This window comes from Marinobacter shunpengi (assembly GCF_045449695.1).
Classification (GTDB): Bacteria; Pseudomonadota; Gammaproteobacteria; order Pseudomonadales; family Oleiphilaceae; genus Marinobacter.
The window spans coordinates 111,866-169,536 of sequence record NZ_JBJJKZ010000002.1; the positions used below are offsets into that span (position 1 = coordinate 111,866).

The window sequence follows — 57,671 nt, forward strand, 5'->3', positions numbered from 1 at the left end:
CATGGGCGCCCCGCAGGGAACGCACCACATCCAGCTTGGCGGGCACGCCCTGAGAGGTGAAGCCAGAGCGCTGGAGGGTGAACGCCTCGGTGTCCTTGAGCTTCTTGCGGGCCAGGTTGGGCAGCTCCAGGTCGTCGAAAAGGAAGTCCAGGAACTCGTCCTGGGTGATCTGGAAGGCGAACTCGTCCATGCCCTCGCCGTCGGGGCTGGCCTGGCCGGACCCGGATCCACCACCGCCACCCCCTTCCGGCTTGGGGATCTCGTCACCGGCCACGAACTCCTGGTTGCCCGGGTGGACCACCTCACGCTTGCCACCCTGGCCGTGGTGGAAGATGGGTTCATGGATGTCCCGGGAGGGGATGCTGACACTTTCTCCCCGCTCGATATCGGTAATGGAGCGCCTTTGCACCGCATCCGCCACTGCTTTCTTGATGTGCTGGCGATAGCGGCGCAGGAACCGTTCCCGGTTCACCGCGCTCTTGTTCTTGCCGTTGAGACGGCGGTCAACAATGTGGGTCATACCCATAGTGCCACTCCCATCAGGTCAGAAAAGGGTTAATGCGACTTTCTGACTCTGAGGTACCACTCCGCCAACAGCCGGACCTGCTTCTCGGTATAGCCACGGTCCACCATCCGTTCCACAAACTGCTTGTGTTTCTTCTGGTCTTCCTGGCTGGCCTTCGGGTTGAAGGAAATCACCGGCAGCAGGTCTTCGGTGTTGGAGAACATCTTCTTCTCAATCACGCTACGCAGCTTCTCGTAGCTGAGCCAGGAGGGGTTTTCCCCCTGGTTGTTGGCCCGGGCGCGCAGCACGAAGTTGACCACCTCGTTGCGGAAGTCCTTCGGGTTGCTGATGCCTGCGGGTTTCTCGATCTTCTCCAGTTCGTCGTTGATGGCCGGCCGGTCGAGGATTTCGCCGGTCTCCGGGTCGCGGAACTCCTGATCCTGGATCCACAGGTCGGCATAGGTTACGTAGCGGTCGAACAGGTTCTGGCCGTACTCGCTGTAGCTTTCCAGGTAGGCGGTCTGGATTTCCTTGCCGATGAATTCCACGTAGTGGGGTGCCAGGAACTCCTTGATAAAGCGCAGGTAGCGTTCCTGCACCTCGGCCTGGAACTGCTCCTGCTCGATCTGCTTCTCCAGCACGTACAGCAGGTGCACCGGGTTGGCGGCCACCTCGGTGGTGTCGAAGTTGAACACCTTGGACAGAATCTTGAAGGCGAAGCGGGTGGACAGGCCGTCCATACCCTCGTTGACGCCGGCGGAGTCCCGGTATTCCTGGATCGACTTGGCCTTGGGGTCGGTGTCCTTGATGTTCTGGCCGTCGTAGACCCGCATCTTGGAGTAGATGCTGGAGTTTTCCGGCTCCTTGATGCGGGAGAGAATGGAGAACTGCGCCAGCATATCCAGTGTGTCCGGCGCGCAGGGCGCCCCGGCCAGGGAGCTGTCCCGCAGCAGCTTGCGGTAGATGTCGATTTCCTCGGTGACCCGCACACAATAGGGCACCTTGACGATATAGACCCGGTCCAGGAAGGCCTCGTTGTGCTTGTTGTTGCGGAAGGTCTGCCATTCCGACTCGTTGGAGTGAGCCAGGATGATGCCGTCGAAGGGCACCGACCCCATACCTTCGGTGGTGTTGTAGTTGCCTTCCTGGGTGGCGGTCAGCAGCGGATGCAGCACCTTGATCGGGGCCTTGAACATTTCCACGAACTCCAGCAGCCCCTGGTTGGCCTTGCACAGGCCGCCGGAGAAGCTGTAGGCGTCCGGGTCATCCTGGGAGAAGTCCTCCAGCATGCGGATGTTCACCTTGCCCACCAGGGCGGAGATGTCCTGGTTGTTGTCGTCGCCGGGTTCGGTCTTGGCCACGCCGATCTGGTCCAGCACTGACGGGTATTTCTTCACCACCCGGAACTGGCTGATATCGCCGCCATACTCGTGCAGGCGCTTGACCGCCCAGGGGGACATGATGGATTTCAGGTAGCGGGTGGGGATGCCGTATTCCTCTTCCAGGATATGGCCATCCTCATCCGGGTCGAACAGGCCCAGGGGGGATTCGTTCACCGGCGAGCCCTTGATGGCATAGAAGGGCACCTTCTGCATCAGACTCTTGAGTTTTTCCGCCAGGGAGGACTTGCCGCCGCCCACGGGGCCCAGCAGGTAAAGGATCTGTTTCTTCTCTTCCAGGCCCTGGGCGGCGTGACGGAAGAAGGACACGATATTTTCCACGGCTTCTTCCATACCGTAGAACTCTGAAAACTCGGGATATCGCTTGATCACCTTGTTGGAAAAGATACGCGAAAGGCGCGAGTCCCTGGATGTGTCAACGAATTCGGGCTCGCCAATGGCAAGCAACATGCGCTCGGCGGCGGTGGCATAGGCCGCGTGATCGTTCTTGCAGATCTCCAGATATTCCTCCAGGGAGTATTCCTCTTCCTGGGTTTGGTCATACCGGTCTTTGAAGTGCTGCAATATGCTCATGGGTAACCCTCGCTTGCTAATGAATCAGCTCGACTACACGCAATATTCCCCGTTGTTGGTCGCCGCGGGTGGGCGTTTCTGTTTATGGTTGAATGGAAAGGACAAGGCTATCACCGGTAATGGACCGGAGAGCTGTTTCCGGTCGTCCGGTACGGCCCCCACCAGCAGGGGCTCTGATTTCAGCTTAGTCCAACGCTGCAACCTTGGACAGTGGAAGTGGGTACCGGTTCGGCAAATTTAAGATGTTTTTTGCAACGGTTTTGTAACCCGTTTCGCGTTTTGTGACGGGACTTGAGACAGATTTTCAGGTGTTTGGCGTTTTTTGATGGAGAGCAATTTCCTTTCTATCGTAATGATAATTGTTTTCAATTGCGTTAAGTGGCTGCTATCTTGAGTGGCGTGTTGGATCTCGATGGAGACAGGCTATGAATCATTCAGCAATACAGTTGGCAGGGTCGCCGGAGCGTATATTCCGGGCGTGGCAGGTATTGCGTCAGTCCCAGGCAGGGAGCTGCACGATACGGAAACGGGAGCGCAAGGCCGGCAAATGAGATCCGGGGCCCATAGGCCCCGGATCTCCCAGCGTCAGTGGCCCGAACGCGCCCGGGTGACCGGGGCATCAGGGCTGGCTGTCAGGCTTCAGCCGCCTGGACGCCCCTGATCCGTGGCACTGTAGTGACAGACACCTTCGGCGAAGATCTCTTTCAAGCGGTCGATCTCGGCGCTGGTGAAGGAGACGTTGCCATAGGTACCGTCATTCAGGGCCGTGTCCACCGGTTTCAGGGCGCACTTGAAGAGGCTGCCCTCAATGGGGCCGCCGGCCTCCATTCGTGAGGTGGTGTAGGTCTGGAACTGTTGGGTACAGATTCCCTCCGGCGCATCATCCAGCACGCCACTCCAGACATCCTCCCCGGCATCGATAGGTGAACCGTCCGTGTTGAAACAGGCATCAACGGCTTCCGGCGGTCGGTTGTCGGCAATGCTGCGATTAGGGTGCTGCTGGATGTTGGTAATCCAGTCGTGCAATACCTCCAGGGCCATCCAGGTCTGGTTGTATTCCTCCCGTGGCTCCGGCTCGGTCGGATCCGACAGGTCCGTGGGCCGGGTATCGGTAAACCAGATCACCTGGTTGCCGGCGTCACCCATGCGGTTGATGATGCGCTGACGGGCGGAGAAGGACTGGTGGCTGTTGTGCATGTCCAGCACTTCCTCCAGGTAGTGCCGCCAGTCGATCACCGGCATATTCAGTTCGCCATCGAATACCAGGCCGGATGTGTAGGCGGCGTTGATGGCCTCGATATCGGCTTCGGTACGGGGAGCAGGCGTGACCCCATCGGGGCTGAGCATCATGTTGCGGCGGCTCCAGGGATCGAAGTTGGCCGGCGAGAAGTCACCCAGAAACGGGAAGCCTTCCTGGACCATGTCGTTGGGGTGTTTCCAGCCGCCAATCTGGGCGTTCAGTTTCAGGAACTCATCGGTGGTGATGTTGCCTTCCACCAGCGCGTTGAGCCCGTACTGCACCCCAACGTTGTCATACACGGTGCGGGGATTGCCGTTCTCGTCGAGCCCATAGATGTTGCGGGCGTCGTCGTAGTGGGTCCACTGCACCTCATCCATCACGCCGGGAGGCTGCATCAGTGCCTGGTTACGGGCCTGGCCATAGTGGGGGTTGAGTACCAGGGCGGTCAGGCCGCGCCAGGCGGGAATGCATTCGGTCATGCCGGGGGCGGTACCGTAGCCCAGGGCGCGCTTGGCATCGGCGAACGGATCAGGGTAGTTGTCGGTGGCATTCAGGCCCACCAGCCAGCTTCGGTTGCTGGTAATCCACCACTTGGGATTATCGCCGTCGGTCACGTCCATGTAGTGCTCCAGCAACTCGCAGTCACCGATATGGATCACCTGGGTGATCATGTCCGGGTAGGAGTACTGTGGCACGCCGCCATCCAGCAGGTCGGGATGATTCTGGGAATAGACATACTGCTGGATGCCGCCACCGGAGCCGCCAATGGCCACGGTGTAGTCCGGCACGCCGAAGCGCTTGATAAAGTGTTCCTTGACCATCAGCGCGGTCTCGCCACCCACCTGCAGGTTATAGTGGGTGCTGGTTCGGGTGCCGGTGGAATAGATGACGGCGTAGCCCTTCTTCAGCACTTCCGGTTCCAGCGCCCGCCCGCTGATGCGGCCCTGGCTGTGTCCAACGGCAACGCCACCTTCGAAGTGGAACAGCAGTCGCCCGTTCCAGTGGTCAGTGGAGGCCTCCCAGGGCGCATCATCCGCCTCCGCCAGGGTGGCGAAGCTGTAGATGAACCGGTTGATGGTGCCCCGTTCCTGACGGACGATAAAGTCCACGGTACGACCGTTGGTCAGGGTGGTGCGGGCCATGTCATCGGGGCGGACACCGTCTTCGGGAAGCGGTGCCCAGCGCCCGTCCGTGGTGCGGTAGATAAAGGTGACGTAGGGCTCGATGGAACAGTCACGGCTGAGGCCGATCTGGCTGCCGCTGCTGTCCAGAACCGGGAAGCCGGTATTACCGTCGGTATCCACCAGGGGCTGTTTGCCGAGCTCCGTGGTAACGGTGCACACGAAGGGATACTGCTGTGGCCCCGAAAAGACAGGACCGGTGATGGGGTGTGCCGTCATCGTGACGGAAGCCAGCGGACCCTGTCGGCGGTGGTGCAGTTCAAGCCGGTTCTCGCCCTGTTGCAGGCCGGTCACCAGAATCTCATGGCGGTCTTGACCCGCCCGGATTTCAGGCTCGATGGGCCGTCCGTTGAGCCAGAATTCCAGGTGCCGGAGCCGGGAGGCGACCGCCGGCTTTGACTTGATGGGGCGGTCCTTGAACAGCACCTGCACCAGTACGTCATCGCCGGTGACCTGGTCCGGGGCACTGGACAGTACCTTGAGGTCATAATGGGGGTTGGCCGCATGGCCGGTGATCGCCAGCCCAGACATGGCCAGCAGAAGGATCAGGCAGTGAATGCATCGTCTCATTGGCATGGTGAAGTTCCCTCTATGTTAATTTTTGTTACAGGGGGGGTACTTCACCAGCATGGTAAAACATGTACAAAAAACAAACGCACAGTATCGGGGGAGGCGCGACTTCAGCGCACCAAGCCCACTACCATTTCTCTAAATGTTTGAAAGAATATCGAAAATTATCGCCAGGAGCGTTTAGTTTTTTTTGAGATAAAAAACGCTTTCGGTAGCGCCGTTTTGCAGTCCCTTACGCTTGGCGAAGGGATTGTCCCGCCCCATATCCTGGCTCAGGATATGGCGGATCTTATAGTCCTCCCCATAGAGGTCATACACTTCCTGATCGCTGACATTGAATGGCGGGCCCTGCATTTCACTACTGTCGTAGTCCAGAGTGATCAACAGGATCCGGGTACCGTCCGGGATCACCGTGGTCAGGTGTTCCACATAGTTCCGGCGCATCTCCGGCGGCATGGCAATCAGAGCGGCCCGGTCATAGACCATCCGCACATGTTTCAGGTCGTCCGGCACCAGTTGGAAGAAATCCCCGCACCAGAGTTCCAGGTCATCATGCCGGAAGGTGGTGAAGGGCTCGCCCGGGTGGACCTTTGCTTTTTCTTCCGCCTCCTCGAAAAAATCCTTGCAGGCCACTTTGCTCAGCTCCACGCCGATGATGGGATGGCCACGGTCGTGGAGCCACCACATGTCATGGGCCTTGCCACACAGGGGGACGAGAACGGTGTCAGTGCGGTCGCCCGAAAATTCAGGCCAGTGGTCGTGGAGGTACTTGTTTACGGTCCCCTCATGAAAGCCGATCTCGCCCTTTTCCCAGCGGGTGTGCCAGAATTCATGCTCCATGATACGTTCCCTATTAGCCGTGGAAGTCGTTTCTCAGAGCATAAGACAGGAGTCAGAACAGTGAAAGCCGTATTCCTTGATGCCAGCACCCTGGGCGACGATGTCACCCTGGCACCGATTGAAGAGGTGACCGGGCCGCTGACCTGTCACGACCGTACCCGTCCTGATCAGGTGATTGAGCGCCTGCAGGGCTTCGACACCGTGCTGGTCAACAAGGTACTGCTGGGCCGGGAGCATTTCGAAGCCTGCCCGGAACTGAAAACCATTGCCGTGGTGGCCACCGGCCTCAACAACATTGACCTGAAGGCGGCAGAAGAACACGGCATCCGGGTGCTTAATGTGACCGGCTATGGTCGTTCCACCGTGGCCCAACACACCATGGCGCTGATCCTGGCCCTGGCCACCCGACTACTGGACTATGACCGGGATGTGCGGGGAGGCCGCTGGGGGCGGAGCGCCATGTTCTGCCTGATGGAACACCCCATCATGGAACTGGAAGGCAAGACCCTGGGAATCATCGGCTATGGCGACCTGGGGCAGGGCGTGGCCGAGAGGGCGAAAGCCTTCGGTATGAACATCGTCCTCGGCTGCCGTCCCGGCCAGGAAACGGGAGAGGTGGACGGCTATTCGCGCATTCCCCTGGACGAGCTGCTTCCTCAAGTGGATGTGCTCTCACTGCACTGCCTGCTTACGGACGATACCCGCAACCTGATCGGCGTCGGGGAACTGGAACAGATGAAGGACACGGCCCTGATTATCAACACCTCCCGCGGCGGCCTGGTGGACGAACAGGCTCTCGCTGACGCCCTTCGCGCCGGCACTGTTGGCGGCGCCGGCTTTGATGTGCTCACCGAAGAACCACCCCGCAACGGCAATCCGCTGCTGGCGGAGGATATTCCCAACCTGATTGTGACCCCGCACTCTGCCTGGGCCAGTCGCGAGGCCCGGCAGCGGATTGTGGAGATTACGGCGGGGAACCTGGCCACCCGGATATGATGCCTCAATGCCTGTTTACTGATGAGAGCCTTATTGATGAACGGATAATAATCAGGCAGTGATGACATCTTATCGCCATTAATTCAGGTACTTGGTCAATGCAAAATGATGCAATAACTTTCCATCTATCCTACCTTTGTGGCATTCTTCGCTCTTAAAATTAACTCCGGTTAATGGAGCGGTCGTGTCATTCCCGATGACGGCCAGTACATCAATGAGGAAAGAAGAATGCTCAAGTCGTTTCTGAATTTCGATTCCATGGTTACTCCGAAGATCATTACCGTCATTTACTGGCTGTCGATCATCGCGGTGGTGATTTCTGGTTTTGTCAGCATGTTCTCCGGTTACCAGGGGTTTACCTTCGGGAGTTTCCTGATGGGACTGGGGATCATCGTCGGGGGTATTCTGATGACACGGGTCTATTGCGAACTGTTCATTGTCATCTTCAAGATTAACGAGAACCTGGGCAAAGTCGCCAACCGGGAATAATTCCCAGGGCGGGGGCTTAAGGAGCCTCTGAATAACTCCTTGCCTGTTCAGAGGCTCCTTAGATCCCCGCCTGCATTTCTCCCCACCCGTTTTTTCAGCCATACTCTCCCTGAACTGCTTCAATATCGGTAACCTGCCATAAGGAATCGGGAATGTCCCGACGTGGTCGGGCCCGTTCGCGGTATTCAAGGCAGCAACCAAGGATTGTGTGTGGCGTCATTCCAGTTCAAAGAGCGTTTCCGCCAGGCTGAACAGTGGATCCTGGCCAACCCCAACCCGCCTCAGCATTGGCCCTGGACCTGGCTGTACAAGGCCGGTCGCACTGCCTACGCGGTGACTCGCGATGTGATCAGCGGCCAGCTCACCCTTCATGCCATGAGCCTGGTGTACACCACCCTGCTCAGTATCGTGCCGTTGCTCGCCCTGAGTTTCTCCGTGCTGAAGGCCATGGGGGTACACCATCGCATCGAGCCGTTCCTGTACCAGTTCTTCCAGCCCCTGGGGCCCCAGGGGGCGGAGGTGGCCGATCAGATCCTGACCTTTGTGGACAACATGAAGGTGGGGGTGCTGGGGTCCGTAGGGTTGGCGTTACTGGTATACACGGTGATTGCCCTGGTCCAGAAGATCGAGCGGTCCTTCAACGTGATCTGGCGGGTGCCGGAAATGCGCTCGCTGGCCCAGCGCTTCTCCAACTACCTGAGCGTGATCATGATCGGGCCCTTACTGATGGTGTCTGCCATTGGTATTTCGGCGACCATTTTCTCCTCGACCTTCGTGCAGCGACTGATCGAGATCGAACCCTTTGGCTCAGCAGTGTTGATGTTCAGCCGGTTGATGCCGTTCTTCCTGGTGGTGGGGGCGTTCACCTTTGTCTATGTCTTTATTCCCAATACCCGCGTCAAGCTGCGCTTCGCCTTGATTGGCGGGGTGATCGCCGGTGTCTCCTGGCAGGCGGGCGGGATGATCTTTGCCTCGTTTGTTGCCGGCTCCACCCGGTACGCGGCGGTGTACTCCAGTTTCGCCATTGGCATCATCCTGCTGATCTGGACCTACATCAACTGGATGATCCTGTTGCTGGGCTCCAGCATTGCCTTTTATCTGCAGAACCCCGGCAATGTGTCCAGGAGCCGTGAAGTGGACCCCTCTCCAGAACTTCAGGAGCAGGTGGCCCTGGTGTTGATGTGGAACGTCTGCAAACCCTTTGCCGAGGGCAGGCCGGCGCCCCAGCAGGAGACTCTGGAGCGGGAGATGCGGGTTCCCGGGGAGATAACCCGGCGCATATCCGACAAGCTGATTCGCCAGGGCCTGCTGTCCCTGGCCGGATCGTCCGGTGATCATCTGGTGCCCGGGCGGGCGCTGGAGTTGATCCGGATCGGGGATGTGCTGGATGTGGTGCGGGCCGATGAGGAAAGGGTGGTCAGCCGTCTGCCCCGGGTCCTGCCGCCGGAACTGGTGCCCAGGGTCTCTGCCGACCAGACCCGGACTTTCGCTGAATTACTGGTCTCCGATCAGGCCTCAGCGGCTGGAGAGCCCCTCACTGAGAAGGCGTGACAGTATCTGGCGGATCTTGTCCAACTGCTCCTCGTTGATGGACAGCAGGGGTTGCAACTCGTCAATCCCCAGGTTTCGCTGGTGCGCGTCCCGCAACACTTCCCGGGTACCCAGGATGATGCCGTCGTTCAGCGGTGAGTGCTCCTGGTCGGGTGTCGGGCGTTCCGCGGTCAGCAGCAGGGCGTGATACCTGGAGGGCAGGCCCCAGGCGTGGGCAATTTTCTGCGCGGTTGCCCATTCAAAGCGCCGCATGGCCTCGTGGAGGATATGCGGGGAGGGGCGCTGGTCGGGAAAACGGTGTTCGACAATGCTTTGCACCTCCCGTCTCAGGGTCAGGTAGGACAGCGCCGGCAGCAGGCCAACCATGAAGTAGCTGGTGCTCTCCTGCCGGTTGTTCAGGGCAATGAGCTCGGCGGCCCGGGCGCAGGTGAGGCCCCATCGCCAGACCCGCTGGGAAAAGGTGGATTCTGCGGAATTGCGCGCGGCCAGCATGGGACGCATCACCGATGCGGAGGCAACATTGCGGATGCCGTCAAGGCCCAGCAGGAATACCGCCTGGTCAACGTCTTCCACGTGGTGGTCGCTCACCTTGAAGAAAGGGCTGTTGGCAACCTGGAGTACCTGGTTGGTCAGGGAGGCATCACTCAGGATAATGTCGGTCACTTCCTTGCGGGACGTGGAATCGCTGGCCAGGGTTCGCATCAGGGTGGGCAGCGTCAGCGGCTGACGGGGCAGTTCTCTCAGGGCGTCGTCCCGCAGGCGGGCGTCGAGTTCCTGCAGGACCTTGCTGGTCAGCGGCGACGGTTGTTCGATCTGTCGGGGGGTGCTGTCCAGCAACCAGCAGAACAGGTGGTCGTCCAGCCTTGCCCGTGGTGGACGACAATCCGGGGTATCCGCCCCCCCTGGATTGAGCAGACCGCTCCCGGTGGGGTGAGGGCTGCCCGCCGACATCGTGGAGTGGGCACCATGGCCGGAGTGGCTGGGGAACAGCCTGTGTCTAATCCAGGAAACAATACCTGGCATCCGGTGCTTCTCCTTGAATCCGTCAGGGTGTCGTGGCCGGGCCGTTCACCCCTTATGCTGTCGCAGTATAGTACAGTCCGGCTTTTGGGGTCGTTGGCGGGCTTCACCGATGTACCGTCCAGCCGGGACTACAGGCTATTGCCCAGGCGCCCTGAAATCACCCCATAGCCACTGGCACAGGGTCAGGGCCGCCACCGGTGCGGTTTCGGTTCGCAGCACCCGGGGGCCGAGGGCTGCGGGAGAAAAGCCGCTTTGCCGTGCTGCGCTGATTTCCGCTTCTGAGAGGCCTCCTTCCGGCCCTACCAGCAGCGCTACGCCGTTCCGGGGCGGGGCCATGTCGGCCAGCGGCTGTTCGGTGCGGTGGTGCAGGACCAGGCGCAGGTCGCAGGTTTCGCTTTGCCGGAACCAGTCCGGTAACGTGCATAAGGGGGTGATGGTGGGTACCGTCGCCCGTCCACATTGCTCGGCAGCGCTGATGGCGACCTGTTGCCAGTGGCGGATACGCTTGTCTTCCCGGTCGCCCTTCAGGCGCACGTCGCACCGCTCGCTGGTGAGAGGGACGATGGTATCCACCCCCAGTTCCGTGCTCTTCTGCACCGCGTAGTCCATACGATCGCCCTTGGAGATAACCTGCCCCAGCAGGATCTTCAGGCGCGGTTCGCAGGTGCTTTCCTCCTTCGCCAGGATTCGTGCGCTGACCCGCTTCTTGCCCACGTCGTCCAGCTCGGCCGGGTAGTTGGCCCCATCGCCGTTGAACAGCACCAGGGGCTGGTCCGGCTGCATGCGCAGCACTTTGCCGACGTGGTGGGCGGCACTGTCATCAAGGAAAACCGTCTGGCCTTCCTCTAACGGGGCATCAGTGAAGATTCGCGGATTGCGCACAGGCGTTTCCTGTCGGGAAGATCGTCATCGGGAGCGACAGGTTACCGAAACAGGCCACCTTCTGGCCAGTCTGGACGCAGCGGTGCGACTTTCTTCCGCGCAGACCCCTAGTCACGTACCGCGATATCGATGCCTTCGGTGGCCACCTGGGCCAGGTGACGGATCTGATCCTCGGTGATGGTGTACGGCGGCATGAAATAGACCACATTGCCCAAAGGCCGCAGCAAGGCCTCTCGGGTCAGTGAGTGCTTGTAGACCCGGATGCCACGGCGTTCCTGCCAGGGGAAGGGCTCTTTCGTCTTCCGGTCCCGGACCATTTCGATGGCCATGGTCATGCCATGCTGGCGGATATCGCCGACGTTGGGGTGATCCGCCAGGTGGGCCACGGAATCCGCCATGCATGTCGACAGGGCCCGGTTGGCGTTGATGACGTCGTCATCCCGGAAGATGTCCAGGGTTGCCAGGGCCACGGCGCAGCCGATGGGGTTGCCGGTATAACTGTGGCTGTGCAGGAAGGCCCGCAGGGTTTCGTAATCGTCGTAAAAGGCGTTGTAGACGTTATCGGTGGTCAACACCACGGACAGCGGCAGGTAGCCGGCGGTGAGCCCCTTGGACAGGCACATGAAGTCGGGGGTGATGCCGGACTGCTCGCAGGCGAACATGGTACCGGTACGCCCGAAACCCACGGCAATCTCGTCGGCGATCAGGTGCACGCCGTAGCGGTCACAGGCTTCCCGCAGCCTGGTGTGGTAAATGGGGTGGTGCATGCGCATGCCGCCGGCGCACTGGATCAGTGGCTCCACCACCACCGCACAGATCTCGTCGTGCTTCTCGGCCAGCAGTTGTTCCATGGCCTCGAACTGGCGCAGGGCGTATTCCTCGTCGGTCTCGCCCGGTTCCTTGTTGAAGGCGTCCGGTGACGGCGCGGTGAGCACTTCCATCAGCAGGGGCTGGTAGGTGTCCTTGTACAGGGCCACGTCGCCCAGGGCCAGGGCGCCCAGGGTTTCCCCATGGTAGCTGTTGGACAGGTTGACGAAGTTCTTCTTGCCCGGCTTGCCGTGGTTCTTCCAGTAGTGGTAGCTCATCTTGAGGGCGGCCTCGATGGCCGAGGAGCCGTTGTCGGCATAGAAGCACTTGTTGAGGCCTTCCGGCGTGACCTCGATCAGCCTTTCGGACAGCTCCACCACGGGTTCGTGGCTGAAACCGGCGAGGATGACGTGCTCGAGCTTTTCGATCTGGTCGCGGATGGCGCCGTTGATGCGCGGGTTGGCGTGACCGAACAGGTTGACCCACCAGGAGCTGACAGCGTCGATATAACGGTTGCCTTCGAAGTCTTCCAGCCAGACCCCTTCGCCTTTGCTGATGGGGATCAGTGGCAGGGATTCGTGGTCCTTCATCTGAGTGCAGGGGTGCCAGACGGATTTCAGGTCACGGGCGACCAGGTCGGCGTTGCGCATGGTTGGCTCCGGTTCTGTTTGCTTGTTGGTGGGTTTGTCTCTGTTAACCAAGTTGGATGATACAGTTAACGGCGGCTTGTAGGAAGGTGGCAGGTGTGAATGTTGACTGGTTGCTTGGCGGGCTGGACGTGTGGTGTAGGGGAGGCTTTCTTCACCGCAATTCACGGTCCATCCATGGACCGACCTTGCTCCGCGCCATCTCTGGCGCTGTTACGAAATCCTCCCCTACACCACACGTCCGACGGACCTCTCGGAGGACTCATCGAAGACCAAAGAGCTGCCATGACGAGGTTGTGTTGCTTTGTTTGGTTAATCGGCGATGGCGAGTGGGAAAGAACTGATGAAACGCCGGGATGAGCATACGGAAGGAGGTAACTCACCTGTCAGAGCGGACCGGGGGTGGATGGGGTGATTTCGCAGCAGTGCCATGGATGGCGCGGAGCAAGGCGGGTGCCAGGGACGGCCCCTGAATTGCGGCGGAGAAAGCACCCCATCCACCCCCGGTCCAGCCCCCAAACCTTGAGGGCAAACCGCCAAAAAGGTCAGTGTTTGAGCACCCTGGAAAGGAAAGACTGAGTTCTCTCATTCTGAGGATTATCAAACACATCCTGGGGCTTGCCTTCCTCCACAATCTGGCCCTGGTGGATGTAGATCACCCGGTCGGCCACTTCGCGGGCGAAGCCCATCTCGTGGGTAACCACCATCATGGTCATACCTTCCTTCGCCAGTTCCCGCATCACATCCAGCACCTCGCCGATCATCTCCGGGTCCAGGGCCGACGTGGGCTCGTCGAACAGCATCAGCCGCGGTTCCATGGCCAGGGCCCGGGCAATGGCTACCCGTTGTTGCTGGCCACCGGACAGGTGACTGGGGTACTTGTTGGCCTGGTCGGCAATACCCACTCGCTGGAGCAGACGCTCGGCGGTGCCGTTAGCCACCACCTGGGCCTCGTTCTTCACCTTCATCGGCGCCAGCATGATGTTCTTCTTCACCGTCAGGTGAGGGAACAGGTTGAACTGCTGGAACACCATGCCCACTTCCTTGCGGATCTCATGGAGGGACTTCTGGTTGCCACCCTTGGGCTCCAGAGGGTGTCCGTCCACTTCCAGCTTGCCGGACTCATACTCCTCCAGTCCGTTCACACAGCGAATCAGCGTGGATTTGCCGGAACCACTGGCGCCAATAATCACCACCACTTCGCCGGTCCTGACGGTCAGGTTGATATCTTTCAGGACATGGAGCTTGCCGAAGTACTTGTTCATGTCCTGGATTTTTACGATCTCGGTCATTGCATCCGCTCCTTAAACCGACGTCAGACCGCGCCGCTCAACAAAGCGCAGGATCATTGAGAGAGACAGGGTGATCATCAGGTAGAGAATGGCGACCACGAAGTACACCTCGAAGGCTGTAAACGTATTGGCAATGTAGATCTGGCCCTGACGGACCAGTTCACCGACACCGATGACCGAGAACAGCGACGTGTCCTTGATGGAAACGATGGCCTGGTTACCAAGGGGCGGAATCATGCGGCGGAAAGCCTGCGGCCAGACGATGGACCGGAAGGTCTGGGTGCGGGACAGGCCCAGTGAAAGCCCGGCTTCGGTCTGCCCCTTGTCGATGGACTGCACACCCCCGCGGACCACTTCCGAAATATAGGCCCCGGAATTCAGTGCGATAGCCGCGATGCCTGCCACCAACGGGTTGATGGGGGAGCCGACAAGATCAGGCAGACCGTAGAAGATGAATAGCACCTGGACCAGGATGGGAGTGCCCCGGAAGACTTCTATATAGGCTGTGGCTGGCCATCGGAACACCAGGTGTTTGTTGATGCTCAGCAGCCCGAAAATGATGCCCAGGACAAAGCCGATGAGCAGGCCGCCGAACGAAATCAACAGGGTGTAGGGAATCCCCTCAACGAGATAGGGGATCGAATCGATGGCTGCCTGCCAGTCAAACTCGAACGCCACGTGGTTGTTCTCCGTTCAGTTCAATGGAAGTAGCCGGGCCCCGTAAGGCCCGGCTTGACAGTCGCTACTGGCAGGACAGGTTACATATCGTCCGGCATGGGGCCGAACCACTTCTCGTAGATCTCTTTGTAGGTACCATCTTCTTTCATGCTGGCGAGGGCTTCATTGACTTCATCAACCCATTCACTGCCATCGACCAGCGCAATGCCGTATTGCTGGCCTTCGTACAGCGGACCAACGGTTTTGACTTCACCCTTGCCCTTGGTCTTCGCGAAATAGCCAACGTTGGGCGCGTCGTAGAAGACGGCATCAACAGAGCGGGACATCAGGGCCATGTACATATCGGAACTGCCCGGGTACGGAGTGACACCGTCGTCATCCTCAAGCTCCTGCACCAGGTAGTCGTAGCTGGTGCTGCCGATCTTGGTGCCGACCTTCTTGCCTTCGAGGCCGTCGAGCGTCTCGACGTCGTCATTCCCTTCACGGACCAGAATACGAAGACCGGAGTCGTAATAGGGGTCGGAGAAGTCGACGATCTCTTCGCGCTCTTCAGTGATCGTGATGCCCGCAATAGCGATATCCACATTGCCGGTCTGCAGTGCCGGAATAATGCCGTTGAAGTCCATGGTCTGCAGGTCATACTCAAACCCGGCACGTTTGGCCACTTCCGCGATGATTTCCATGTCGAAACCGATCATCTCACCGGTTTCCTGATCCATCATTTCGAAGGGCACGAAGCTCGGATCTGTTACCACCTTCAGGGTCTCCGCAGAGGCCACATTGGCAGTGAAGGACAGCGCAGCAGCCACGCCAAGGGGTTTCAGCCATTTGGTGTTCATGGGATCTCCTTTCAGATTAGGAACATACGCCTACGAGCATAGACCAGTTACAGATGTTTTGCAGGTGGCGGTTGGTCGAAGGAGAAACAGGTCGTTGTGCGCTTTGGTGACAGGGGGGGCAGGTAGGTGCTATTGCCCCCGGCGGTTTAACCGGACCGGGGGCAGAGAGGTGATCAGAACGAAATCTTGTCCCGGTTGGCCAGGCCAAGGTTGTTCCAGATCTTCAGGCTGGCGTCCGCCTGGTTCAGGGTGTAGAAGTGCAGTCCCGGGGCGCCGGCGGCCAGCAGTTGTTCGCACATATCGGTGACCACATCCTCGCCGAACCGCTTGATGCTCTCCGAATCATCGCCGTAGGCTTCCAGCTGTTTGCGGATCCAGCGGGGGATCTCCGCGCCGCACATATCCGAGAAGCGCACCAGACTGGAGAAGTTGACGATGGGCATGATGCCCGGCACCACCGGAATGGTGACGCCCATCTTTTCCAGCCGGTCGATGAAGTAGAAGTAGCTGTCCGCATTGAAGAAGTACTGCGTGATGGCACTGTTGGCACCGGCCTTCACTTTGCGGGCGAAGTTCTGCAGGTCTTCCTCGGCATTGCGGGCCTGGGGGTGGAATTCCGGGTAGGCGGCCACTTCCAGGTTGAAGGTGTCGCCGCTGTACTCCCGGATGAACTCCACCAGCTCGTTGGCGTAGCGTAGTTCGCCCGCCGCACCCATGCCCGAGGGCATATCGCCCCGCAGGGCGACGATGCGGTTGACGCCGCTTTCCTTGTAGATATCCAGCAGCTCGGCAATTTTTTCACGGGTACCGCCCACGCAGGACAGGTGGGGGGCCGTGGAAATACCCTGGTTGTGCAGGTTCAGCACGGTTTCAATGGTGCGGTCCCGGGTTGAGCCACCGGCACCGAAGGTGACCGAGAAGAAATCCGGGTCCACCTCGGCGAGCCGGTTGCGTACCGTCTGCAGCTTTTCCTTGCCCTGGTCGGTCTTGGGCGGGAAAAATTCAAAGCTGAAGCGGCGCTTGAACTGTTGTTGTGATTCCATCTTGCTGTCCGATCAGTATTTGTAGCTTTCCGGCTTGTACGGGCCTTCGACCGGTACACCGATGTATTTGGCCTGCTCCGGGGTCATTCTGGTGATCACGCCACCAAAGCCTTCCACCATGGCCCGGGCCACTTCCTCATCCAGCTTCTTCGGCAGCACCTTGACGTAGACGCCGTTGGCTTTCTCGGCCGTGGGCAGCTCGGCAAAGCGACGCTCGTAGAGGTACATCTGGGCCAGCACCTGGTTGGCGAAGGAGCCGTCCATGATCCGTGACGGGTGGCCGGTGGCGTTGCCCAGGTTCACCAGGCGGCCTTCCGACAGCAGGATCAGGTGGTCGTTGGCCGCCTTGTCGCGGTAGACCACGTGGACCTGGGGTTTGACCTCGTCCCACTCCCAGTGCTTGCGCATGTAGGCGGTATCGATTTCGTTGTCGAAGTGGCCGATGTTGCAGACCACGGCGCCGCTCTTGAGGGCCTTAAGCATGTTGGCATCACACACGTTCATGTTACCGGTGGTGGTGACCAGAAGGTCGGTGTTGCCCAGCAGGGCCTTGTCGATGCTGTCTTCGCTGCCAGTATTCTCGCCGTTGAGGTACGGGGATACGACTTCGAAGCCATCCATGCAGGCCTGCATGGCGCAGATGGGGTCGGCCTCGGTCACCTTGACGATCATGCCTTCCTGGCGCAGGGAGGCGGCGGAGCCCTTGCCCACGTCGCCGTAACCGATCACCAGGGCTTTCTTGCCAGCCATCAGGTGGTCGGTGGCGCGCTTGATGGCGTCGTTCAGGCTGTGGCGGCAACCATACTTGTTGTCGTTCTTGGACTTGGTGACGGCGTCGTTGACGTTGATGGCCGGCACCTTCAGGGTTTTCTCCCGCAGCATTTCCTGCAGGCGGTGCACGCCGGTGGTGGTTTCCTCGGTGACGCCGTGGCACTTGGCCAGGATGTCCGGGTACTTGTCGTGGAGCAGGGCGGTGAGGTCGCCGCCGTCGTCCAGGATCAGGTTGGGTTCCCAGCCTTCCACATCGGCGCCGACGGTGCGTTCCAGGCACCACTCGTATTCTTCCTCGGTTTCACCCTTCCAGGCGAAGACCGGCACGCCGCTTTCGGCGATGGCTGCGGCGGCCTGGTCCTGGGTGGAGAAGATGTTGCAGGAGGACCAGCGCACGTTGGCGCCCAGTTCCACCAGGGTTTCGATGAGCACCGCCGTCTGGATGGTCATGTGGATACAGCCCATGATGTTGGCGCCCTTGAGGGGCTGCTCGGCCTTGTACTTGTGGCGCAGGGCCATCAGAGCCGGCATTTCGCCTTCGGCGATGTTGATTTCCTTGCGGCCCCATCCGGCCAGGGAGATATCGCGGACTTTGTAGTCGCTGGTGGTGTTCAGTTTTTCTGCCGGAGTGCTCATGGTGTTCTCCTGTTCAGTGTTCTGTCTGGCTACGACTTCGTGATTTAGTGCCGTTGCCTTTCGAATTTGGGGGTGGCGGCCCGGGGAGCCTTTTTTCAAGAACATCGTTTAAACTCGCTTCGCTCAGACAGACGATGCTCTTGAAAAAAGACTCCCCGAGCCACCTCCGGATTGTGGGTGTGTCAGCGGGCCCGCATCCGCTTTCCTGGCTGCCCCCCTCTCCCCTGAAGGGAGAGGGGGGGTAAAAGACGCTTGGCGTCAGATTCCGGCTGCGTCTTTCAGTGCAGCCGCCCGGTCTGTCTTCTCCCAGGGAAATGCTGTAAAGGTCTTGCCACCCACGGTCATCTCGAACGGCTCGCGGCCGAAGTGGCCGTAGGCCGCGGTCTGCTGATACATCGGGTGCAGCAGGTCCAGCATGTTGGTGATGGCGTAGGGGCGCAGGTCGAAGTGCTCCCGAACCAGCTGGACAATCTTGTCGTCGCTGATTTTGCCCGTGCCGAAGGTGTTCAGGGAGATGGAGGTGGGCTGCGCCACGCCGATGGCGTAGGACACCTGGATCTCGCACTTGTCGGCCAGGCCGGCGGCGACGATGTTTTTGGCCACGTAGCGGCCGGCGTAGGCGGCGGAACGGTCCACCTTGGACGGGTCCTTGCCGGAGAAGGCGCCGCCGCCGTGGCGGGCCATGCCGCCGTAGGTGTCGACGATGATCTTGCGACCGGTCAGGCCACAGTCGCCCACGGGGCCGCCGATCACGAACTTGCCGGTGGGGTTGATGTGGAACTGGGTGTCGCTGTGCAGCAGTTCCGCCGGCAGCACGTTCTTGACGATCAGTTCCATCACGGCGTCCCTGAGGTCGGCCTGGGTGACATCCTCGTCGTGCTGGGTGGACAGCACCACAGCGTCGATACCGGTGACCTTGCCGTTCTCGTAGCGGCAGGTGACCTGGCTCTTGGCGTCCGGGCGCAGCCAGGGCAGCAGACCGCTCCTGCGGGCTTCCGCCTGGCGCTCCACCAGTCGATGGGCGTAGGTGATGGGGGCCGGCATCAGTACCTCGGTTTCGTTGCTGGCGTAGCCGAACATCAGGCCCTGGTCGCCGGCGCCCTGGTCTTCCGGTTTCTGGCGGTCCACACCCTGGGCAATGTCCACGGACTGTTTGCCGATGATGTTGATAATGCCGCAGGTATCGCCGTCATAGCCCACATCGGAGGAGGTGTAGCCGATGTCCTTGATCACGCCGCGGACCAGGTCTTCCAGGTCCACCCAGGCGCTGGTGGTGATCTCACCGCCAACGATGGCCACGCCGGTTTTCACCATGGTTTCGCAGGCGACGCGGGCGTGGGGGTCGTCGGTCAGGATGGCGTCCAGTACCGCATCGGAGATCTGGTCGGCCAGTTTGTCCGGATGGCCCTCGGAGACCGACTCGGATGTGAAGATGCTGTAGTCAGACATAGCACAGGCTCCTCTTGAGCTGGGTGGGCAGGTTCTGCCCTTTATCACAAATGACGATGTTGGGTTCCGGTTGTTAACCGATACGTTCTGCAATGGTAACGGATTTTATATCAAAATTTTTTGATATTCATTGTCTCATTGGGCCAGGTCGTCATGCCCGGGTTTCCGGTACTCCCGCACCTGCACCTGGAAGCCGTTGCGCAGGCCGATAAACATGGCTTCACCCGTCTCAAGGCCGGCATCGTTGGCCCAAGCGTTCAGTTCCTCGGGTTCGAAGCCCAGCCACAGGTCACCGCAGTTCTCCCGGGCCCAGTCCTGGTCGTGGCTGCGCAGGTCGCTGATGACCAGGTAGCCGCCGTCCGCCATCAGGTCACTGGCCTCAAGGAAAATATCCGCCGGGCTGGGGACGTGGTGGAGCACCATGTTGGCGACCACCAGGTCAAATCGCTCATCCCGGGGCAGCAGGGTGGCGGTGGTGCCCTCGACAAGCTCGACGTTCCCCAGCTTCTCGTCGGTACAGGTCTGCCTGGCCTTGCGTAGCATGTCCGCAGAATTGTCCACCGCCACAACGCGGGGGCATATACCGGCAATGACCGGCAGGAAGGCGCCTTCGCCGGGGCCGATTTCCAGTGCCGATTGCCATTGATGCCGTGCCGCCCGTCCGCGAATCAGTTCGGCGGTGGGCTCGGCGTACAGGTCGAAGGCGGCGATCAGTTCCTGCTGCTCCCGGAACTGTTCGGCATGGCGGGCAAAGAACGCCTGGGACTGATCCGCCCGCTGGTCGCGTATGGCTTCGATCTTCTCCTGCAGGTGGCCGGTTATCGGCATCTGATCAATAGTCCGGAAAATCTGGCGTACCGTGTCATCGATAAGGTTGGTGTTGCCGGCATCCAGGTGGAGGGGGCGACGGTAGAAAATCGCATTACCCTCCCGCTGGGGTTCCAGCAAACCGGCCTTGTTGAGCACCTTGAGATGATGGCTCATTCCGGACTGGCGTACCTCGAACAGCTGGCTCAGTTCCATGACTCCGAAGGTATCCCGGCGCAGCACCCGTAATATCTCCAGGCGCAGCGGATCGCCGCAGGCCTTGTAGAGCGGGGCGAGGGCGTTCAGGTCCTGGAGTGGCTGTGGGGTGTTGAGGCTGTTCATGGTGGCAAGTCTAGGGGGTGTTTAGCGTTTGATCAATATCTATATCAAAAAAAATTGATATACGGCTTCTTGTGCTTCGGATATCCACACCGGCGGAAGCGCGAAGCTGATTTGCTCCCATGGCCACTAATCGGCGAAAATACGCGCCTTTCTTTTTCCTCAATGTTTCCTGACCCAATACTGGAGAAACGTCAATGCCGTCCCGTAAAGATCTCGCCAACGCCATTCGCGCGCTGAGCATGGATGCGGTTCAGAAAGCCAAGTCCGGCCACCCGGGTGCGCCCATGGGAATGGCGGATATCGCCGAGGTGCTGTGGAACGATTACCTCAGCCACAACCCGGCCAACCCGCAGTGGGCCAACCGTGACCGCTTTGTGTTGTCCAACGGCCATGGCTCCATGCTGCAGTACTCGCTACTGCACCTGAGCGGGTATGACGTTTCCATTGACGACATCAAGAACTTCCGTCAGTTGCACTCCAGGACTCCGGGCCACCCGGAATATGGCTACACGCCGGGCGTTGAAACCACCACCGGACCGCTGGGTCAGGGCATTGCCAATGCCGTTGGCTTCGCGGTGGCCGAGAAGGCCCTGGCGGCTCAGTTCAACCGCCCCGGTCATAACGTCGTGGATCACTACACTTACGCCTTCCTGGGTGACGGCTGCCTGATGGAGGGCATTTCCCACGAGGTGGCATCCCTGGCTGGCACCCTGGGTCTGGGTAAACTGATCTTCTTCTACGACGACAATGGCATTTCCATCGACGGTGAGGTGGACGGCTGGTTCACCGACGATACTCCCAAGCGTTTCGAGTCCTATGGCTGGCAGGTGATCCCGGCGGTGGACGGCCACGATGCCGACGCCATCCGTGCAGCCATTGAAAGTGCCCGCGCCAACACCGAGCAGCCCACCATGATCTGCTGCAAGACCATCATCGGTTATGGCTCGCCCAATAAGCAGGGCACCGAGAGCTGCCACGGTGCGGCGCTGGGTGAGGACGAAATCCAGCTGACCCGTGAGAAGCTGGGCTGGAACCACGGCGCTTTCGAGGTACCCGACGACATCTATCAGGCCTGGAATGCCAAGGAGAAAGGCGCTGCCGCCCAGAAGGCTTGGGACGATGCCTTCGCCGCCTATGAAAAGGCCGAGCCGGAGCTGGCGGCCGAGCTGAAACGCCGCATGAACGGCGACCTGCCAGCGGACTTCGCGGACAAGGCCGATGCCTATATCCGTGAGTGCCAGGAGAAGGGCGAGACCATCGCCTCACGCAAGGCTTCCCAGAACACCCTGAACGCCTTCGGTCCGGCACTGCCGGAGCTGCTGGGAGGTTCTGCCGACCTGGCCGGGTCCAACCTGACCATCTGGAACGATAGCAAGCCTCTGACGAAAGACGACGCCAACGGCAACTACATCTATTACGGTGTCCGTGAATTCGGCATGGCCGCCATCATGAACGGCATCGCCCTGCACGGTGGTTTCGTGCCCTATGGCGCCACCTTCCTGATCTTCATGGAATACTGCCGTAACGCCGTGCGCATGGCGGCGCTGATGAAGCAGCGTTCCATTCTGGTGTTCACCCACGACTCCATTGGCCTGGGCGAGGACGGCCCCACGCACCAGCCCATTGAACAGCTCGCCAGCCTGCGCACCACACCGAATATGAGCACCTGGCGCCCGGCGGATACCGTGGAGACTGCGGTGGCCTGGAAGGCCGCGCTGGAGCGGACCGACGGCCCCACGGCGCTGGTATTCTCCCGTCAGGGCCTGCCCCATCAGGACCGGGACGACAAGCAACTGGCGAATGTCGCGAAGGGTGGGTACATCTTGTCCGACGACAAGGGCACCCCCGACCTGATCCTGATCGCCACCGGCTCCGAGGTCGGCCTGGCCCAGGATGCGGCGGGCAAGCTCCGGGAGCAGGGCCACAAGGTCCGCGTGGTCTCCATGCCCTCCACCGATGTGTTCGATGCCCAGAGCGCCCAGTACAAGCAGAAGGTGCTGCCCCTGGACGTCACCAACCGCATCGCCATCGAGGCAGCCATTGAGGACTACTGGTACAAGTACGTGGGTCTGGATGGCCGGGTGATTGGTATGAGCACCTTCGGTGAGTCGGCTCCGGCGGGCGACCTGTTCCGCGAGTTCGGCTTTACCGTCGACAATATCGTGGACACCGCTGTCGATCTGCTGGATAACTGATGACAAAAGGCGCCCCTGCACGTATTGCGATCAATGGCTATGGCCGTATCGGCCAGTGTGTGCTGCGCGCCCTGTATGAGAATGGCTACCGCCAGCAGTTCCAGGTGGTGGCCATCAACGAACTGGCGGACCTGGCGACCATCGCCCACCTGACCCGCTACGATTCGACCCATGGCCGCTTCCAGGGGGATGTTCGAACCGACGGTGATGCGCTGGTGGTCAATGGCGACCGTGTGGAGGTTCTCCGCAGTGCGGATCCGGCCGACCTGCCATGGGACCGGTTGGGGGTGGACCTGGTGCTGGAGTGCTCCGGCTCGTTCAGTGACCGGCTGACGGCGGAACAGCACCTGGTGTCCGGCGCGAGGCGGTTGCTCTTCTCCCAGCCAGCGGAGCCCGATGTGGACCGAACAGTGGTCTATGGGGTCAACGACAGAGACCTGACCCGGGAGGACCGCATCGTTTCGGCTGCGTCCTGTACCACGAACTGCCTGGTGCCGGTGATCAAGGTGCTGGACGATGCGCTCGGGGTGGAGCAGGGCAGTACCACCACGATCCATGCGGCGATGAATGACCAGCCGGTAATCGACGCCTATCACCATCAGGACCTGCGCCGTACTCGTAGCGCCCTGCACAACATCGTGCCCGTGAATACCGGCCTGGCCCGGGGTATCGAGCGCCTGCTGCCGCACCTGGAGGGGCGCTTCAACTCCGTAGCCATGCGGGTGCCCACCATGAACGTGTCCGCCATCGATATGGTGCTTAACGTGCGTGAAACCACCTCGGTGGAAGCTGTCAACGATGTACTGGCCAGGGCGGCCCGTGGGTCGCTTAAGGGCATCCTGGGTTACACCGACGAGCTGCTGGCCAGTTCCGATTTCAATCACGATGCCCATTCCGGCATTGTGGATGGCGGCCAGACCCGGGTGACCGGGGGTCGAATGGTGAAGGTGCTGTGCTGGTTCGACAACGAGTGGGGCTTTGCCAACCGCATGCTGGACGTGAGCCGGCGCTGGCTGAGCCTTTAAGTAATTAGCGACATAACCTGAAACAACGGAAACAGACTATGGCCATCAAGAAAATGACCGATCTGGATCTTGCCGGTAAGCGGGTGCTGATCCGGGAAGACCTGAACGTACCTGTCAGGGACGGCAAGGTGAGCAGCGACGCACGCATCCGTGCTTCCCTGCCCACCATCAAGGCGGCACGGGATGCCGGCGCCAAAGTCATGCTGATGTCCCACCTGGGCCGGCCGGAGGAAGGTGTCTATGACGAGGCCTCTTCCATGAAGCCGGTGGCGGAGCACCTGTCCGGCCTGCTGGGCCAGGAGGTTCGCCTGATCAAGGACTACCTGGACGGTGTCGACGTGGCCGCCGGCGAGGTGGTGCTGTTCGAGAACGTCCGTTTCAACAAGGGCGAGAAAAAGGACAACGAAGCGCTGTCGAAGCAGTACGCGGCTCTTTGTGATGTTTACGTGATGGACGCTTTCGGTACCGCACACCGGGCCCAGGCATCCACCCACGGGGTCGCGAAGTTCGCCCCCGAGGCCTGCGCCGGCCCGCTGCTGGCGGCGGAACTGGAAGCCCTGGGCAAGGCCCTGGGTAACCCGGCGAAGCCGGTAGTGGCCATCGTTGGCGGCTCCAAGGTGTCCACCAAGCTGGATGTGCTGAATGCCCTGGAAAAGGTCTGTGACCAGATCATCGTGGGTGGCGGCATTGCCAATACCTTCCTGGCGGCAGCTGGTCACCCGGTGGGTAAGTCCCTGTGTGAGCATGACCTGATCGATACCGCGAAAGAGATTGCCTCCCGCGTGGAGATTCCGCTGCCGGTGGACGTTGTAGTGGCTCCGGAGTTCGCCGAGAACGCCACCGCTACGGTGAAGAATATTTCCGATGTGACCGGCGACGACATGATCCTGGATGTTGGCCCGGAAACTGCTGGAGAATTTGCACAGCTTCTGAAGAATGCCAGAACCATCCTCTGGAATGGTCCGGTCGGTGTTTTCGAGTTTGATCAGTTCGGTAACGGCACCAAGGCCCTGGCCAGCGCCATCGCAGAGAGTGACGCCTTCTCGCTGGCCGGCGGTGGTGATACTGTCGCCGCAGTTGACAAGTATGGTGTGGCTGACAAGATCTCGTATATTTCCACCGGCGGTGGTGCTTTCCTGGAGTTTGTGGAAGGCAAGACGCTGCCAGCAGTAGCTGTATTGGAAGAGCGGGGAGCATAACTCCGTCGCCAGATCGCGAGGTGGGCGGGTAGTGCTTTCCGGGACCTTCAAAAACAGGGACGTTTTTGAAGAGCCTACAGGGACGTATTTACGGCGTGTCCCGGAAAGCACTACCCGCCTGCCGAAGCAGACTCCCAAGTCTGCCTCACCCAAATTTCGAGCAAGGAGAACAAACCCATGGCCCTGATTTCGATGCGGCAACTTCTGGATCATGCCGCCGAGCATGGTTACGGTGTACCCGCCTTTAACGTGAACAACCTGGAACAGATGCGCGCCATCATGGAAGCGGCGGACAAAACCGATTCCCCGGTGATCGTCCAGGCCTCCGCCGGTGCCCGCAAGTACGCCGGTGCCCCCTTCCTGCGCCACCTGATCCTGGCGGCGGTAGAGGAGTTTCCCCATATCCCGGTGGTGATGCACCAGGACCATGGCACCAGCCCGGCCGTGTGCCAGCGCTCCATCCAGCTGGGCTTCAGCTCCGTGATGATGGATGGCTCCCTGGGTGAAGATGGCAAGACGCCCACCGAGTACGACTACAACGTGGATGTTACCCGCCGTACCGTCGACATGGCCCACGCCTGCGGCGTGTCCGTGGAAGGCGAGCTGGGTTGCCTGGGATCCCTGGAAACCGGTCAGGCCGGTGAAGAGGACGGCATCGGTGCCGAAGGCACGCTGGATCACAGTCAGATGCTGACCGATCCGGAAGAAGCGGCGGATTTCGTCAAGAAGACCCACGTGGACGCCCTGGCCATCGCCATCGGTACCAGCCACGGGGCTTACAAGTTCACCCGCCCGCCCACCGGTGACATCCTCGCCATCGAGCAGATCAAGGCGATCCACGCCCGTATCCCGGATACCCACCTGGTCATGCACGGTTCCAGCTCTGTGCCCCAGGACTGGCTGGAGATCATCAACCAGTATGGCGGCGAGATTCCGGAAACCTACGGTGTACCGGTTGAGGAAATCGTGGAAGGCATCAAGCACGGTGTACGCAAGGTCAATATCGATACCGACCTTCGTCTGGCCAGCACCGGCGCGGTGCGTCGCTTCCTGGCCCAGAACCCGGCCGAGTTCGATCCCCGGAAGTTCCTGAAGGAAACCATGAAGGCCATGACTGAAGTCTGCGTGGCGCGTTATGAGGCCTTCGGTACCGCCGGCAATGCCAGCAAGATCAAGCCGATCAACCTGGAGCGGATGTTCGAGCGTTATGAGGCTGGCGAGCTGGACCCGAAGGTCAAGTAAGCCACCCGGCAGGCAACCGAAAGCCCCTGGTCACTCTTGTGGCGAGGGGCTTTTTTCGTTCCGGGCGGCCATCCATCGGTCCAGCATGGTCGTGGCGTCGTCCACGGTAATCAGTTCCATGGCACCCTCGAACTCCGCCTTGGCGCCCCAGCGGGCCTCATCCACGGTCTTGCCGGTGAATTTCCGGAGGGCTTCCGGGTAGCGGTTCACGCACCACTGCAGGGAATTGTAGGGACCGGAACGGTCAGGATTGCTGGCGGCGAAGAGCCCCAGCACATCCGTGCCCATGGCGCTGGCAATGTGGGCAGGGCCGGTATCGGGGGCGACCACCAGGTCGGCACCGGCGAGCAGGGCAGTGAGCTGCTTGAGGGTATCCTTGCCACAGATATTGAGGGCACTTTCCTTCATGGCCTGCTCAATGGCGGTGCAGTATTCCGCTTCGAAGGGGGCAGGGCTGCCCACCAGGATGACCTTCATGCCGTGTTCCCGGATGGCGTGGTCAGCCAGTTGCGCATAGCGCTCAGCGGGCCAGTTGCGCAGGATATGGCTGGCACAGGGGCTGATCACCAGGTTGCGGCGGTCGTTGGCCAGGTGGTTTCGGGCAAAGTCGTGGTTCCCCTCGTCCAGCGGTATCTCCCAGCGGGGTGGAGCCGCTGCCAGGCCCAGCGGCTCCAGGTAGCTGGCCAGGCAGTCGCGGACGTGCTGTTGTGGCGCCGGGGCAATGCGACGGTTGATGAACAGGCTGTGCAGGTCCTTGCTGCGGGCCTTGTCATAGCCGATTCTCAGCTTTGCCGGTATCACGGCAGCGGCCAGGTTGGCCCGGAAGGCGACCTGCATATGGAGCAGGGCATCGAACCGACGTCCCTTCAGCTTCTGGTGCAGGTCACGGTAGCCTTTCCAGCCGGCTTTTTTGTCAAAGATAATGAATTCGACGCCGGGCAGGTCGCCCACCAGTTTGGCCTCAATCTTGCCAATGACCCAGGTGATCTTCACGCCGGGTACCTGTTCCTGAAGGCTGAGAACCACCGGTACGACGTGGGTGACATCCCCGATGGCGGAAAGGCGGAGTATACAGATAGAGTTGATCAATGCCGGTCCTGAGCATGTTTCTGAGTCGGTTTGCTGGAGCGCCTGGCGCGGGTCTTGCTAAACTTGCGCCCATTCTAGCCCACTCCGCCGCCCGGCGTCTTTACGGGGCGTCGGATAGGGCCGTTTACAGGTTTGATAGATGCTTGTCGTGAACCCTGCCTACAAGGCCATTACAGAAGACTGGTTTGATCCGGAGTACTGGGGGTGGAATGCCCGTCCGGTATCGACCGGAGGCCGGGGCAGTGCCTGGTTTGTGGATTCCGATCAGGGTGGCATGGTTCTGCGGCACTACCGTCGAGGCGGTCTTGTGGCCCGTCTGTCCGAGAAGAGCTATATCTACCTTGGGCACGATCGTACCCGGTCCTTTCGGGAATTCCATTTGCTGAAGGCTTTGTACGACCGTGGCCTGCCGGTACCGGAACCGGTGGCCGCATGGTCGAAGACCCATAACGGGGTCTGTTATCGAGCCTCCATCATCATCCGTCGTATTGATGGCGCCGAGCCCTGGCCGGAGGTGGTCCGTCTGGATGACGAGGGCCTCTGGCATCGAATCGGTGGAATGATCCGCCGCTTTCACGATGCCGGCCTGGACCATGTTGACCTGAACTGCGACAACATCCTGGTGGCGGGGGATGACGTGTATCTCATTGATCTGGATCGGTGTCGATTGAGGCCCGGAACAGCAGGCGGACAATGGCAGCGGGCAAATCTTCGGAGGCTGTGGCGTTCCGTCGTCAAGCGGATGTCGAAGTTTACAGAAACACAACGTGATAGCCTGTGGGAATGCCTGATGGCGGGGTATCATAAACATCCGCTATCAGGCCCTGAGTCAGGAAACACCGTTCTATGATGAGGTACCCGGAATCCATGGCACTACCGGAGGTTGAAAGCAGGAGTAACCGATTCCTGTCATGGATGGCGGTCTTTGCAATTGGTTCGTTCTTTATTGGCTATGTGGTAACGCCGTGGGCCTATGATTTTGGTCCGGCGTTTCTGTTGGCTCTCACGTTTCTGAGCCTGGGGTTTCAGTGGGGGCAGGTCAGGGATCGGCTTGATGGTGAAAGCCTGAGGTTCCTTGGAGCACTGGGATTCTATTTCGTTTCCCAGGTGCTGATTCTTCTGTTCCATGGAGAAGATCTCTCGGAGTTTGATCTGTCCTTCCGTTACCTGGCTGCTGGTCTGGTACTGCTGTTTCTCCTGGTAAATCCCATCAGTGCAGCCCAGCTCTTTCTGTTCGTCGGCATTGGTGGGCTGGTGACGGGGGCATATGCCCTATACTCGGCCAGCGTCCAGGATACTTTGCGTCTGCAGACGTTTGATAACCCCATCCACTTTGGCAATGGTGCGCTGGCGTTGTCCTGTCTGTGTCTGGCGGGTCTGATCTGGGGGCTGAGAGAGCGACGGGGAGCATTGTGGGTAGCGTTGATGGCCGTGGGGCTCGCCGGTGGAGTCGTGGCTTCGTTGCTCTCGGGTACTCGTAGTGGCTGGGTGGCGTTCCCAGTGCTGGTGGTGTTGCTGTTTATTGTGTACCGGGACCGGTTCTCGTCAAGGTGGCGGTGGTTGCCCTGGTGTGTCCTGGTAACGGTGTTATTGCCGGCCTGCTTTGCCCAGGTGGATGTCGTTGAAATGCGTATGGTGACCGCCGGCGAACAGTTCACCCGTTATTTTGAGGACGGGGTCAGTGGTACCTCCGTAGGACTGCGTCTGGACATGTACAAGGCAGGCCTGACGGCATTCAGTGAGAATCCTCTGGTCGGTATCGGACCGACGGGCACGGAAGTTACAATCGACGGACTTGTGCAAGCCGGGGATATTCATCCCAGAGTGGACAGGTTCAGGCATCTGCATAACCAGTATATTGACAATATGGCCCGGTATGGCCTCTTTGGCCTGGTGGGATACCTGGTGTTGCTGCTGATACCCTTCACCCTGTTTCTGGCAAAGACCCGTTCCAGTCTCCCCTCGGTCAGAGCTCTTGGTCTGGCGGGTGTGCTTTTTGTGGGCCTCCACGGTGTTGTTAATCTGACCCAGAGCATGCTCGAGCGTAATATCGGGGTAATGATGTTTGCGTTTGTTGTGGTGTTCCTCTGGGCTGCGTTGAAACGGGAAGAACGGATTGCGGATGAGAGCGATTCGCCGGTGACGGTCGCGGACTGATTTTTCAGCTGCCACTGGCAACCAGAACCCAACGGGAGTTAGAGTTTTGGCAATGACATGTTTTTTGCCCTGTCGCAAAGGCAGTGAGAGGGTGCCCAAAAAGAACATCCGGCCGATTGCGGGTTACCAATACGGTCTGCTGGAGATCAAACTGAACCAGCTGTTATCCAGCCGGCGGATTGACCATATCATCCTGTCCACCAACGACCCGGATGTGATTGCCTACGCCCGTTCCGTCGACAGCCCCAGGCTTGAGATCCGTACCCGGGCCGATGAACTGGCGTCAAGCAGCACCAGTACCGACCAGCTTATTGAATATGCCGGAACCCAGGTGGAGCAGGGCGATCTGCTGTGGACCCACGTTACCTCCCCGTTTCTGACGGCCCGGCATTACGATGACATGATTGAGGCGTACCTGACGAAGCGTGAAGAGGGCTATGATTCCCTCATGTCCGTTAACGAACTGCGCGGATTCCTCTGGAATGACGCCGGGCCTATCAACTATGACCGTCGTGTGGAAAAGTGGCCCCGTACCCAGACGCTGGAGCCGCTCTATGAAATCAACAGTGCGGTATTCCTGGCGCCCGTGGAGATTTACCGGACCCGTAACGACAGGATCGGCGCCACGCCATACAAGTACGTGCTGGACAAGATCCAGGGTTTTGATATTGATTGGGAAGACGACTTCCTGATGGCTGAGGCGATGCTGGCGGCCGGTGTCGGAAAAACCGGGATTGAGACATGAGCAACGAAAAGCTGACATTCCTGGACTGTACCCTTCGGGATGGTGGGTATTACAACGACTGGGACTTTGAGCCCGGTCTGGTGGAACGCTACCTGGATGCCATGTCGTCGGCGGGTGTCGACGTGATCGAAATGGGGTTGCGTACCCTCCGCCAGGAGGGTTTCCGGGGGGCCTATGCCTATACCTCGGATGAATTCCTGTCGGGGCTGCCGGTTCCCGAGTCCGTCAACGTTGGCGTAATGGTCAACGCCTCAGAACTGGTGGGGCAGGGGGATATCGCCCAGCGCCTGTCGCCACTGTTCCCGGCGGCCTGCCAGGATTCCCCCGTGGACCTTGTCCGCATCGCCTGCCATGTCCATGAATTTGAGGAGGCCCTCGAAGCCAGTCACTGGCTCAAGGACCGGGGCTACCGTGTAGGCTTTAACCTGATGCAGATCGCTGACCGCAGCCAGGCCGAGGTTGAAGCCCTGGCCCGGGCTGCCGCCAGCTACCCCCTCGATGTCCTCTACTTTGCCGACAGCATGGGCAGTATGGACCCGGAGCAGACGGGCCGCATCGTGACCTGGTTACGCAACCACTGGCATGGTGCGCTGGGCATCCACACCCATGACAACCTGGGTATGGCGCTGCAGAACACGCTTGCAGCCCTGGAAAACGGGGTGACCTGGGCCGATGCCACGGTGACCGGGATGGGCCGTGGGCCCGGTAACGCCAGGACCGAGGAGTTGGCCATTGAGGTCGCCCATCGCCGGCGCGAACCGGTTTCCCTGGTGCCGTTGATGAAGGTGGTACGGCAGGACTTCCGGCCGATGCAGGAGCGCTTTGGCTGGGGCACCAACCCCTTCTACTACCTGGCGGGGAAGTACGGCATCCACCCCACCTATATCCAGGAAATGCTCGGGGATTCCCGCTACAGTGAAGAGGATGTGCTGGCGGTGATAGAGCACCTGCGTATCAATGGCGGCAAGAAGTTCAGTTTCGACACCCTGGATACCGCCCGGCACTTTTATGGCACCAGTCGCGGTGGCACCTGGAGTCCCAGCGAACGGCTGAAAGACCGGGAAGTGATGCTGCTGGGCACGGGGCCTGGCGTTGCCCGGTACCGGAATGCCATCGAGAGTTATATCCGCCGGTATCAGCCGGTCGTGATAGCGCTGAATACCCAGGCCGAGGTTTCCTCGGAACTGATCGACCTGAGGGTCGCCTGTCACCCTGTTCGCCTGCTGGCCGATTGCCAGGCCCATACCGCGCTCCCCCAGCCCCTGATCACGCCCTGGTCGGTACTGACGGATGACCTCAGGCAGGCACTGTCGGGCAAGGATATCCTGGATTTCGGACTCTGGGTCGAGCAGGGCACCTTCGAGTTTGACAAAACGTCGTGTACATTGCCCACCTCCCTCGTGGTCGCCTATGCCCTGGCCATCACGGCCAGTGGTGATGCATCCCGGGTGCTGATGGCCGGATTTGATGGTTACAGCGCGGACGATCCCCGGACCCAGGAAATGAGGGAGCTGCTGGCCCAGTACACCAATACCCCCGGGGCCCGGGAGTTGCTGGCGGTCACGCCTACCCGCCACGAGTTGCCGGTCCGGTCCATCTTCTCCATGTGACAGCCCTGACGGCTGAGCAACGACGGGTTTCACGACGCATGCTACATCGACTTCTCTACCGCAGAAAACGGCGCGACCGCTGGTGGCGTTTTCTGGTATTGAAGGATGCCTATATTCGGGACGAAAACGGGCCGGCGCTGACTTCTGGCCAGCATGGTGGCTTACCGTGGGCATTCAAACGCTTCGGCTATCCGGTGCCACCTTCGCTGTCCAGCTTCTGGACCGTACTGGTCTCAAGAGGGGCTGCCCGGTGTCCCGAGCTGACTCGTGAACACCTGGAGGACCTCCAGTCCAGGGCCTGGGAGCTGGACCCGGAGGAGCTACCCTTCATGGGTTGGCTTGACCTTTTTCGGCTGTGCATCGGAATCGGTTTCTTCGAGACCGCACGGATTCTGAGGGAGAAAGGGCTCGACCGGGCGCTTGTCGATGCCGGGGCCGCCACCGCCGGTCTCAGCCAGGTGACGCTGGCGTGTTATGCGGAGGTGGAGCGAGAGCGGTTCGACGAGGCCCGATCAATGCTTGAGCGGATGGCCTCCCTTGGATGCGGCCCGCGTCGGCTGGAACAGGCCCGGTGGACTGTTTCCCTGATGTCCGGTGGAAAGATCGATCCCGACGCGACAGGCGTTTGGGCATCCTCCGCAGATCCGGCTTTCGGGGATACCATCGCCGGCAAGCGCGTGGCGCTGGTGGGGCCCGTTGCCACCGAGGTTATCCACGGTAGTGAGATTGACCAACACGACGTCGTGGTGAAGTTCGGGTATCGGGGTGGAAACCAGGGGCGCGATCCGCGTACACAGGGTGAGCGGATCGACATTGCGTACTACAACAACACCCAGGCCAAGGCCCTTTCCAGATCCGATTATGAGGCCGTCATCTCCACACTTCGTTGGGGGGTGTTCAATAACCGCAAGGGCTCGTCCTTTTTTCCCGACACTTTGCCAAACCTTCGACTTCTGACCTCTTTGCAGTGGTTCCTGCCTGACACTCATCTCAATGCAGGCCCCAACGCCGTGATCGACATGCTCAGGTTCGGGCCCGGGGAGATTCGAATCTTTAACACGGATATGATGCTGTCCTCCGGCCGGTTTGCCGGGTATCGGCAGCCCAATGACAAGCCAACGGATTACACCCGCTCCTTCATCAAGACCCACGACCCCATCCTCCAGTACCAAATCATGCGGCGGTTGTGGAGCTGCGGCTACATTAAGGGGGATGACCGGTTTGAAGAAGTCATGGCCATGGGCCTGAGTGGCTACCTTGAAGAACTCCAGAAAGCCTACGGAGCGGACACCTGTGCACTGTTCTGAAGGAAGGGAGGGCATCATGTGTGGTCATGCCACGCCGTGCCGGCGGTTCCTCCGGGGATGGCCATGAACAATGGCTGAGTCTTACCATCAAGAACCGTGGTATCTGCTGTCATCCCTGGACAGGGCTGCCAGCATTGAGTTGATGGAGGCGGTCCTGGCCGGGGGTGTGGAGCGGGAGCAGGTGTTCCGCGACAACTGGCGGACCCTCAGTGCCCAGGTCCGCTTTCATGACCAGTCGCTGCTGCTCAAGGTGCCCCGTGCCCGTAATGGTCGTCGTTGGGAGCGTTTGCTGACCTGGTTCCGGGGCAGTGACGCGGTACGGTCCTTTCGTCATCTGGAGCTGATGGCCCGCATGGGCTTTGAAGTGCCAGCGCCCGTGCTGGCGTGCGAGCGGCGCCAGGGCGGGTTCGTCACGGATTCCTTCCTGTGCTATCGCTTCGTGGAGGGACGTCGGGCGGGAGCGGACGATGCGCCGCAGGTATTGGCGGCGTTAAGGGATCTGCACCAAAAGGGCTATCTCCGTACCGACGCCCAGATCGCCAACTTCCTGGTCTCTGGTAACAAAATCGTCTTTATCGATTTCCGGCTGAAGAAACCCCGGTTTCTGCCCGCCCTGCAGAAGGCCCGGGAACTGGACCGGTTTATCCGCAGTTGTCCGGAAGCCCGGACCTCCCTGACACCGGGTGAGGCATCGTCCCGGTGGCTGTGGCTGGCCAGCCGGCTGGAGGACGCCGGCTTTGCGGTCAGGCGCTTCAAGCGGCAGTTCCGGGATCGTAGAAAGCAGCGAAAGACGGGGCAGGACCGGTGAAAACAGTAGGGGTGTGAGTCAATCATGAAAAAGGCGGTGCTGTTCTGCCCCTCCAAGGTCTGGGGCGGAATCGAGAAGAATGTACGCCTCCGGGCCCGGTTCCTGGGGGAGGGCGGGGTGCAGGTCACTGTCATCCTGCTGAAGGGGTTCTTTGCGGAGCGATTTGAAGGGCTTGAGAACGTCTCGGTGATCGAGGTGCCCTCCCGGGGTGGCGATTTCAATCTCGCGGTGGTAGCCAACTACGTGAGGATTCTCCGTCGCCTTCGCCCCGATGTGGTCTTCGCGGCCCTGAAGAAGGACTGGTGGCTGGTGTCCCTGTCCGCCAGGCTGGCTGGCGTGGAGCGGGTCATCCTGTACCTGGGCATTGCCCGCCGGGTGAAAAGCCCGCTCAAGTACTTCGCCATATTCCGGTGGATGAACGCCATCCTGATGGTTAACAGTGACTCTCTGAAACAGGAGATGCTGAAGCACCCCCGGTTTTTTGACGAGAGCAACGTCGTCCGTGTCTATAACGGTTTCAGCCAGCCTGTGGAAGCACCGGAAGGGCTGGATTTCCGGGCCATGTTCGGCTTACCGGAAGACGCTGTTATTGTCGGATGTGCCGGTCGTTTCAGCCCCATGAAGGGCTTCGACCAGTTGCCTGACGTGCTGGCCCGTCTGCCGGACAATGTGCATGTGGTGCACGCTGGCGAGGGCGAGTTTGAGCAGGAAATCAAATCCGCCATCCAGGCCCGGCCGGAGTCCTCCCGCATTCACTTTCTCGGCTACCGGCAGGACATGGAGCGGTTCTTCGCGGGTATCGACCTGTTCCTGCTGTGTTCCCGGAATGAGGGCATGGCGAATGTCCTCAACGAGGCCATGAGCCATGGCAAGCCAGTGGTGTCCACCCGCGTGCCGGGCAGTGAGGAGCTGTTGGGGCAGGGCCGATACGGGGTCCTGGTGGACGTGGATGATGTTGATGCCATGGCTGAAGGTGTTCGTGCACTGATGACCGGAGACAGGCGGTTTGATGCGAGAGAGCTCCGGCAATGGATCGACACTGAGTTTGGTATGCACCGGATGGTGGAAGAAACCAATCGACTATTCTTTGACACACCAATGACATGAGCCAGAGGACCGGTTTCCGGCTCGGGGTTCGTCTGACTGACCAGTTAAAGGCTTTGCTTTGGCGCTAAAATATCAACTCAGGGCTTTCTGGATCGATGGCTACAATCGCCTGAAATACGGTCCGGAAGCGCCCCGCTATGCCGAACGGATATGGGTTCGACCCTCCGAGTGCAGGCGATACATCGAGGCCCGGGACCTCACCGACCGCCTGGGAGGCAAAGTCCGCCAGATGTCCGGAAAAGTCGTCGCCGACTGGCCTCGGGACCTGGAACAACCCTTTGAAAACCATCCCAAGCTTACCTATTGCTGGGCCCACTGGTGCGACGGCAAGGACTGGCAGGAAGCCGGCGCCATCGATTTCCTGCTGGGGAAGATCGCCATATCGCCTACCGGGATTACCGACCAGTGCCGCACTCCGGAGGAAGTCTGGAACCGCTACCGCACCCTCGACCTGATCTGGGACGACGTAAAGGCCCAGGGCCGTTTCCCGACCCGTCAGGATCTTGATCCGGACAACTACCGTGAGGTGGGCGGTATCCTGGTCCATATCGGGCCCGGTGGTGAGCCCGTATTCTCCGGCGCCGGCTGCCACCGCTTTGCCATGGCCATGTTGCTGGATGCCCCGTTCCCGGCGCAGATCGGTTGCGTGCATCCGTCGGCCCTGGAAAAGCTGTCACGGTTCCGTTCACCCGGGTAAAGTATGGCTTCGATAAATGGCAGGACCGTTTCACAGGGGAAAATCAATGGCTGATCTGGCCCGCTACAGGACCTGGATCTTCGACTGCGACGGGGTGTTGCTGGATTCCAACCGGGTCAAGACGGAAGCCTTCTACCGGGCGGCGGAGCCCTATGGTCGTGACCATGCCGAGGCACTGGTGGACTACCATGTTCGCAATGGGGGTATTTCCCGGTATGTGAAGTTCAGTACCTTCCTGTCCGATATTGTCGGACGGTCCCGGGTCGACACGGATGAGTTGCAGCAGTTGCTGGACCGCTACGCCGGTCTGGTCGGCGAGGGGCTGCGCCAATGTGCCGTGGCGGATGGGTTGATGGCCCTGCGCCGGTTGACCGGGAGCGCGCGCTGGCTGGTGGTATCCGGTGGCGACCAGGAGGAACTGCGCAGCGTCTTCGCCGACCGGGGGCTGGCGGAACTGTTCGATGGCGGCATTTTCGGCAGTCCGGACACCAAGGACGAAATACTGGCCCGGGAACGGGAAACCGGTGGCATCCTGCAGCCGGCGGTGTTCATTGGAGACAGTCGCTATGATATCGAGGCTGCCACACGGGCCGGGCTGGATTTCATTTTTGCCTCCCGCTGGAGCGAATCGGACCACGATTTCAGCGGATCCACATTGACCGTTGAAGGCATCGATACACTCGTCGAATACCTTGGCCAGTCGCCTCGACCACATTGAAACTCAGGGGACGGACGTTGAATCCCAGTAAAGTAAAACACAGCGTACGGTTCATCATATTGGGCGCTGGCAAGCCTTTCCAGGGCGAGCAGCACAGTGTGTTGCGGGGCGCGACGGGGCGAAGCCGTGTGCTGGACTGGCTGTTGAATGCGATGGCCGAGTTTTCCCCGGAGGTGCACTTCGTCGGCGGCTACCAACTGGACGAAGTGGCGGAGTGCTACCCGGACCTGCACTACTCGGTGAATCCCAACTGGGCGTCCACCGGCGCCGCCGCCTCGCTTCTGGAAGCGCCCCTGAACGATCGGGATGTCCATTTCGTATCGTTTGCCGATGTCCTTTACCGTGCTTCGGCAGTCCGTGCCCTGGACAGCGTGGAGTCCGATGTCGCCCTTCTGGTGGACAGCCATTGGCGGTCACGCTTCGAGGGCCGCTCGGCTGCGGATCTGGATCGCTGCGAGAAGGTCAACCTGCATGGCCCGCGCGTGACCCGCCTGGGCCGCGACCTGTTGCCGGAAATGGCGGACGCGGAATTCGTGGGCCTGATGCGACTGTCCCCCCGGGTGGCAGGGTATATCGACCAGAACCGTGAGGTTTTCCCGGCTCCGGTCCGGCAGGGCAGCCTGTCACAATTCGTGGAGCTGCTGCGGATGCGGGGGTTCTCGGTGGAAGCCGCCGATGTGGCCGGTGACTGGGCGGAGCTAAACGAACCGGATGACCTGAGCCGGTTTGTCCTGGGAACCAAGGCCCAGACCCTGCATCGGCTGCAGGGTATGCTGAACCGCAGCCGCATCGAGGACCAGGTCAGCTTCACCGTTGCGGAATGGGAACGGACCCGTGTTGGGATCCTGTCCGATATCCACCAGCGACTGGCTGACGATGACACTCTGGTGGTTCGCAGCAGCGCCCTGTCGGAGGACGGCTTCGGGGTGTCCAATGCTGGCGCTTATACCAGTGTCCTCAATGTGGACCGCCATGATGCCGATGCACTGAGCGGCGCCATTGCTGAGGTCATTGCGTCCTATCCCGACGGCCACCCGGACAACCAGGTGCTGGTTCAGCCCATGCTGCGGGACGTGACGGCCAGTGGTGTCGCCTTCACCCGGGTGCTGGCCACGGGTGCGCCTTACTACGTGATCAACTACGACGATACCACCGCCAGTACTGAGTCCATCACCAGCGGCGCCAGCCGGGAACACAAGACCCTGTTCCTGCACCGGGACGCGCCGGACGGCCATCCGGCCATACCGGACAACCTGGTGGGCCTTTTGCCGGCGCTACGGGAGGTGGAGGCACTACTGGATTTCGATTCCCTCGATGTGGAATTCGCCATGACCCAGTACGGGGGCATCCACATCCTGCAGGTACGTCCGATCGCGGTTCAGCACGAACTGGATTCCAGCGATGCGGCCAGGGCCGCCATAGACCAGGCGGTGGCCCGTTTTCAGCAGTTGTCGACTCCTGGTCCCTTTGTGGTGGGTGAGAGCCCCATGTTCGGAATCATGCCGGACTGGAATCCGGCCGAGATTATCGGCACCCGGCCCGGGCGGCTGGCCGCCAGCCTGTACCGGTTCCTGATCCTGGACGATGTCTGGGCCAGGCAGCGGGCGGAATATGGCTACCGGGATGTCCGGCCCCAGCCACTGCTGACGCTGTTTGCGGGGCACCCCTATATCGATATCCGGGCCAGCTTCAACTCCTTTGTTCCGGCGTCCCTGGATGACGGTCTTGCCGCCCGTCTGGTCACCTTCTACCTGGAGTGGCTGGCCCAGCGCCCCCAACTGCATGACAAGGTGGAGTTCGATGTGGTGCCCACCTGCTATGCCCTGGATTTTGACCACTGGCGGCGCCGACTGGAGAAGCATGGTGGGTTCGAGGCGGATGAACTGTCGGCATTGGCCGAGGGGCTCAAGGATATTACCCGGGGTGCATTCCAGCGTACCCCTGCTGACCTGGCGGCTGTCGATACGCTGCAGGAACGGTTCTCGGTGATCAGCAGCCGACCGCTCACGGACCTGGACATGGCGGCGGCCCTGCTGGAGGATTGCCGTCGGGTCGGGACGCTGACCTTCGCCCACCTGGCCCGCAGTGGCTTTGTCGCGATAACCCTGCTGCGCTCCGCAGTAACCATGGGAATACTGTCGCAGGCGGCCGTCGATGATTTCCTGAACACCATCCGGACAGTCTCCCACCGGTTTACCGAAGACGCCGCGAGAGTGGCCCGTGGCGAGATGCCGTTCGAGCAGTTGGTGTCAGGTTATGGCCATTTGCGTCCGGGCACCTACGATATTACCTCTGCCAGCTACGCGGACGATCCGGAGCGCTATCTGCGGCCCGTGGTTGATCGTGCCCAGACCTCACAGACGATTCACTCCGGAGACTCAGGCGCCTGGGCGGCGGAGCGGCAGGATTTCTTCGGGGCCCTGGCGGAGGCCGGCCTGCCTTCCGATCCGGACGAGGTGGAGACCTTCCTGCACGGGGCGATCGAGGGCCGGGAACTGGCCAAGTTCGAGTTCACCCGCTACCTGTCCCGGGCATTGGACTGCATTGCCGGTTTTGCCGGGACCCATAGCCTCTCAAGGGATGACATAGCGCAGGTGCCGCTTGAGGACCTGCTTGCCTGTCGTGCCGGTGACCCCGGCGTGGCTGACCCCCAGCGGTGGTTGCGGCAGCGCGCGCAGGAAGGTTCTGAAGCGGCCCGAACCACGGCGCTGATCGAACTGCCCCCGCTGGTCAGGACCCGTGATGATTTTTGCGGGTTCCTGTATGCGGACACTCACGCCAACTTCATCGGCAGTCAGCGGGTGCTCGCGGAGTGCGTCGATCTGCGCCAACTGACCGGCGATGATCGCGCCGTCGATCTGAGCGGCCGTATTGCGCTGATACCCCAGGCGGATCCCGGCTATGACTGGCTGTTCGGTCACGATATCGCGGGCCTGGTCACCATGTACGGTGGCGCCAATTCCCACATGGCGATCCGCGCCGCCGAATTTGGCCTGCCCGCCGCCATCGGCATCGGGGAAGCCCGCTACCTGGGCCTGGCGGGGGCCTCCGTGCTGGAACTGGATCCATCCAACCGTCGCCTGGAGGTGGTTCGCTGACATGCGTATTGGTATCACCCAGCGGGTGGAAGTGGTGGAGTCCTATGGTGAACGCCGGGATTGCCTGGACCAGCAATGGGGCCTGTTCCTGGAAGGTCTGGGGCTGACGGCGGTGCCGGTTCCCAATAGACTGGCGCGACCTGCCGCCTGGATGGACGCATTGGGCATAGAAGGCCTGTTGCTGACCGGGGGCAATGATTTGTCCTCGTTACCGGGAGCTGGCAAGCCAGCACCGGAGCGTGATCACACGGAAGCGTCGTTGCTTTCCGTGGCCAAGGAACGGAAGATGCCGGTGCTGGGGGTCTGCCGGGGAATGCAGATGATCAACCACTGGCTGGGCGGGCAACTGGACCCCGTGGAGGGCCATACAGCGGTGAGGCATGGCCTGAAACTCTTGCCCGGTGCGGTCGATTTTATCGACTTCCGGGAGGTGAACAGTTTCCATGACTGGGCTATTCACCCGGATGGTCTGGCCAGTGGGCTGACGGCCCGGTGCCAGGCCCCGGATGGCACGATAGAGGCCTGTACCCATGACACCCTGCCATGGGTTGGTATCATGTGGCACCCGGAGCGGGAAACGCCATTCACCGGCCCGGACCAGCAACTATTCCTGCAAGTATTCAGAGAGCCTTTATGCAGACACTGATCCTGGCGGCGGGGCAGGGCACCCGTCTACGCCCCTATACCAACGACCGGCCCAAGTGCATGGTGCCCCTGTCCGGCAAACCGTTGCTTCATCACCAGATGGCCGCCATGGCCGCCTGTGGTGTTCGCGAGAACATTACCGTGATCGGCGGTTACCGTGCTGACGACCTGGACACCTTGCAGGCTGGACTGGTACTCAACCCCCGTTACGATGCCACCAACATGGTGCTCACCCTGTTCTGCGCCCGCGACCGGATGATTGATGGCGAGGACCTGCTGATCAGCTATGGGGATATCGTCTACGAACCCCGCGTGCTGCAGGCCGTCCTCGACTGTGATGCACCGGTCTGCCTGGCCGCTGACCGTGAATGGAAACGGCTCTGGCAATTGCGCATGGATGAGCCCCTGGATGATGCGGAAACCTTCCGTATGGAGGAGCAGGGCTATGTCACGGAGCTGGGGCGCAAACCTGGCAGCTATGATGAGGTCCAGGCCCAGTACATGGGGCTGATCAGGATCCGGGGCGATCATGTGGCGCGGTTCAAGGCGTTCTTCGACGAACTGGACCGGTCTGCCATCTATGACGGCAAGGACTTCGACAACATGTACATGACAAGCCTGATCCAGGGTATGATCGATGCCGGCTGGCCGGTGAAGGCCTGCCTGGTGGATAACGGCTGGCTGGAAGTGGACACGGCGGATGAACTGGAGGCCTATGAAGCCATGGCAACCTCCGGAGACCTGGATGCCTACTGCCGGCTGAAGAAATCCTGATCCGGCCGTGATGCCCCTCGTGTCCCGCGGCAGGTCAACGAATCAACCAAACGGGACACCAGCTATTCCTGGAGGTTTGCCCGCAGTTCCCGCAGGCGGTCCACCATGGGGCGGTAACCGGCCAGGGTCCGCTGGATGGCGTCCGTCTGGCCGATACCGATATTGCGGGCCGATTCGTGGGGTTTGAAGGGAGCTCCCTGCACCTGTTCCGGCTCCATGCCCAGGAACCGGCACACCCGGGCGGCCTGGCGGTCGTGATCCTCCACGAAGGCCTCGAAGCTTACGTTCAGCAGTCGCCCTTCCGGCAGCAGCCGTTGTAACTCCGCCAGGGCTTCGAGCTTGTTGGCAATGCCCTTGAGGACATAGGCCACATCGTCGGTTTCGCTGTCGTCAAAGGCCGGGTCGGATTTCCGCTTGCCGATCTTGCCCTGCCGAACCACCTCTGCAAACTGGTCTTCCGGGTCCCGGTGAACCACCACCAGTCGGTAGGGTTCGAACACCCCTGGCCAGGTGTGCTCATGCTTGCCCACCCAGATGGGCTGGTTCCAGACGACGGCCCTGCGGTCTCCGGCGATTGTCTGGCCCACGGCCTGCAGCCACTGGTTCCAGGCAGTGACATCACCTGGCTGACCGGAGCGGGCCAGGTGTTGGCGGTACTCTTTCAGGTACGTCAGCTTCAGTCGCTGATGGAATACCTGGTCCTTCAGGGACAGGCTGGCGGGATTGTGGTTGCCCCGCTGTTTCCACCAGGCTGCCGGCAACTTGCCGAGGGCCGTCTCCAGCCAGGTGCGGCGGGCCAGCTTCCGGGCCTGGGCCACGGTGTCCGATTCCAGCATGGTGCCAAGCCGCCCCTGACGCTTGAAGTCGGTGAACTCGCCCTTGGGCACATGGCACTCGGGGTGCCCTTTCAGGTAATCCACCACGGCACCAGACCCGGACCAGTAGATGCCGGCCACAAGGACGTTCAGGGGGGTAGGCGCGGGTCTGTTCATAGGCTTGCTGCTTCAGGTTCTGACAGGAAAGCGTCGGTCACCACATCGCTGCGGAACGGTGCCAGCCATTTGTCCTGTACGGTGATCGGCAGTCGGGCCACCGTGGATTCCAGGCCCGCTGCCAGGCCGTCCACGGTAGCGGGCGTCAGGAACTGCTCCAGCTCGCCCCGGAACACAAAACGGACTCCGCCCCGACTGTCCGTGGAAAGAATCGGCGTGCCACAGGCCAGGGCCTCGGTGAGTACGATGCCCAGCCCCTCATACTCGGAGGCAAGTACGAACAGGTCGGCCCGCTTCATCCAGGGATAGGGATTGGCTCGTTTGCCGGCGAAGAGCACGCGATCGGCCACACCCAGACTGCGGGCTTTCTGTTCAAGTTCCTGGCGCAATGGCCCCTCACCGACAATGACCAGTTTGTGTGGGATATGGGTCCTGGCGAAGGCTTCCAGCAGCAGCGCCTGCCCCTTCTGGGGAACCAGCCGGGCAACATTGACGATATAGGGTGCGTCTGGAATATCAGGGTCCGTCTGCTCGGCCTGGGTTCGGATTTGTTCTACCGGGCAGGGGTTGGTGATGACGCGAAGGCTTCTGGGCGTGATAGAGCCTTTTGAGAAGGCTTCCCGGGCGGAATCCTCAACGCCGGAGGATACGCACACCAGGTGCCGGCCCTGGAACACCAGCTGCCATTCCCACTTCTTTTGCCACAGGGGACGGTCATAGTGGATAACGTTCTCCAGCACGTAGGTGCAGCGGTCATCCCGGAACGACCAGAAGTACTTGAAGGTGCCCAGGCCCCGGAAAATGATCCGGTCAAACCGGCCATGCTGTTGTTCGAGTTTGTGGATATGGCGTTTCAGCAACCAGCCCTGAAGCCATCCCACCCACATGAAATGGGAGCGGGGCAGGACCACGCCAAGAAACAGTCGTGAGAGTAGAAAGACCGGAATGCCGACCACCGACTTCATCAGTTGCTGGAACTGGTCCCAGTGGTGCAGGGTCACCCGGTTGTCGGCCGGTTTCAGGTCATTGGGACGGTTGCGGCAGGTCAGCAGGTGGCTGTCATGGCCCTCGCCGGCAAAGGCATCCGCCAGGTTGACGGCAACCCGCTCCATGCCCCCCATCTTCAGGCTGTGGATGATAACCAGGGTTCGCATCGGGCGAGCGGACGTCTGATGATCAGGCATCGGGGCGCGACTTCTCGATACCGTTTTCCGCCCAGAAGGTGCGATGCTCCTTCACGGCCTTGCGGATGGCCCGGTTTTTCTCCCAGATCTCCGGCCTGGAGTAGCCCCGGGCGTGATCCAGGTGCAGGCACACGGTGCTGTAGCGGATCTGCTTTGACTTGTGGCCGTAGTTCCACAAGCGCTCACCCAGCTCCCGGTCCAGTCCACCGTACTGCATGTCCTCGTTAAAACCATTGACGGCCATCAGGTCCCGGGTCCAGGTGGAGCTGTTCATGCCATTCCAGCTCGCGGCGGCGGGCGTGACGGCATTGAGCAGTTTCCTGAATCCCTGTGACGGGGAGAGCTTCCACAGCTTATGGTTTCTGGGCTGGCCGTTGGCCACCAGCCATTGCGGGTTGAAGATGACCGCCGAGCGGATATCCTCTTCGCTGATCTTCTCCGATACCGGCATGGTGAGCTTGATGTATCCACCGGACAGGAAGTAACCGGGTTGTGCCAGGCGCCTGTGGGTTGCGATAAAGCCCGGCTCGGGGATGCAGTCACCGTCCGTGAAGATCAGGTAGTCACAGTCGGTCTCCCGGATCGCCTTGTTCAGTATCTGGCACTTGCGAAACCCCTGGTCCTCATGCCACACATGGTCGATGGTGAGGGTGCCACGATCGCGGAACCGGTCGATCAGCGCCCGGGTGTCCCCGGTGGAGCCGTCGTCCGCGACAATCACCCGGAAATCCGGGTCAGCCTGGTTCTCGTAGCCGATCAGCACCTTCTCCAGCCAGGCCGGGGAATTGTAGGTGGTGATGACGACACCGATGGACTGGGGCGTAATGTCGGTAGCTGGCATATCAGTCGCTGTCATGGAAACCGGATGCGTTCAGTGGTCGGAAACAGTGACACAGTATACACACGGGCGCTCGCCCATGCCTGTCCGGAAAAATGCGGAGCAGGACGCTATTTGCATCGCTTGGCGGGGTTGTAAGGATTGATTTCCCCGGGCGTGCGGTGGCGAAAACGTTTGTACTCCCATTGGTACTGCTCGGGGATTTCCCGCACGCATTTCTCCACGGACAGGTTCAGGGCCGAGACTGCTTCCACCGGGTCCCTGCTGTCGATTCCCTGCTCGGTTGGGCGGATGATGATGCGGAAGCCTTCACCGTCCTTCAGGCGCTCGGCAAAGGTGGTAAAGGCGGCGGCGCCGGACTTGGCGATCATCTTGGAGGCCAGGGTCATGGTGCGCACATCGATGCCGAAGAAGGGGCCATAGGCGTAACCGCTGTTCTTGTGGGGGCTCTGGTCTGGCAGGATGCCGGCAATGCCGCCGCCCTTGAGGATGCCCACCATGCGGGCCAGCCCCCTCCGGTCGCCTCGTACCAGTACCGATCCCGCACGTTCGCGGACGCGGATCATATAGTCCTCGAAGTCGGGCAGGTGGGGCGGGCTGTACAGGGCGGCCATGTGGTAGCGGGTGGAGAAGTAGATGCCCGCCAGTTCCCAGTTGCCCAGATGGGGCGCCAGCAGGACCACGCCCTTGCCGTTCTCCAGGGCCTGGTCCACCAACTCCAGGCCTTCCACGTCCCGGATCAGGGCCATGCATTTTTCCACCGGCCATTCCCACATCAGGGGGATTTCCAGGTAGGTCTGCCCGGTGTGGCGCAGGCTGGAGCGGATCAGCCGGTGACGCTGTTCTGCAGACAGTTCGGGGAAGCACAGGTCGATATTGGCGGTGGTTACTTTTTTTGAACGGGACGGGAACCACCAGCTCACTGTGCCGATGACACGGCCAATGCGCTGGGCCATGCGTAGCGAGAGTTTGCCGGCCTGGCGCAGGGCAAACACGGCGAGTGAGGTTCTGGTAATCGCCATAGTCGTAGGGTAGATCCTTGGGCGGAAACGGCTGAAGGGAAGCTACCACCAATGCCCGGGGGCGGCAAGTAGGGGCTACGGTACCGTTCCGCCGCCTGCGCTAGTGTCACGACTTGCCGTAGAAATCCGGATCGTCTCGGTTGGGCCGGGTCTTGAAGCGGCGGTGCATCCACAGGTACTGGTCCGGCTGGCGGCGGATTTCCCGTTCGATGGTGGCGTTCACGCGGGTCGCATCAGCCAGCTCGTCGCCAGAGGGGAAGTCCTCCAGCGCCGGGTGGAAGTAGATGTCATAGCCGGGACCATCCTCCCGGCGGAAGTGACTGAACGGCATCACCGCACAGCCGCTCCGTTCGGCGATGCGGGACGTGGCGGTGATGGTGCCGGTGGGGATATCGAAGAAAGGTGCAAAGACGATCCCCTTGCGCCCATAGTCCTGGTCCGTGGCGTACCAGACCGCGCGGTTCTGCTTGAGCCGTTTCAGCAGCCCACGCAGGTCCTTGGAATCGAGTACGGTTCCGTAGCGTTTCGCCCTGGCCCGGGTCATGACGGCGTTCATCAGGGGGTTGTTATGGTCCCGTTGCATGACATCGGCATCCATGACCTCCGTGGCCAGGCTGCCGCCCATTTCCAGGGTGCTGTAGTGTCCACCGACCAGCAGGACGCCCTTGCCGCCCTCCCGGGCGCGGTCCAGGTGTTCAAGGCCGTGGACACGGGTAATGTCCTTGAGGTCGGCCATGTCCCGGAACCAGCCCAGCCCGATCTCCATCATGCCGATACCATTGGCCTGGAACGACTTGCGAACGAGGGCCTGTTGCTCCTGTTCGGAAAGCTCCGGGAAGCATCGCCGGATATTGACCTCGGTGATATGGCGGCGTTTGGGAATGAAACGCCAGGCCAGATTCCCCAGGAGCCTGCCCACACTCCATTGCCAACGGATTGGCAGCCGCGACATCAGCCACATCATCGCGATGCCGATCCAGGTGGGCCACCAGCGGGGGTGCCAATAGTGGCTGTAGTTGAGGTCCCTTTCCTGCTTACGGTGTTTGCGTTTCACGATGGTTGGACTACCTGTCGGCCAATGTCGGAGGTTGAAGACCGGCAGTTTATCAGGGCGGCTTTGGTGCTGTCAGTGGCACTCATGGCATGATTGGTTAGAATGGCCGTCCCACTTGACCACGGAGCCCCCATGCTGCACGTCGTCTACTCCCTGTGCTATCGGTTGCTGCTACCTTTTGCCATGGTTTACCTGTGGTGGCAGACCCGCCGCAATGGGGGCAGTAACAAAGGGTGGCAGCAGCGGCTGGGTCACGTGGCGCCCACGGAACAGCCGGTGATCTGGGTGCATGCGGTTTCCGTGGGTGAAACCATTGCCTCGGCGCCTCTGGTCAAGGCGATTCTGGATCGCCGCCCGGATGTGCCGGTGCTGGTAACCGCCATGACTGCGACCGGCGCTGCCCAGGCCCGGTCCCTGTTTGGTGACCGGGCGCTCTATGCCTATGCCCCGTTTGATACCCCTGGTGCCGTACGCCGCTTTGTCCGCCGGGTCAGGCCCCGGGCCCTGGTGATCATGGAAACCGAACTCTGGCCCAACCTTATCGTGGAGACCAGTCGTCATCAGTGTCCGGTGTTCCTGATCAATGCCCGCTTGTCGGAACGTTCCGCCCGCGGCTACCAGCGTATCGGTGGTTGGGTCAGATCCCTTCTTGAGCGCCTCGACTGGATCGCGGCCCAGGCCGAGGACGATGCCGCGCGGTTTGTGGACATTGGTGCCCGACCGGATTCTGTATCTGTCACCGGTAGTATCAAGTTTGATGTAAACATCACCGACCAGGTGCGGGCGCGCGCCAATGACCTGAGACAAGGTATTGGCGCGCGACCGGTATGGATTGCCGCCAGTACCCACGAGGGGGAGGATGAGCAGCTCCTCGACGCCCATGCCCGGATTCTGGAAAAGCTCCCGGATACCCTGCTGGTACTGGTGCCCCGGCACCCGGACCGTTTCGATTCGGTGGCGGCACTGACCGACAGTCGTGGTTTCTCACAGGTACGGCGGTCGTCGGGGGGGGCGGTCGGAGAGGCGCAGGTCTACCTGGGCGATACCATGGGTGAACTGATGGTGCTGTACGGGGCGGCGGATGTGGCCTTCGTGGGCGGCTCGCTGATCGAGCGGGGCGGGCACAATCCGCTGGAGCCGGCGGCCTGGGGCATGCCGGTGGTCACCGGCCCCCATGTGTTCAACTTCGAGACGGTCTATCGTCAGTTGGAGGCCGGCCAGGGACTGGTCCGGATACAGGGCGAGGCGGATCTCGCCGGACAGGTGGGTGAGCTGCTGGCCGACGGAGAACGTGCCGCAACCCTGGGGAAGGCAGCCCTGGACGTGGTGAACGCCAACCGAGGCGCCCTGGACCGGGTGGTCGGGGGCATCCTCGATCGGCTCGACAAAACTGCCTGAAGCGCTTGCGCGCCTTTCCACCGCGCACGCCAGAACCCGTCTTTACTGGGTAGGATCGTCCAGGGTTTCGTCCTCGGTGGCCAGTGCCTCAATGCCCGGGGCCGTCTCGCTGAGCCATTTGTTCAGCTCAATGATGTCCTGGGGGCTGAGGGTGCCCGCCGCCTGTTTCAGGCGCAGAGAGTTGACCACGTAGTCGTAACGGGCATTGGCGTAATCCCTGAGCGCTACATAGTAGGCCTGTTCCGCGTCCAGCACTTCCACGATATTCCGGGTGCCAACATCATAGCCGGCCAGAGTAGCGTCCAGTGCGCTGCGGCGTGAGACAATGGTCTGCTTCAGGGCGGAGGCCGTTTCGATATTGGTGTTGATCGTGCGGTAGAGGCTGCGGGTGTTGACCCGTACGTCCCGGCGGGTGGTCGCCAGATTGTTGTCCCGCACATCCACGGCGGCACGCTGTTGACGGACTCCGGCCTGGATGCCGCCACCGGCGTAAAGGGGCACATTGAGGCTCAGGCCGATAACGCCTTCGGTGGTGGTGCCGTCCTGCTGGCCACCCGGGGTTGGCGTGCTCAGTTCCACGTTGTCCAGCCGTTGCCGGCCCAGGGAGGCGGTCAGCTCCACGGTTGGGTAGTGGCCGGCCTTGGCCTCGTCGAGGTTGGCCTTACTGGCCTGGAGCTCCCGGATGGCGGTCTGGATCTGCCAGTTCTGTTCCAGGGCCGTGGTCTCCCACTTCTGCGGGTCCGCCGGAGTGGGCTGCATCAGCGGGAATTCCTGTTCCAGGTTCTCGATGTCTTCAGCGTACTCGCCGGTCAGGCGTGAGAGCCGCTCCCGGGCGATATCCAGGTCGTTCTCGGCGGCAATGCGGCGACTGGTGGCGTCGTCGAAGCTGGCACGGGATTCGTAGACATCGGTGATGGCAATCAGGCCTACATCAAAGCGCTCCTGGGCCTGTTCATACTGACGCTCGATAGCGTTCTCGGCGGCTTCCGTGGCGGTGAGGGTGTCGGCCGCGCGGAGTACGTTAAAGTAGGCCTCGGCCACATCCAGTATCAGTTGCTGTTGGGCCAGGTTGTACTCGGCCCGTGCGGCCTCGGTCTGGAACTTGGCGGCGTCGTAGGCGAACCAGGCGTCGGCCTGGAACAGCGGCTGGGACAGCTGGACCCCGTAGCTGAAGCTTTTGTAGGAGTTGTCCTGGCTGGGGCCGTCGATGTCATAGTGGTTGGCGTTTCCGTAGGCGCCGATCTGTGGCAGCAGCGCGCTGCGAGTCACATCCGAGCCGGCCTCCTGGGCTTCCAGGGAGGCTTCCGCGGCGGCGATGCCGGAGTCGTAGGAGAGGGCCTTTTCGTAGCTCTCCACCAGATCAAGGCCAAGTGCGGCCCGGGCCGTGAAAAGACCGATCAGGCCGCATAGCAGTTGCTTTTTCATGTGTTCTCCCAAAGTGTCGCCCCCTCTGCCCTGACGGGGCCGGCGATTCATGTGACTGTAACTTCTTCAGTTACCAAGCTTATTAATAACAGCGGTGGTTCATTATGGACAATAAATCAACGGATCTCTAGACTTGGTCCGTGCACTGTTTTTCAGGTGTGCCATTAGAGGTCTGACAGGTTGCCCGGTTGTTCGATATCCGACGTCCGTATAATCCTGCAGGCCCACAGAATCGCGTCTTGACGGGGTGCTGGTTCAGCAAACAATGCTGACCGGCTGAGATTGCAGCGCAGAACCCGCTAACCTGATCCGGCTAGAACCGGCGTAGGGATCCAGGACAGCTCTGAACAGCCATTGCCCGAGTCTCCATTGCTCAGGTTCATGGTGGCTGTTGTGCAGCACCAGCGTCATACGCGGCCCGTGTCACAGGATGAACAAATAAGGGTCCGCATCATGTCAAACGTTCCAACCTTTCTCAGTGAATCCGCCCGTGTTGACGGGGCGGCCATCCAGCCATTGCCTGCGTCCCGCAAGGTCTACGTCCAGGGCTCCCGCCCGGACCTCAGAGTACCCATGCGGGAAGTCAAGCTAACCGATACCCCGACCGATATGGGGGGCGAGAAGAATCCACCGGTAGTGCTTTATGACACCTCCGGCCCCTATACGGACCCGGAGGCGCGGATTGACCTGCGCAAAGGCCTTCAGCCGCTCCGAGCCGGCTGGATTGCCGAGCGTGGCGATACCGAGCAACTGGCGGACTATTCATCGGAGTTCACCCGCCGTCGAATGAAAGATCCGCAACTGGATCCGCTCAGATTCATGGATGAGCGCAAGCCGTTGCGGGCAAAGCCGGGCCGCAATGTCTCCCAGATGCATTACGCCCGTCAGGGGATCATCACCCCGGAAATGGAATATATCGCGATCCGGGAGAACATGAAGTTACAGGAGGCCCGGGAAAATGGCCTGGCGGACCAGCAGCATCCGGGGCAATCCTTCGGCGCCAACCTGCCTCCGGAGATCACGCCGGAATTCGTTCGGGAGGAAGTGGCTAAAGGCCGGGCGATCATCCCCGCCAATATCAACCACCCGGAAACCGAGCCGATGATCATCGGTCGCAACTTCCTGGTGAAGATCAACGGAAATATCGGCAACTCCGCCGTCAGTTCGTCCATCGAAGAGGAGGTGGAAAAGCTGACCTGGGGCATCCGCTGGGGTTCCGACACCGTCATGGACCTGTCCACCGGCAAGAACATCCACGAGACCCGGGAATGGATCATCCGCAACTCGCCGGTCCCCATCGGCACCGTGCCCATCTATCAGGCCCTGGAGAAGGTGGGCGGTGTCGCCGAGGACCTGACCTGGGAGATCTTCCGGGACACGCTGATTGAACAGGCGGAGCAGGGGGTGGATTACTTCACTATCCATGCCGGTGTGCGGCTCCACCATGTGCCCCTGACCGCCAGCCGGACCACCGGTATCGTGTCCCGCGGCGGTTCGATCATGGCCAAGTGGTGCCTGGCCCATCACCGGGAGAGCTTCCTGTACGAGCACTTCGAGGATATCTGCGAGATCATGAAGGCTTACGATGTGTCCTTCAGTCTCGGGGACGGCCTGCGTCCGGGCTCCATCGCCGACGCCAATGATGCGGCCCAGTTCGGCGAGCTGGAAACCCTGGGCGAGCTGACGAAGATCGCCTGGAAGCATGATGTCCAGTGCATGATCGAAGGTCCGGGCCATGTGCCCATGCACCTGATCAAGGAGAATATGGACAAACAGCTTGAGTGCTGCGACGAGGCGCCGTTCTATACCCTCGGACCGCTGACCACCGACATTGCCCCTGGCTACGATCACATCACCTCCGGTATCGGGGCGGCGATGATCGGCTGGTATGGCTGCGCCATGCTGTGCTACGTCACACCCAAGGAGCACCTGGGGCTGCCAAACAAGGATGACGTGAAGACGGGCATCATCACCTACAAGATCGCGGCCCATGCGGCGGACCTGGCCAAGGGCCATCCGGGCGCGCAGATCCGGGACAATGCCCTGTCCAAGGCGCGGTTCGAGTTCCGCTGGGAGGATCAGTTCAACCTGGGCCTGGATCCGGACACGGCCCGGGCGTTCCACGATGAGACTTTGCCCAAGGAGTCCGCCAAGGTGGCTCACTTCTGTTCCATGTGCGGTCCCAAGTTTTGCTCCATGCAGATTTCCCAGGAGGTTCGGGAATATGCCAGGGAGCATGGTCTCGATGATGTGGAGGCTGTGGATGCCGGCATGAAGGAGAAAGCCGAGGAGTTTGTGGCTTCCGGGGCCAAAATTTACGACCGCGTTTAGATCGTTCCCAGACTGGTTGGTTTGGTGCCTGGGCGACAGGTCGATAACACTTTTCCGGACACGCCCGGCAAGTACGTCCCTGTAGGGCTCGACGAGCGCCTTCCCTGGCGCTCGACGGTCCGGAAAAGTGTTCTCAACCTGTCTCCGTTAAGCCGCGAGTTGACGCGGGTTCTCTTGCCTCCTCCTGTTGAATCCCCGTAAGAGGTATGGAGGAAGGCAGGGTGAGGGAGTTTTTCCGGACCTTCAAAAACAGGGACGTTTTTGAAGAGCCTACAGGGATGTATTCACGGCGTGTCCGGAAAAGCTTCATCGCCCTGACTTCCTGTGCTCCCAGGTCCAAACCACCACAAACCAACTTGCAAAGCAGCGCACCATCCGGCTATCGTTCCTCATCACGCCTAACGACTCAGACAGCCCGGAAACACCATGACCGAGAAGACGCCAGAACCATTCCAGTTCAAGGCCAGCGACGTGCAGGTCCATAAGCGGGAAACCGTATTCCAGGGCTTCTTCCGCATGGACAAACTCCTGCTCAGCCACCCCCGCTTTGATGGCGGCACGATGTCGGAGTTTACCCGTGAGCTGTTCGTGCGTGGTGATGCCACCTGCGTGCTGCCCTATGACCCGGTGCGGGACGAAGTCGTGCTGCTGGAGCAGTTCCGCCTGGGTGCTATTGGCCGGGACCAGTCCCCTTGGCTGCTGGAATTGGTGGCGGGTATGAACGAAGAGGGCGAAAAGCCCGAAGAGGTCGCGCAACGGGAAGCGGAAGAAGAAGCAGGACTGTCCTTCGCCCGTCTCGAGAAAATCTGTGAATACCTGGTGTCTCCGGGGGGCACGACGGAAATGGTCTACCTGTATGCCGGCCAGGTGAGCACCGAAAACGCTGGCGGCCTGTTTGGCCTGGACCACGAGCACGAGGACATCCGTGCCCACGTCTTCAGCGCCACGGAAACCTTCGACATGATCCGTGATGGCCGGGTGAACAACGCGGCTGCCATCATGGCCATCCAGTGGTTGCAACTGAACCGTGATCGCCTGCGCAACGAATGGAGTCGTGCATGACTGTCACCACGCTTCGCCGGAACCGGTATGTGCCCGATCTACAGCGCCTGGGGGCGCTGTGCGAGGGTAATTACCAGCGCCTGCGCCGCCTGCGCAACCTGGAGACCAACGACAGTGACGTGCTCCAGTTTGACCTGCACCGGGAGTCCCATTACCTGGGGCGGGTCAGCATCTCCGTGCTCCAGCAGACCCGCTACACGGAAACCCTGCTGCTTGAGCAGGTTCATAACAGTGGCCGCTGGCTGAACAACCCGGAACTGACGGTCAGGGTTTACCACGATGCCAGCATGGCCGAGGTGATCAGTTTCTACGGTAATCGCCAGATTGCCGCCGTGAATGATTACCCCAATCGCTTTATGCACCACCCGGACGAGAAGGTCCAGCTCAACGGCTTCGTGGCGGACTGGCTGGATTACTGCCTGCGATTTGGTCATGTCACCCCTGAGCGTAGCCAATGGCGCCACTCTGACGGCGTAGAAGGCTGATAATCTCATCCTTTCGGTAAACTATTGTAAAAGGTCCCTCCATATTCCCTCCGACTTGTGACTGATGTTTAAGTTGTGTGCGTAAAATCCGTCTAGTATCTAGACCATTGGTAGACGGATGAATAATGCAATGCCAGCACTTGAGCACAGGTCACCCGTGACGGTCAGTCCCGCCAATGGCCGGGCCGCGCGGGTACTTCAGATTACCGACCCGCATCTGATGGCCGATACGGACGGCACCCTTCTGGGGGTCCGTACCCGTGAGAGCCTGGACGCCGTGGTGCAGTGCGCACGGACCCGGTATGGCCATCCGGACCTGTTGCTGGCGACCGGTGACCTGGCCCAGGACGCCTCCGAGACCGCCTACCAGGAATTTGCCCGCCAGGTGTCCGTGTTTGGCTGCCCGGAGAGCTGGGTGGCCGGGAACCATGATGACAGTGACCTGCTGACCCGGGTTGCCGAGCGCCATAACGCCGCCGGGCGCCATCTGCTGATCGGTCAGTGGCAGGTAATCATGCTGGACTCATCGGTGAAAGGGCAGGTTCACGGCTACCTGGAGCCGGAGGAGCTGGCGTTCCTGGAAGAGGCGCTGGCAGCGTATCCCGGGCGCCCGGCACTGGTCAGTCTTCACCATCACCCGATCGAGATCGGGACCCAGTGGATGAACGCCATCGGTCTGACCAATCGTGATGATTTCTGGCGGGTCATCGACCGCTTCGACAACGTCCGGGCGGTACTCTGGGGGCATATCCACCAGGATCTGGATCTTTACCGTGGCGATGTCCGGCTGCTGGCCACGCCATCCACCTGCATCCAGTTTGAGGCTGGGTCCACCGATTTCTCGGTAGAACGGCTGGCGCCCGGGTTCCGCTGGCTGGATCTGCGCAGCGATGGCACCATCAGGACCGGCGTGGAGCGCGCCACGGATTTCCGCTACGAACTGGACACCGACAGTACCGGCTATTGAACGGGTTCACGTCTGATCTCGCCGGCTCTCCAGGGCCCTCCACAACGCTGGCGGCTCCGGGTAGACTGACCATCCTTGCAGTCAATACATCAGGCATATCCCATGACCTCTCCAGGAAACGGCCCCGTAGTGGTCTATCTCCACGGCTTTAACAGTTCCCCGCAATCCCAGAAGGTCTCGGAGCTTCGCACCCTTTTGCCGGAGCTGGCGCCGGAGGTGGAGCTGGTGGTGCCGGAACTGGGGTTCGACCCGCAGCGGGCGCTGGAACGGGCCGTTGAGGCCGTAGCGTCGGCGGGTAACCGGCCTGTCGGGATTATCGGCAGTTCCATGGGAGGATTCTTTGCCTCTGTGCTGTCTGCCCGTATGGGCATCAGGGCTGCCCTGATCAATCCAGCAGCCTGGCCCCACCGGTTGCTGCAGGATCACCTGGGACCACAGTACAATCCCTATACCGGTGAGCACTACGAGCTGACCGCCGACCATACGTCTACCCTTGAAGCGATGGAACCCGGTGAGCTCGTGGATGGCGAAAAACTGTTCATCCTTGTGCAGACTGCCGACGAGACCCTCGACTACCGGGAAGTCCTGGCCAAGCATCCGGGGGCGAGGACGTGGATCCAGCCCGGTGGCGATCACCGTTTCCAGCGGTTCGAAAGGGTGGTGCCGGCGATTCTGGCGTTCCTGTTCCAGCGCGGTTTCCGGTAAACTGCGGCAAATTCTCCAGCCATGGACAAGTGATATGAGTGAAATACCTGCCGATCTCAAGTACATCGAGACTCACCAGTGGGTCCGGGTGGCGGATGATGGCACGGCGACCGTCGGCATTACCGATTTTGCCCAGGAGCAGCTTGGTGACGTGGTCTACATCGGTCTGCCGGAAGTGGGTGACACCGTGACCGGCGGCGAGGAGGCCGGCGTGGCCGAGTCGGTCAAGTCCGCCTCTGACGTCTTCAGTCCGGTAACGGGTGAGGTGACCGAAATTAATGACACCCTGGAAGACGAGCCGGAAAAGGTCAACGAGGACCCTTATGGCGAAGGTTGGCTGTATCGGGTCAAGCTCGCCGATAAGGGCGAACTTGATGGCCTGATGGATGCGGCCGCCTACGGCGATCTGCTGGCCGATGCGTAAGGTCGGCGCCTGATGGACTTTCCCGTACTTTATCTGCGCAAGGGCGCTGAACGCCGGCTCAGGGCAGGGCACCTCTGGGTCTACAGCAATGAGGTGGACACCCGCCGCTCGCCCCTGGCCGACTTCGAGGCCGGCGGTCAGGCGCAATTGCGAGCGGCCAACGACAAGCCCCTGGGCACGCTGTTTGTGAATCCCCATGCGCTTATCTGCGGCCGTCTGATCAGTCGCAACGCCAACAGCGGCATGACGCCGAAGCGTCTGGCGGATCGCCTGGAGGCTGCCCTCAGGCTGCGTGAAAGGGTATTTCCCGAACCCTGGTACCGCTGGGTGTATGGTGACGGGGATGGCCTGTCGGGACTGGTGATCGACCGGTTCGATGATGTTGTCGTGGTGCAGATTTCCACCGCCGGGATGGAGACCATGAAGGACTCCATCGTGCGGGCCGTCCAGCGGCTGGCGCACCCCAGGGCTATCGTTCTCAAGAACGATGGCAAGATGCGGTCGGTGGAGGGACTGCCATCCTATGTGGAGCAGGTGGACGGCGACCCGGTCGACACCCTGCAGGTACGGGAAAACGGCGTTCGCTTCGAGGTGCCGCTCACCGGCGGCCAGAAGACCGGATGGTTCTACGACCACCGTATGAACCGGGCAAGACTGCAGCAGTACAGCCCCGGTTGCCGGGTGCTGGATGTGTTCAGCTATGCCGGTGGTTGGGGCCTGCAGGCGGCTGCGGGTGGTGCTGAATCGGTGACCTGTGTGGACAGCTCCCGCCAGGCCCTGGATGCGGTCCACCATAACGCCGCCCTGAATGGTTTTGGTGCCGTGGAAACCCTGGAAGGGGACGCCTTTGGCGTACTCAAGGAGCTGTGCGACGAGAAACGGAAATTCGATATCGTGGTGCTGGACCCGCCGGCGCTGATTCCCCGTCGCCGTGACCAGAAGGCGGGTGAGCAGGCCTACGCTCGCCTCAACCAGTTGGCGTTGCGTCTGCTGGAGCGGGACGGGCTACTGATATCCGCCTCCTGTTCCATGCACCTGTCCAGGGACAAGCTGGTGGACATTATCCGGGGCAGTGCCCGGAAGGTGGACCGCTTCGTTCAGCTGCTGGAGCAGGGCTACCAGGGACCGGACCACCCCATGGTGCCGGGCATTCCGGAAACCGACTATCTCAAGGCCTGCTTTGTGCGGTCGTTGACGGAGTTTTTGTAGAGTAACCCCCGAGAGAGGGTTGGGGTGAGGGTGGGGCCGGCAACTCCTCAGCAGGACCTTCTTGCGCCCTACGGGCGCTCCCCCTCACCCTGGCCCTCTCCCTCGTTGGGGAGAGGGGATGTCTACCACCGCCTTGTGGCTCGATCACTAATCCCTTAACGACATCACCGGCCACCCCTGCTCCCTCGCGTACTGCTCCAGTGTCGGATCCGGATCCACCGCCACCGGGTTATCCACCAGTCGCAGAAGCGGCAGGTCGTTATGGCTGTCGCTGTAGAACCAGGCGCCGTCCAGGGTGGTATCGTTATCCTTCAGCCATTGCTGCAGCCGCAGCACCTTGCCGTCCTGGAAGCTGGGTATCCCGGTGATGTCGCCGGTGTAGCGACCGTCGCGGATCTCCGGTTCCGTGGCAATCAGGTGCTCGATGCCCATGGCTTCGGCGATGGGGCCGGTGACGAAACGGTTGGTGGCGGTAATGATCATCAGGGTATGCCCCTGGCTGCGGTGGTGTTCCAGCAGTTTGTCCGCCTTTGCCTGGTAGAGGGGCCTGACCCGGCTGTCCATGAAGGCCTTGCGCCAGGCTGTCACTTCCTCGGGGTCGCGGTCGGCGATGGGTGACAGGGCGAAACGCTGGTAGCGCTGGATATCCAGTTCGCCGTTCAGGTAGTCCTGGTAGAACTGATCGTTCTGTTGCCGGTGGTGTTCGGGGTCGACAAGCTCGGCGTCCACCAGGAATTCCCCCCAGGCGTGGTCGCTGTCGCCCGCCAGCAGCGTGTTGTCCAGGTCAAAGATGGCCAGGGTCAAGGGTTGTCTCCTCAGAAGGTTTTTTCAGGAGCGATTCTAACATGCTGAAAAGAGTGCCGGCTTCGTTTGCCGACCAGTAGGCTTTCTGTAAGAATGGAGCCAATCTGGAATAAAAGTCCCTGAACATCGGGGCTGGGAGTCCGCACAACAGTGACCATGCGGATTTCACGTAACAAACTTTGATACAGGACTGTGCCGTGATTGATTCAGACGGTTTCAGACCCAACGTCGGAATCATTCTGGCCAACCATAAGGGCGAAGTGCTGTGGGCAAGGAGAATCGGACAGGACTCCTGGCAGTTTCCACAAGGTGGCATCAAGCACGATGAATCACCGGAACAGGCTCTCTACCGGGAGCTGGCCGAGGAAATCGGCCTGAGTGCGGATGATGTGGAAATCATCAGCTGCACCCGCGGCTGGCTGCGTTACCGCCTGCCGCGCCGGATGGTGAGGCAGAATTCACGACCCGTTTGCGTTGGTCAGAAACAGAAATGGTTCCTTCTGAGGATGCTTTCCCCGGATGCCTCCGTGCGGGTTGACCGAACGGATTCGCCGGAATTCGATGGCTGGCAATGGGTCAGCTACTGGTACCCGCTGGGCCAGGTGGTGTCGTTCAAGCGGGAAGTATACCGGCGGGCCCTGAGGGAACTGGCTCCCCGGCTTTTCAGTATTGTCGACCAATGGCAGCGGGCCGAAGAAGCGCCGCGCCGGCAGGACCCACAACAATGATGGATTGACGCCCACTATGCTCGGTACCTTGCGAAGTATTGTTCAGGAAGTAAACGGCGCCCGTGA

At 60.8% G+C, this 57,671-nt stretch carries 51 protein-coding genes and 1 riboswitch (2 of these 52 running past the window's edge); of the genes, 29 read left to right on the top strand and 22 right to left on the bottom strand.

The genetic code is table 11. The features are described 5' to 3' along the window. From ACJO2E_RS00945 to tmpT, 4 genes are all read right to left on the bottom strand, one after another. Positions 1–526, bottom strand: the 5' end (the start) of a protein-coding gene (locus tag ACJO2E_RS00945; protein ID WP_406960987.1) for a YeaH/YhbH family protein. It extends 770 nt beyond the left edge of the window; the window shows 526 of its 1,296 coding nt (coding positions 1–526); the start codon lies at positions 524–526; its stop codon lies off the left edge, out of view. Between the two features lie 29 nt (positions 527–555). Next, positions 556–2,478, bottom strand: coding sequence for a PrkA family serine protein kinase (locus tag ACJO2E_RS00950; protein WP_406960989.1), 1,923 nt, complete (start codon positions 2,476–2,478; stop codon positions 556–558). A 639-nt stretch (positions 2,479–3,117) separates the two neighbouring features. Beyond that, positions 3,118–5,475 (bottom strand): DUF6351 family protein, encoded by a 2,358-nt coding sequence (locus ACJO2E_RS00955; RefSeq protein WP_406960991.1) that lies wholly within the window; start codon positions 5,473–5,475, stop codon positions 3,118–3,120. Positions 5,476–5,649: 174 nt separating this feature from the next. Continuing rightward, on the bottom strand, positions 5,650–6,309 hold the full coding sequence (gene tmpT, locus ACJO2E_RS00960; protein ID WP_406960993.1) for a thiopurine S-methyltransferase: 660 nt from the start codon (positions 6,307–6,309) through the stop codon (positions 5,650–5,652). A gap of 60 nt (positions 6,310–6,369) precedes the next feature. On the opposite strand from tmpT, the gene ACJO2E_RS00965 reads away from it, so the two are divergent. The 3 genes from ACJO2E_RS00965 (at position 6,370) to ACJO2E_RS00975 (ending at position 9,345) form a co-directional block, all read left to right on the top strand. Then, a complete protein-coding gene (locus ACJO2E_RS00965) occupies positions 6,370–7,305 on the top strand; it encodes a D-2-hydroxyacid dehydrogenase (RefSeq protein ID WP_406960995.1) in 936 nt (311 codons plus the stop codon). Positions 7,306–7,533: 228 nt separating this feature from the next. Then, entirely contained in the window at positions 7,534–7,794 is a 261-nt protein-coding gene (locus ACJO2E_RS00970) for a DUF4282 domain-containing protein (RefSeq protein WP_406960997.1), read from the top strand. A gap of 210 nt (positions 7,795–8,004) precedes the next feature. Beyond that, positions 8,005–9,345: a YihY/virulence factor BrkB family protein gene (locus tag ACJO2E_RS00975; protein WP_406960999.1), complete on the top strand. Its 1,341-nt coding sequence runs from the start codon at positions 8,005–8,007 to the stop codon at positions 9,343–9,345. Here ACJO2E_RS00975 and ACJO2E_RS00980 read toward each other — a convergent pair. The 10 genes from ACJO2E_RS00980 to ACJO2E_RS01025 form a co-directional block, all read right to left on the bottom strand. Further along, entirely contained in the window at positions 9,310–10,368 is a 1,059-nt protein-coding gene (locus ACJO2E_RS00980) for an HDOD domain-containing protein (RefSeq protein WP_406961001.1), read from the bottom strand. The two genes, ACJO2E_RS00975 and ACJO2E_RS00980, sit on opposite strands and share 36 nt — an antisense overlap. 135 nt (positions 10,369–10,503) lie before the next feature. Beyond that, a complete protein-coding gene (locus tag ACJO2E_RS00985; protein WP_406961003.1) occupies positions 10,504–11,250 on the bottom strand; it encodes a 16S rRNA (uracil(1498)-N(3))-methyltransferase in 747 nt (248 codons plus the stop codon). A gap of 107 nt (positions 11,251–11,357) precedes the next feature. Next, positions 11,358–12,707: an adenosylmethionine--8-amino-7-oxononanoate transaminase gene (locus ACJO2E_RS00990; protein WP_406961005.1), complete on the bottom strand. Its 1,350-nt coding sequence runs from the start codon at positions 12,705–12,707 to the stop codon at positions 11,358–11,360. 542 nt (positions 12,708–13,249) lie between these two features. Continuing rightward, entirely contained in the window at positions 13,250–13,996 is a 747-nt protein-coding gene (locus ACJO2E_RS00995; RefSeq protein ID WP_406961007.1) for an amino acid ABC transporter ATP-binding protein, read from the bottom strand. A 12-nt stretch (positions 13,997–14,008) separates the two neighbouring features. Beyond that, positions 14,009–14,674, bottom strand: a complete 666-nt coding sequence (locus ACJO2E_RS01000) for an amino acid ABC transporter permease (protein ID WP_406961009.1) — start codon at positions 14,672–14,674, stop codon at positions 14,009–14,011. Between the two features lie 80 nt (positions 14,675–14,754). Beyond that, entirely contained in the window at positions 14,755–15,513 is a 759-nt protein-coding gene (locus tag ACJO2E_RS01005) for a transporter substrate-binding domain-containing protein (protein WP_406961011.1), read from the bottom strand. A gap of 173 nt (positions 15,514–15,686) precedes the next feature. Then, a complete protein-coding gene (gene metF, locus ACJO2E_RS01010; protein ID WP_406961013.1) occupies positions 15,687–16,556 on the bottom strand; it encodes a methylenetetrahydrofolate reductase [NAD(P)H] in 870 nt (289 codons plus the stop codon). Between the two features lie 12 nt (positions 16,557–16,568). Beyond that, positions 16,569–17,963 (bottom strand): adenosylhomocysteinase, encoded by a 1,395-nt coding sequence (gene ahcY, locus ACJO2E_RS01015; RefSeq protein WP_406961015.1) that lies wholly within the window; start codon positions 17,961–17,963, stop codon positions 16,569–16,571. Between the two features lie 258 nt (positions 17,964–18,221). Further along, complete coding sequence (metK, locus tag ACJO2E_RS01020; protein ID WP_406961017.1) at positions 18,222–19,412, bottom strand: methionine adenosyltransferase; 1,191 nt, start codon at positions 19,410–19,412, stop codon at positions 18,222–18,224. Positions 19,413–19,547: 135 nt separating this feature from the next. Beyond that, positions 19,548–20,561: an ArsR/SmtB family transcription factor gene (locus ACJO2E_RS01025; protein WP_406961019.1), complete on the bottom strand. Its 1,014-nt coding sequence runs from the start codon at positions 20,559–20,561 to the stop codon at positions 19,548–19,550. 194 nt (positions 20,562–20,755) lie between these two features. On the opposite strand from ACJO2E_RS01025, the gene tkt reads away from it, so the two are divergent. The 4 genes from tkt to fba all read left to right on the top strand — a co-directional run bounded on the left by tkt (position 20,756) and on the right by fba (position 26,222). Beyond that, entirely contained in the window at positions 20,756–22,756 is a 2,001-nt protein-coding gene (gene tkt / locus ACJO2E_RS01030) for a transketolase (RefSeq protein WP_406961021.1), read from the top strand. After that, positions 22,756–23,781: a type I glyceraldehyde-3-phosphate dehydrogenase gene (gap, locus tag ACJO2E_RS01035; RefSeq protein ID WP_406961023.1), complete on the top strand. Its 1,026-nt coding sequence runs from the start codon at positions 22,756–22,758 to the stop codon at positions 23,779–23,781. The genes tkt and gap overlap by 1 nt, the downstream gene beginning before the upstream one ends. Before the next feature lie 38 nt (positions 23,782–23,819). Next, entirely contained in the window at positions 23,820–24,980 is a 1,161-nt protein-coding gene (locus ACJO2E_RS01040) for a phosphoglycerate kinase (protein WP_406961025.1), read from the top strand. A gap of 177 nt (positions 24,981–25,157) precedes the next feature. Next, the gene (gene fba, locus ACJO2E_RS01045; RefSeq protein ID WP_406961027.1) at positions 25,158–26,222 is read left to right on the top strand and encodes a class II fructose-bisphosphate aldolase; all 1,065 of its coding nucleotides are present in this window, start codon (positions 25,158–25,160) and stop codon (positions 26,220–26,222) included. Positions 26,223–26,252: 30 nt separating this feature from the next. Here fba and ACJO2E_RS01050 read toward each other — a convergent pair whose 3' ends face one another. After that, the gene (locus ACJO2E_RS01050) at positions 26,253–27,308 is read right to left on the bottom strand and encodes a glycosyltransferase family 9 protein (RefSeq protein ID WP_406961211.1); all 1,056 of its coding nucleotides are present in this window, start codon (positions 27,306–27,308) and stop codon (positions 26,253–26,255) included. A gap of 142 nt (positions 27,309–27,450) precedes the next feature. Between ACJO2E_RS01050 and ACJO2E_RS01055 the strand changes: the two genes are divergently transcribed. The 12 genes from ACJO2E_RS01055 to ACJO2E_RS01110 all read left to right on the top strand — a co-directional run bounded on the left by ACJO2E_RS01055 (position 27,451) and on the right by ACJO2E_RS01110 (position 40,977). Continuing rightward, on the top strand, positions 27,451–28,161 hold the full coding sequence (locus ACJO2E_RS01055) for a 3-deoxy-D-manno-octulosonic acid kinase (protein WP_406961029.1): 711 nt from the start codon (positions 27,451–27,453) through the stop codon (positions 28,159–28,161). After that, positions 28,158–29,468, top strand: a complete 1,311-nt coding sequence (locus ACJO2E_RS01060) for an O-antigen ligase family protein (protein WP_406961031.1) — start codon at positions 28,158–28,160, stop codon at positions 29,466–29,468. Before ACJO2E_RS01055 ends, ACJO2E_RS01060 begins: the two co-directional genes overlap by 4 nt. A 52-nt stretch (positions 29,469–29,520) precedes the next feature. Beyond that, positions 29,521–30,213 (top strand): acylneuraminate cytidylyltransferase family protein, encoded by a 693-nt coding sequence (locus ACJO2E_RS01065; RefSeq protein WP_406961033.1) that lies wholly within the window; start codon positions 29,521–29,523, stop codon positions 30,211–30,213. Continuing rightward, positions 30,210–31,823, top strand: coding sequence for an aldolase catalytic domain-containing protein (locus ACJO2E_RS01070; RefSeq protein WP_406961035.1), 1,614 nt, complete (start codon positions 30,210–30,212; stop codon positions 31,821–31,823). Before ACJO2E_RS01065 ends, ACJO2E_RS01070 begins: the two co-directional genes overlap by 4 nt. Before the next feature lie 38 nt (positions 31,824–31,861). Continuing rightward, a complete protein-coding gene (locus tag ACJO2E_RS01075; RefSeq protein ID WP_406961037.1) occupies positions 31,862–33,130 on the top strand; it encodes a hypothetical protein in 1,269 nt (422 codons plus the stop codon). Positions 33,131–33,200: 70 nt separating this feature from the next. Further along, positions 33,201–33,938: a protein kinase family protein gene (locus ACJO2E_RS01080; RefSeq protein WP_406961039.1), complete on the top strand. Its 738-nt coding sequence runs from the start codon at positions 33,201–33,203 to the stop codon at positions 33,936–33,938. Between the two features lie 24 nt (positions 33,939–33,962). Then, positions 33,963–35,045 carry a glycosyltransferase gene (locus ACJO2E_RS01085; RefSeq protein ID WP_406961041.1) on the top strand — a complete coding sequence of 361 codons (1,083 nt, stop codon included), beginning with the start codon at positions 33,963–33,965 and terminating at the stop codon, positions 35,043–35,045. Positions 35,046–35,103: 58 nt separating this feature from the next. Then, a complete protein-coding gene (locus ACJO2E_RS01090) occupies positions 35,104–35,742 on the top strand; it encodes a hypothetical protein (protein ID WP_406961043.1) in 639 nt (212 codons plus the stop codon). A 46-nt stretch (positions 35,743–35,788) separates the two neighbouring features. After that, a complete protein-coding gene (locus ACJO2E_RS01095; RefSeq protein ID WP_406961045.1) occupies positions 35,789–36,460 on the top strand; it encodes an HAD family hydrolase in 672 nt (223 codons plus the stop codon). Positions 36,461–36,477: 17 nt separating this feature from the next. Further along, positions 36,478–39,558 carry a PEP/pyruvate-binding domain-containing protein gene (locus tag ACJO2E_RS01100; protein WP_406961047.1) on the top strand — a complete coding sequence of 1,027 codons (3,081 nt, stop codon included), beginning with the start codon at positions 36,478–36,480 and terminating at the stop codon, positions 39,556–39,558. A 1-nt stretch (position 39,559) separates the two neighbouring features. After that, entirely contained in the window at positions 39,560–40,204 is a 645-nt protein-coding gene (locus ACJO2E_RS01105; RefSeq protein WP_406961049.1) for a gamma-glutamyl-gamma-aminobutyrate hydrolase family protein, read from the top strand. Beyond that, the gene (locus tag ACJO2E_RS01110) at positions 40,192–40,977 is read left to right on the top strand and encodes a phosphocholine cytidylyltransferase family protein (RefSeq protein WP_406961051.1); all 786 of its coding nucleotides are present in this window, start codon (positions 40,192–40,194) and stop codon (positions 40,975–40,977) included. The genes ACJO2E_RS01105 and ACJO2E_RS01110 overlap by 13 nt, the downstream gene beginning before the upstream one ends. Positions 40,978–41,039: 62 nt before the next feature. Here the strand turns inward: ACJO2E_RS01110 and ACJO2E_RS01115 are convergent, their stop codons facing one another. From ACJO2E_RS01115 to lpxL, 5 genes are all read right to left on the bottom strand, one after another. Next, entirely contained in the window at positions 41,040–41,969 is a 930-nt protein-coding gene (locus ACJO2E_RS01115) for a sulfotransferase (RefSeq protein ID WP_406961053.1), read from the bottom strand. Then, entirely contained in the window at positions 41,966–43,153 is a 1,188-nt protein-coding gene (locus ACJO2E_RS01120) for a glycosyltransferase (protein ID WP_406961055.1), read from the bottom strand. The genes ACJO2E_RS01115 and ACJO2E_RS01120 overlap by 4 nt, the downstream gene beginning before the upstream one ends. After that, entirely contained in the window at positions 43,146–43,994 is an 849-nt protein-coding gene (locus tag ACJO2E_RS01125) for a glycosyltransferase family 2 protein (protein ID WP_406961057.1), read from the bottom strand. Before ACJO2E_RS01125 ends, ACJO2E_RS01120 begins: the two co-directional genes overlap by 8 nt. A 107-nt stretch (positions 43,995–44,101) precedes the next feature. Beyond that, positions 44,102–45,013 carry a lysophospholipid acyltransferase family protein gene (locus tag ACJO2E_RS01130; protein WP_406961059.1) on the bottom strand — a complete coding sequence of 304 codons (912 nt, stop codon included), beginning with the start codon at positions 45,011–45,013 and terminating at the stop codon, positions 44,102–44,104. A 106-nt stretch (positions 45,014–45,119) separates the two neighbouring features. Further along, a complete protein-coding gene (gene lpxL / locus ACJO2E_RS01135; protein ID WP_406961061.1) occupies positions 45,120–46,067 on the bottom strand; it encodes an LpxL/LpxP family Kdo(2)-lipid IV(A) lauroyl/palmitoleoyl acyltransferase in 948 nt (315 codons plus the stop codon). Positions 46,068–46,199: 132 nt separating this feature from the next. Between lpxL and waaA the strand changes: the two genes are divergently transcribed. Then, positions 46,200–47,465, top strand: a complete 1,266-nt coding sequence (gene waaA, locus ACJO2E_RS01140) for a lipid IV(A) 3-deoxy-D-manno-octulosonic acid transferase (RefSeq protein ID WP_406961063.1) — start codon at positions 46,200–46,202, stop codon at positions 47,463–47,465. A 42-nt stretch (positions 47,466–47,507) separates the two neighbouring features. Here the strand turns inward: waaA and ACJO2E_RS01145 are convergent, their stop codons facing one another. Further along, positions 47,508–48,890 (bottom strand): TolC family outer membrane protein, encoded by a 1,383-nt coding sequence (locus tag ACJO2E_RS01145; protein ID WP_406961065.1) that lies wholly within the window; start codon positions 48,888–48,890, stop codon positions 47,508–47,510. 233 nt (positions 48,891–49,123) lie between these two features. Then, positions 49,124–49,238: riboswitch (TPP riboswitch) on the top strand. A gap of 105 nt (positions 49,239–49,343) precedes the next feature. Here ACJO2E_RS01145 and thiC point away from each other — a divergent pair. The 7 genes from thiC (at position 49,344) to ACJO2E_RS01180 (ending at position 56,073) form a co-directional block, all read left to right on the top strand. Continuing rightward, the gene (thiC, locus tag ACJO2E_RS01150; protein ID WP_406961067.1) at positions 49,344–51,221 is read left to right on the top strand and encodes a phosphomethylpyrimidine synthase ThiC; all 1,878 of its coding nucleotides are present in this window, start codon (positions 49,344–49,346) and stop codon (positions 51,219–51,221) included. Between the two features lie 426 nt (positions 51,222–51,647). Beyond that, a complete protein-coding gene (locus tag ACJO2E_RS01155) occupies positions 51,648–52,283 on the top strand; it encodes an NUDIX domain-containing protein (protein ID WP_406961069.1) in 636 nt (211 codons plus the stop codon). Continuing rightward, on the top strand, positions 52,280–52,768 hold the full coding sequence (locus ACJO2E_RS01160) for a DUF1249 domain-containing protein (protein ID WP_328190406.1): 489 nt from the start codon (positions 52,280–52,282) through the stop codon (positions 52,766–52,768). The genes ACJO2E_RS01155 and ACJO2E_RS01160 overlap by 4 nt, the downstream gene beginning before the upstream one ends. 130 nt (positions 52,769–52,898) lie before the next feature. Beyond that, positions 52,899–53,735, top strand: coding sequence for a 3',5'-cyclic-AMP phosphodiesterase (cpdA, locus tag ACJO2E_RS01165; protein ID WP_406961071.1), 837 nt, complete (start codon positions 52,899–52,901; stop codon positions 53,733–53,735). Between the two features lie 102 nt (positions 53,736–53,837). Next, entirely contained in the window at positions 53,838–54,440 is a 603-nt protein-coding gene (locus tag ACJO2E_RS01170; RefSeq protein ID WP_406961073.1) for a YqiA/YcfP family alpha/beta fold hydrolase, read from the top strand. Between the two features lie 34 nt (positions 54,441–54,474). Next, the gene (gcvH, locus tag ACJO2E_RS01175; RefSeq protein WP_406961075.1) at positions 54,475–54,864 is read left to right on the top strand and encodes a glycine cleavage system protein GcvH; all 390 of its coding nucleotides are present in this window, start codon (positions 54,475–54,477) and stop codon (positions 54,862–54,864) included. Between the two features lie 12 nt (positions 54,865–54,876). Further along, positions 54,877–56,073, top strand: coding sequence for a class I SAM-dependent rRNA methyltransferase (locus tag ACJO2E_RS01180; RefSeq protein ID WP_406961077.1), 1,197 nt, complete (start codon positions 54,877–54,879; stop codon positions 56,071–56,073). A gap of 147 nt (positions 56,074–56,220) precedes the next feature. Here ACJO2E_RS01180 and ACJO2E_RS01185 read toward each other — a convergent pair whose 3' ends face one another. After that, positions 56,221–56,877: a histidinol-phosphatase gene (locus ACJO2E_RS01185; RefSeq protein WP_406961078.1), complete on the bottom strand. Its 657-nt coding sequence runs from the start codon at positions 56,875–56,877 to the stop codon at positions 56,221–56,223. A gap of 197 nt (positions 56,878–57,074) precedes the next feature. Between ACJO2E_RS01185 and ACJO2E_RS01190 the strand changes: the two genes are divergently transcribed. Continuing rightward, entirely contained in the window at positions 57,075–57,605 is a 531-nt protein-coding gene (locus tag ACJO2E_RS01190) for an RNA pyrophosphohydrolase (protein ID WP_406961079.1), read from the top strand. A gap of 16 nt (positions 57,606–57,621) precedes the next feature. Next, positions 57,622–57,671, top strand: partial view of a phosphoenolpyruvate--protein phosphotransferase gene (gene ptsP, locus ACJO2E_RS01195; protein WP_406961081.1) — the start only. 2,260 nt of this gene lie beyond the right edge of the window; only the first 50 of its 2,310 coding nucleotides appear in the window; it begins with the start codon at positions 57,622–57,624; the stop codon falls past the right edge of the window.

Excerpts from the sequence above, each read along its gene's own strand:
- ACJO2E_RS01155 (WP_406961069.1), top strand. The coding sequence starts at position 51,648 with ATGACCGAGAAGACGCCAGAACCATTCCAGTTCAAGGCCAGCGACGTG.
- ACJO2E_RS01080 (WP_406961039.1), top strand. The coding sequence starts at position 33,201 with ATGGCTGAGTCTTACCATCAAGAACCGTGGTATCTGCTGTCATCCCTG.
- waaA (WP_406961063.1), top strand. The coding sequence starts at position 46,200 with ATGCTGCACGTCGTCTACTCCCTGTGCTATCGGTTGCTGCTACCTTTT.
- ahcY (WP_406961015.1), bottom strand. The coding sequence starts at position 17,963 with ATGAGCACTCCGGCAGAAAAACTGAACACCACCAGCGACTACAAAGTC.
- ACJO2E_RS01085 (WP_406961041.1), top strand. The coding sequence starts at position 33,963 with ATGAAAAAGGCGGTGCTGTTCTGCCCCTCCAAGGTCTGGGGCGGAATC.
- ACJO2E_RS01170 (WP_406961073.1), top strand. The coding sequence starts at position 53,838 with ATGACCTCTCCAGGAAACGGCCCCGTAGTGGTCTATCTCCACGGCTTT.
- tmpT (WP_406960993.1), bottom strand. The coding sequence starts at position 6,309 with ATGGAGCATGAATTCTGGCACACCCGCTGGGAAAAGGGCGAGATCGGC.
- ACJO2E_RS00950 (WP_406960989.1), bottom strand. The coding sequence starts at position 2,478 with ATGAGCATATTGCAGCACTTCAAAGACCGGTATGACCAAACCCAGGAA.
- gap (WP_406961023.1), top strand. The coding sequence starts at position 22,756 with ATGACAAAAGGCGCCCCTGCACGTATTGCGATCAATGGCTATGGCCGT.
- ACJO2E_RS01095 (WP_406961045.1), top strand. The coding sequence starts at position 35,789 with ATGGCTGATCTGGCCCGCTACAGGACCTGGATCTTCGACTGCGACGGG.
- cpdA (WP_406961071.1), top strand. The coding sequence starts at position 52,899 with ATGCCAGCACTTGAGCACAGGTCACCCGTGACGGTCAGTCCCGCCAAT.
- ACJO2E_RS01105 (WP_406961049.1), top strand. The coding sequence starts at position 39,560 with ATGCGTATTGGTATCACCCAGCGGGTGGAAGTGGTGGAGTCCTATGGT.
- tkt (WP_406961021.1), top strand. The coding sequence starts at position 20,756 with ATGCCGTCCCGTAAAGATCTCGCCAACGCCATTCGCGCGCTGAGCATG.
- ACJO2E_RS00980 (WP_406961001.1), bottom strand. The coding sequence starts at position 10,368 with ATGCCAGGTATTGTTTCCTGGATTAGACACAGGCTGTTCCCCAGCCAC.
- ACJO2E_RS01180 (WP_406961077.1), top strand. The coding sequence starts at position 54,877 with ATGGACTTTCCCGTACTTTATCTGCGCAAGGGCGCTGAACGCCGGCTC.
- ACJO2E_RS01145 (WP_406961065.1), bottom strand. The coding sequence starts at position 48,890 with ATGAAAAAGCAACTGCTATGCGGCCTGATCGGTCTTTTCACGGCCCGG.
- ACJO2E_RS00995 (WP_406961007.1), bottom strand. The coding sequence starts at position 13,996 with ATGACCGAGATCGTAAAAATCCAGGACATGAACAAGTACTTCGGCAAG.
- ACJO2E_RS01040 (WP_406961025.1), top strand. The coding sequence starts at position 23,820 with ATGGCCATCAAGAAAATGACCGATCTGGATCTTGCCGGTAAGCGGGTG.
- ACJO2E_RS01025 (WP_406961019.1), bottom strand. The coding sequence starts at position 20,561 with ATGAACAGCCTCAACACCCCACAGCCACTCCAGGACCTGAACGCCCTC.
- ACJO2E_RS00970 (WP_406960997.1), top strand. The coding sequence starts at position 7,534 with ATGCTCAAGTCGTTTCTGAATTTCGATTCCATGGTTACTCCGAAGATC.
- ACJO2E_RS01110 (WP_406961051.1), top strand. The coding sequence starts at position 40,192 with ATGCAGACACTGATCCTGGCGGCGGGGCAGGGCACCCGTCTACGCCCC.
- ACJO2E_RS01070 (WP_406961035.1), top strand. The coding sequence starts at position 30,210 with ATGAGCAACGAAAAGCTGACATTCCTGGACTGTACCCTTCGGGATGGT.
- metK (WP_406961017.1), bottom strand. The coding sequence starts at position 19,412 with ATGTCTGACTACAGCATCTTCACATCCGAGTCGGTCTCCGAGGGCCAT.
- metF (WP_406961013.1), bottom strand. The coding sequence starts at position 16,556 with ATGGAATCACAACAACAGTTCAAGCGCCGCTTCAGCTTTGAATTTTTC.
- ACJO2E_RS01075 (WP_406961037.1), top strand. The coding sequence starts at position 31,862 with ATGCTACATCGACTTCTCTACCGCAGAAAACGGCGCGACCGCTGGTGG.
- ACJO2E_RS00955 (WP_406960991.1), bottom strand. The coding sequence starts at position 5,475 with ATGCCAATGAGACGATGCATTCACTGCCTGATCCTTCTGCTGGCCATG.
- ACJO2E_RS01060 (WP_406961031.1), top strand. The coding sequence starts at position 28,158 with ATGATGAGGTACCCGGAATCCATGGCACTACCGGAGGTTGAAAGCAGG.
- ACJO2E_RS00990 (WP_406961005.1), bottom strand. The coding sequence starts at position 12,707 with ATGCGCAACGCCGACCTGGTCGCCCGTGACCTGAAATCCGTCTGGCAC.
- ACJO2E_RS01115 (WP_406961053.1), bottom strand. The coding sequence starts at position 41,969 with ATGAACAGACCCGCGCCTACCCCCCTGAACGTCCTTGTGGCCGGCATC.
- ACJO2E_RS01160 (WP_328190406.1), top strand. The coding sequence starts at position 52,280 with ATGACTGTCACCACGCTTCGCCGGAACCGGTATGTGCCCGATCTACAG.
- ACJO2E_RS01120 (WP_406961055.1), bottom strand. The coding sequence starts at position 43,153 with ATGCCTGATCATCAGACGTCCGCTCGCCCGATGCGAACCCTGGTTATC.
- thiC (WP_406961067.1), top strand. The coding sequence starts at position 49,344 with ATGTCAAACGTTCCAACCTTTCTCAGTGAATCCGCCCGTGTTGACGGG.
- gcvH (WP_406961075.1), top strand. The coding sequence starts at position 54,475 with ATGAGTGAAATACCTGCCGATCTCAAGTACATCGAGACTCACCAGTGG.
- ACJO2E_RS01065 (WP_406961033.1), top strand. The coding sequence starts at position 29,521 with ATGACATGTTTTTTGCCCTGTCGCAAAGGCAGTGAGAGGGTGCCCAAA.
- ACJO2E_RS01130 (WP_406961059.1), bottom strand. The coding sequence starts at position 45,013 with ATGGCGATTACCAGAACCTCACTCGCCGTGTTTGCCCTGCGCCAGGCC.
- ACJO2E_RS01055 (WP_406961029.1), top strand. The coding sequence starts at position 27,451 with ATGCTTGTCGTGAACCCTGCCTACAAGGCCATTACAGAAGACTGGTTT.
- fba (WP_406961027.1), top strand. The coding sequence starts at position 25,158 with ATGGCCCTGATTTCGATGCGGCAACTTCTGGATCATGCCGCCGAGCAT.
- ACJO2E_RS01125 (WP_406961057.1), bottom strand. The coding sequence starts at position 43,994 with ATGCCAGCTACCGACATTACGCCCCAGTCCATCGGTGTCGTCATCACC.
- ACJO2E_RS01005 (WP_406961011.1), bottom strand. The coding sequence starts at position 15,513 with ATGAACACCAAATGGCTGAAACCCCTTGGCGTGGCTGCTGCGCTGTCC.